The 57,671-nt window shown below is 38.2% G+C and carries 62 protein-coding genes (1 of these 62 only partly in view); 16 read left to right on the forward strand and 46 right to left on the reverse strand.

Annotation, left to right across the window (positions count from 1 at the left end; genetic code table 11):
* Window positions 1-12: 12 nt before the first annotated feature.
* Window positions 13-624, reverse strand: coding sequence for a Holliday junction branch migration protein RuvA (gene ruvA / locus FN960_RS14545; RefSeq protein WP_143849705.1), 612 nt, complete (start codon window positions 622-624; stop codon window positions 13-15).
* Window positions 625-751: 127 nt separating this feature from the next.
* Here ruvA and FN960_RS14550 point away from each other — a divergent pair, with 127 nt between their 5' ends.
* A complete protein-coding gene (locus tag FN960_RS14550) occupies window positions 752-1,009 on the forward strand; it encodes a hypothetical protein (protein WP_143849476.1) in 258 nt (85 codons plus the stop codon).
* Window positions 1,010-1,079: 70 nt separating this feature from the next.
* Here FN960_RS14550 and FN960_RS22860 read toward each other — a convergent pair whose 3' ends face one another.
* Both FN960_RS22860 and FN960_RS14555 read right to left on the reverse strand, forming a co-directional pair.
* Entirely contained in the window at window positions 1,080-1,220 is a 141-nt protein-coding gene (locus tag FN960_RS22860; protein ID WP_185971047.1) for a hypothetical protein, read from the reverse strand.
* Between the two features lie 2 nt (window positions 1,221-1,222).
* Window positions 1,223-2,290 carry a response regulator aspartate phosphatase gene (locus FN960_RS14555; RefSeq protein ID WP_260682027.1) on the reverse strand — a complete coding sequence of 356 codons (1,068 nt, stop codon included), beginning with the start codon at window positions 2,288-2,290 and terminating at the stop codon, window positions 1,223-1,225.
* A gap of 160 nt (window positions 2,291-2,450) precedes the next feature.
* Between FN960_RS14555 and FN960_RS14560 the strand changes: the two genes are divergently transcribed.
* From FN960_RS14560 to FN960_RS14575, 4 genes are all read left to right on the forward strand, one after another.
* Entirely contained in the window at window positions 2,451-3,299 is an 849-nt protein-coding gene (locus tag FN960_RS14560; RefSeq protein ID WP_143849479.1) for a MurR/RpiR family transcriptional regulator, read from the forward strand.
* 123 nt (window positions 3,300-3,422) lie between these two features.
* Window positions 3,423-4,322, forward strand: a complete 900-nt coding sequence (gene murQ, locus FN960_RS14565) for an N-acetylmuramic acid 6-phosphate etherase (RefSeq protein ID WP_260682028.1) — start codon at window positions 3,423-3,425, stop codon at window positions 4,320-4,322.
* Window positions 4,323-4,349: 27 nt separating this feature from the next.
* Window positions 4,350-5,705, forward strand: coding sequence for a PTS transporter subunit EIIC (locus FN960_RS14570; RefSeq protein ID WP_143849483.1), 1,356 nt, complete (start codon window positions 4,350-4,352; stop codon window positions 5,703-5,705).
* Window positions 5,706-5,720: 15 nt separating this feature from the next.
* On the forward strand, window positions 5,721-6,776 hold the full coding sequence (locus tag FN960_RS14575) for a DUF871 domain-containing protein (RefSeq protein WP_143849485.1): 1,056 nt from the start codon (window positions 5,721-5,723) through the stop codon (window positions 6,774-6,776).
* 149 nt (window positions 6,777-6,925) lie between these two features.
* On the opposite strand, the gene FN960_RS14580 is transcribed toward FN960_RS14575, so the two are convergent.
* The 3 genes from FN960_RS14580 to FN960_RS14590 form a co-directional block, all read right to left on the reverse strand.
* Window positions 6,926-8,278, reverse strand: a complete 1,353-nt coding sequence (locus tag FN960_RS14580; RefSeq protein WP_143849487.1) for a gluconate:H+ symporter — start codon at window positions 8,276-8,278, stop codon at window positions 6,926-6,928.
* Window positions 8,279-8,387: 109 nt separating this feature from the next.
* The gene (locus FN960_RS14585; RefSeq protein WP_143849489.1) at window positions 8,388-9,008 is read right to left on the reverse strand and encodes a poly-gamma-glutamate hydrolase family protein; all 621 of its coding nucleotides are present in this window, start codon (window positions 9,006-9,008) and stop codon (window positions 8,388-8,390) included.
* A gap of 196 nt (window positions 9,009-9,204) precedes the next feature.
* A complete protein-coding gene (locus tag FN960_RS14590; RefSeq protein WP_143849491.1) occupies window positions 9,205-9,606 on the reverse strand; it encodes a hypothetical protein in 402 nt (133 codons plus the stop codon).
* A 108-nt stretch (window positions 9,607-9,714) separates the two neighbouring features.
* Between FN960_RS14590 and FN960_RS14595 the strand changes: the two genes are divergently transcribed.
* Window positions 9,715-10,806 carry a metallophosphoesterase gene (locus FN960_RS14595; RefSeq protein ID WP_143849493.1) on the forward strand — a complete coding sequence of 364 codons (1,092 nt, stop codon included), beginning with the start codon at window positions 9,715-9,717 and terminating at the stop codon, window positions 10,804-10,806.
* A gap of 74 nt (window positions 10,807-10,880) precedes the next feature.
* Here FN960_RS14595 and FN960_RS14600 read toward each other — a convergent pair whose 3' ends face one another.
* On the reverse strand, window positions 10,881-11,528 hold the full coding sequence (locus tag FN960_RS14600; RefSeq protein WP_143849495.1) for a DUF998 domain-containing protein: 648 nt from the start codon (window positions 11,526-11,528) through the stop codon (window positions 10,881-10,883).
* 167 nt (window positions 11,529-11,695) lie between these two features.
* Between FN960_RS14600 and FN960_RS14605 the strand changes: the two genes are divergently transcribed.
* The gene (locus FN960_RS14605) at window positions 11,696-11,965 is read left to right on the forward strand and encodes a hypothetical protein (RefSeq protein WP_143849497.1); all 270 of its coding nucleotides are present in this window, start codon (window positions 11,696-11,698) and stop codon (window positions 11,963-11,965) included.
* Window positions 11,966-11,981: 16 nt separating this feature from the next.
* On the opposite strand, the gene FN960_RS14610 is transcribed toward FN960_RS14605, so the two are convergent.
* A complete protein-coding gene (locus tag FN960_RS14610; RefSeq protein WP_221936809.1) occupies window positions 11,982-13,061 on the reverse strand; it encodes an NADH:flavin oxidoreductase/NADH oxidase in 1,080 nt (359 codons plus the stop codon).
* 81 nt (window positions 13,062-13,142) lie between these two features.
* Window positions 13,143-13,958: a GNAT family N-acetyltransferase gene (locus FN960_RS14615; protein WP_143849501.1), complete on the reverse strand. Its 816-nt coding sequence runs from the start codon at window positions 13,956-13,958 to the stop codon at window positions 13,143-13,145.
* A 225-nt stretch (window positions 13,959-14,183) separates the two neighbouring features.
* Between FN960_RS14615 and FN960_RS14620 the strand changes: the two genes are divergently transcribed.
* Window positions 14,184-14,864, forward strand: a complete 681-nt coding sequence (locus tag FN960_RS14620; RefSeq protein ID WP_143849503.1) for a hypothetical protein — start codon at window positions 14,184-14,186, stop codon at window positions 14,862-14,864.
* 215 nt (window positions 14,865-15,079) lie between these two features.
* On the opposite strand, the gene FN960_RS14625 is transcribed toward FN960_RS14620, so the two are convergent.
* The 10 genes from FN960_RS14625 to FN960_RS14665 all read right to left on the reverse strand — a co-directional run bounded on the left by FN960_RS14625 (window position 15,080) and on the right by FN960_RS14665 (window position 26,733).
* On the reverse strand, window positions 15,080-18,442 hold the full coding sequence (locus FN960_RS14625) for a leucine-rich repeat domain-containing protein (protein WP_143849505.1): 3,363 nt from the start codon (window positions 18,440-18,442) through the stop codon (window positions 15,080-15,082).
* Window positions 18,443-19,042: 600 nt separating this feature from the next.
* Window positions 19,043-19,609: a class I SAM-dependent methyltransferase gene (locus tag FN960_RS14630; protein WP_143849507.1), complete on the reverse strand. Its 567-nt coding sequence runs from the start codon at window positions 19,607-19,609 to the stop codon at window positions 19,043-19,045.
* A gap of 135 nt (window positions 19,610-19,744) precedes the next feature.
* Window positions 19,745-20,248: a GNAT family N-acetyltransferase gene (locus tag FN960_RS14635; RefSeq protein WP_143849509.1), complete on the reverse strand. Its 504-nt coding sequence runs from the start codon at window positions 20,246-20,248 to the stop codon at window positions 19,745-19,747.
* 25 nt (window positions 20,249-20,273) lie between these two features.
* Complete coding sequence (locus FN960_RS14640) at window positions 20,274-23,159, reverse strand: DEAD/DEAH box helicase (protein WP_143849511.1); 2,886 nt, start codon at window positions 23,157-23,159, stop codon at window positions 20,274-20,276.
* Between the two features lie 36 nt (window positions 23,160-23,195).
* Window positions 23,196-23,591, reverse strand: a complete 396-nt coding sequence (locus FN960_RS14645; protein ID WP_143849512.1) for a (deoxy)nucleoside triphosphate pyrophosphohydrolase — start codon at window positions 23,589-23,591, stop codon at window positions 23,196-23,198.
* Between the two features lie 3 nt (window positions 23,592-23,594).
* A complete protein-coding gene (locus FN960_RS22865) occupies window positions 23,595-23,741 on the reverse strand; it encodes a phospholipase D-like domain-containing protein (RefSeq protein WP_185971048.1) in 147 nt (48 codons plus the stop codon).
* Window positions 23,734-24,060, reverse strand: a complete 327-nt coding sequence (locus tag FN960_RS14650; RefSeq protein ID WP_143849515.1) for a nucleoside triphosphate pyrophosphohydrolase — start codon at window positions 24,058-24,060, stop codon at window positions 23,734-23,736. Before FN960_RS14650 ends, FN960_RS22865 begins: the two co-directional genes overlap by 8 nt.
* 139 nt (window positions 24,061-24,199) lie before the next feature.
* Entirely contained in the window at window positions 24,200-25,681 is a 1,482-nt protein-coding gene (locus FN960_RS14655) for a protein adenylyltransferase SelO (protein ID WP_143849517.1), read from the reverse strand.
* A 168-nt stretch (window positions 25,682-25,849) separates the two neighbouring features.
* Window positions 25,850-26,254 carry a VOC family protein gene (locus tag FN960_RS14660; RefSeq protein ID WP_143849519.1) on the reverse strand — a complete coding sequence of 135 codons (405 nt, stop codon included), beginning with the start codon at window positions 26,252-26,254 and terminating at the stop codon, window positions 25,850-25,852.
* A gap of 125 nt (window positions 26,255-26,379) precedes the next feature.
* Window positions 26,380-26,733, reverse strand: coding sequence for a glyoxalase superfamily protein (locus tag FN960_RS14665; protein ID WP_143849520.1), 354 nt, complete (start codon window positions 26,731-26,733; stop codon window positions 26,380-26,382).
* A 189-nt stretch (window positions 26,734-26,922) separates the two neighbouring features.
* On the opposite strand from FN960_RS14665, the gene FN960_RS14670 reads away from it, so the two are divergent.
* Window positions 26,923-27,402, forward strand: coding sequence for a small multi-drug export protein (locus FN960_RS14670; RefSeq protein ID WP_143849521.1), 480 nt, complete (start codon window positions 26,923-26,925; stop codon window positions 27,400-27,402).
* Between the two features lie 33 nt (window positions 27,403-27,435).
* On the opposite strand, the gene FN960_RS14675 is transcribed toward FN960_RS14670, so the two are convergent.
* From FN960_RS14675 to FN960_RS14685, 3 genes are read right to left on the reverse strand one after another with little or no spacing between them, the layout of a single operon-like run.
* Window positions 27,436-27,774 carry a hypothetical protein gene (locus FN960_RS14675; protein ID WP_143849522.1) on the reverse strand — a complete coding sequence of 113 codons (339 nt, stop codon included), beginning with the start codon at window positions 27,772-27,774 and terminating at the stop codon, window positions 27,436-27,438.
* Window positions 27,771-29,768, reverse strand: a complete 1,998-nt coding sequence (locus tag FN960_RS14680; protein WP_143849524.1) for a DUF6792 domain-containing protein — start codon at window positions 29,766-29,768, stop codon at window positions 27,771-27,773. The genes FN960_RS14675 and FN960_RS14680 overlap by 4 nt, the downstream gene beginning before the upstream one ends.
* Window positions 29,758-30,468, reverse strand: a complete 711-nt coding sequence (locus tag FN960_RS14685) for a YvcA-related protein (protein ID WP_143849526.1) — start codon at window positions 30,466-30,468, stop codon at window positions 29,758-29,760. The genes FN960_RS14680 and FN960_RS14685 overlap by 11 nt, the downstream gene beginning before the upstream one ends.
* Window positions 30,469-30,643: 175 nt before the next feature.
* Here FN960_RS14685 and FN960_RS14690 point away from each other — a divergent pair, with 175 nt between their 5' ends.
* Together FN960_RS14690 and FN960_RS14695 are read left to right on the forward strand one after the other, a co-directional pair.
* Complete coding sequence (locus tag FN960_RS14690) at window positions 30,644-30,958, forward strand: hypothetical protein (RefSeq protein ID WP_143849528.1); 315 nt, start codon at window positions 30,644-30,646, stop codon at window positions 30,956-30,958.
* 84 nt (window positions 30,959-31,042) lie between these two features.
* Window positions 31,043-31,360: a hypothetical protein gene (locus FN960_RS14695; protein ID WP_143849530.1), complete on the forward strand. Its 318-nt coding sequence runs from the start codon at window positions 31,043-31,045 to the stop codon at window positions 31,358-31,360.
* On the opposite strand, the gene FN960_RS14700 is transcribed toward FN960_RS14695, so the two are convergent.
* The gene (locus tag FN960_RS14700) at window positions 31,361-31,900 is read right to left on the reverse strand and encodes a tubby C-terminal domain-like protein (RefSeq protein ID WP_143849531.1); all 540 of its coding nucleotides are present in this window, start codon (window positions 31,898-31,900) and stop codon (window positions 31,361-31,363) included.
* Between the two features lie 71 nt (window positions 31,901-31,971).
* Between FN960_RS14700 and FN960_RS14705 the strand changes: the two genes are divergently transcribed.
* On the forward strand, window positions 31,972-32,529 hold the full coding sequence (locus FN960_RS14705; protein ID WP_143849532.1) for a nucleotidyltransferase domain-containing protein: 558 nt from the start codon (window positions 31,972-31,974) through the stop codon (window positions 32,527-32,529).
* Window positions 32,530-32,561: 32 nt separating this feature from the next.
* Here FN960_RS14705 and FN960_RS14710 read toward each other — a convergent pair whose 3' ends face one another.
* The 4 genes from FN960_RS14710 to FN960_RS14725 form a co-directional block, all read right to left on the reverse strand.
* On the reverse strand, window positions 32,562-33,233 hold the full coding sequence (locus tag FN960_RS14710; protein ID WP_185971049.1) for a SagB family peptide dehydrogenase: 672 nt from the start codon (window positions 33,231-33,233) through the stop codon (window positions 32,562-32,564).
* A 169-nt stretch (window positions 33,234-33,402) separates the two neighbouring features.
* Window positions 33,403-34,032: a hypothetical protein gene (locus tag FN960_RS14715; protein WP_143849534.1), complete on the reverse strand. Its 630-nt coding sequence runs from the start codon at window positions 34,030-34,032 to the stop codon at window positions 33,403-33,405.
* A gap of 136 nt (window positions 34,033-34,168) precedes the next feature.
* Window positions 34,169-34,531, reverse strand: coding sequence for a YybH family protein (locus FN960_RS14720; protein WP_143849535.1), 363 nt, complete (start codon window positions 34,529-34,531; stop codon window positions 34,169-34,171).
* Window positions 34,532-34,572: 41 nt separating this feature from the next.
* On the reverse strand, window positions 34,573-36,321 hold the full coding sequence (locus tag FN960_RS14725; protein ID WP_260682029.1) for an ABC transporter substrate-binding protein: 1,749 nt from the start codon (window positions 36,319-36,321) through the stop codon (window positions 34,573-34,575).
* Between the two features lie 85 nt (window positions 36,322-36,406).
* Here FN960_RS14725 and FN960_RS14730 point away from each other — a divergent pair, with 85 nt between their 5' ends.
* The 3 genes from FN960_RS14730 to FN960_RS14740 all read left to right on the forward strand — a co-directional run bounded on the left by FN960_RS14730 (window position 36,407) and on the right by FN960_RS14740 (window position 39,332).
* Entirely contained in the window at window positions 36,407-37,618 is a 1,212-nt protein-coding gene (locus FN960_RS14730; RefSeq protein WP_185971051.1) for an MFS transporter, read from the forward strand.
* Window positions 37,619-37,653: 35 nt separating this feature from the next.
* On the forward strand, window positions 37,654-38,469 hold the full coding sequence (locus FN960_RS14735) for an SPL family radical SAM protein (protein WP_143849540.1): 816 nt from the start codon (window positions 37,654-37,656) through the stop codon (window positions 38,467-38,469).
* A 71-nt stretch (window positions 38,470-38,540) separates the two neighbouring features.
* Complete coding sequence (locus tag FN960_RS14740) at window positions 38,541-39,332, forward strand: CPBP family intramembrane glutamic endopeptidase (RefSeq protein WP_143849542.1); 792 nt, start codon at window positions 38,541-38,543, stop codon at window positions 39,330-39,332.
* Window positions 39,333-39,399: 67 nt separating this feature from the next.
* Here the strand turns inward: FN960_RS14740 and FN960_RS14745 are convergent, their stop codons facing one another.
* The 13 genes from FN960_RS14745 to FN960_RS14800 form a co-directional block, all read right to left on the reverse strand.
* Window positions 39,400-40,074, reverse strand: coding sequence for a DUF1129 family protein (locus FN960_RS14745; RefSeq protein WP_143849706.1), 675 nt, complete (start codon window positions 40,072-40,074; stop codon window positions 39,400-39,402).
* Complete coding sequence (locus FN960_RS14750) at window positions 40,074-40,319, reverse strand: PadR family transcriptional regulator (RefSeq protein WP_260682023.1); 246 nt, start codon at window positions 40,317-40,319, stop codon at window positions 40,074-40,076. The genes FN960_RS14745 and FN960_RS14750 overlap by 1 nt, the downstream gene beginning before the upstream one ends.
* 233 nt (window positions 40,320-40,552) lie before the next feature.
* Window positions 40,553-40,801: a hypothetical protein gene (locus FN960_RS14755; RefSeq protein ID WP_143849544.1), complete on the reverse strand. Its 249-nt coding sequence runs from the start codon at window positions 40,799-40,801 to the stop codon at window positions 40,553-40,555.
* Between the two features lie 128 nt (window positions 40,802-40,929).
* A complete protein-coding gene (locus tag FN960_RS24920; protein WP_498034076.1) occupies window positions 40,930-41,127 on the reverse strand; it encodes a hypothetical protein in 198 nt (65 codons plus the stop codon).
* 188 nt (window positions 41,128-41,315) lie between these two features.
* The gene (locus tag FN960_RS14760) at window positions 41,316-41,795 is read right to left on the reverse strand and encodes a GNAT family N-acetyltransferase (protein ID WP_143849546.1); all 480 of its coding nucleotides are present in this window, start codon (window positions 41,793-41,795) and stop codon (window positions 41,316-41,318) included.
* Window positions 41,796-41,807: 12 nt separating this feature from the next.
* Window positions 41,808-42,824, reverse strand: coding sequence for a DUF4179 domain-containing protein (locus tag FN960_RS14765; protein ID WP_143849548.1), 1,017 nt, complete (start codon window positions 42,822-42,824; stop codon window positions 41,808-41,810).
* The gene (locus FN960_RS14770; protein WP_143849550.1) at window positions 42,808-43,347 is read right to left on the reverse strand and encodes a sigma-70 family RNA polymerase sigma factor; all 540 of its coding nucleotides are present in this window, start codon (window positions 43,345-43,347) and stop codon (window positions 42,808-42,810) included. Before FN960_RS14770 ends, FN960_RS14765 begins: the two co-directional genes overlap by 17 nt.
* Window positions 43,348-43,486: 139 nt before the next feature.
* Entirely contained in the window at window positions 43,487-44,389 is a 903-nt protein-coding gene (locus tag FN960_RS14775; protein WP_143849552.1) for a hypothetical protein, read from the reverse strand.
* A gap of 68 nt (window positions 44,390-44,457) precedes the next feature.
* Window positions 44,458-45,147, reverse strand: coding sequence for a hypothetical protein (locus FN960_RS14780; RefSeq protein ID WP_143849554.1), 690 nt, complete (start codon window positions 45,145-45,147; stop codon window positions 44,458-44,460).
* A gap of 204 nt (window positions 45,148-45,351) precedes the next feature.
* On the reverse strand, window positions 45,352-46,719 hold the full coding sequence (locus FN960_RS14785) for a GntP family permease (protein ID WP_143849556.1): 1,368 nt from the start codon (window positions 46,717-46,719) through the stop codon (window positions 45,352-45,354).
* Window positions 46,720-46,789: 70 nt separating this feature from the next.
* Complete coding sequence (gene pdxA, locus FN960_RS14790; protein ID WP_143849557.1) at window positions 46,790-47,785, reverse strand: 4-hydroxythreonine-4-phosphate dehydrogenase PdxA; 996 nt, start codon at window positions 47,783-47,785, stop codon at window positions 46,790-46,792.
* Window positions 47,786-47,802: 17 nt separating this feature from the next.
* Window positions 47,803-49,092 (reverse strand): four-carbon acid sugar kinase family protein, encoded by a 1,290-nt coding sequence (locus FN960_RS14795; RefSeq protein WP_143849559.1) that lies wholly within the window; start codon window positions 49,090-49,092, stop codon window positions 47,803-47,805.
* Between the two features lie 18 nt (window positions 49,093-49,110).
* Window positions 49,111-49,866: a DeoR/GlpR family DNA-binding transcription regulator gene (locus tag FN960_RS14800; RefSeq protein ID WP_143849561.1), complete on the reverse strand. Its 756-nt coding sequence runs from the start codon at window positions 49,864-49,866 to the stop codon at window positions 49,111-49,113.
* A gap of 200 nt (window positions 49,867-50,066) precedes the next feature.
* Here FN960_RS14800 and FN960_RS14805 point away from each other — a divergent pair, with 200 nt between their 5' ends.
* Window positions 50,067-50,993: a S66 peptidase family protein gene (locus FN960_RS14805; RefSeq protein ID WP_143849563.1), complete on the forward strand. Its 927-nt coding sequence runs from the start codon at window positions 50,067-50,069 to the stop codon at window positions 50,991-50,993.
* 83 nt (window positions 50,994-51,076) lie between these two features.
* Here the strand turns inward: FN960_RS14805 and FN960_RS14810 are convergent, their stop codons facing one another.
* From FN960_RS14810 to FN960_RS14835, 6 genes are all read right to left on the reverse strand, one after another.
* On the reverse strand, window positions 51,077-52,084 hold the full coding sequence (locus FN960_RS14810) for an ABC transporter ATP-binding protein (RefSeq protein WP_143849573.1): 1,008 nt from the start codon (window positions 52,082-52,084) through the stop codon (window positions 51,077-51,079).
* Window positions 52,047-53,042, reverse strand: coding sequence for an ABC transporter ATP-binding protein (locus tag FN960_RS14815; protein WP_143849575.1), 996 nt, complete (start codon window positions 53,040-53,042; stop codon window positions 52,047-52,049). Before FN960_RS14815 ends, FN960_RS14810 begins: the two co-directional genes overlap by 38 nt.
* 19 nt (window positions 53,043-53,061) lie before the next feature.
* Window positions 53,062-53,898, reverse strand: a complete 837-nt coding sequence (locus FN960_RS14820; protein WP_143849708.1) for an ABC transporter permease — start codon at window positions 53,896-53,898, stop codon at window positions 53,062-53,064.
* Between the two features lie 68 nt (window positions 53,899-53,966).
* Window positions 53,967-54,923, reverse strand: coding sequence for an ABC transporter permease (locus FN960_RS14825; RefSeq protein WP_143849577.1), 957 nt, complete (start codon window positions 54,921-54,923; stop codon window positions 53,967-53,969).
* Between the two features lie 8 nt (window positions 54,924-54,931).
* Window positions 54,932-56,473, reverse strand: a complete 1,542-nt coding sequence (locus FN960_RS14830; protein ID WP_143849579.1) for an ABC transporter substrate-binding protein — start codon at window positions 56,471-56,473, stop codon at window positions 54,932-54,934.
* A gap of 259 nt (window positions 56,474-56,732) precedes the next feature.
* Window positions 56,733-57,671 carry the 3' portion of a right-handed parallel beta-helix repeat-containing protein gene (locus FN960_RS14835; RefSeq protein ID WP_143849581.1) on the reverse strand. 396 nt of this gene lie beyond the right edge of the window, so the window shows 939 of its 1,335 coding nt (coding positions 397-1,335); its start codon lies beyond the right edge, outside the window; it ends in the stop codon at window positions 56,733-56,735.

The following is a 57,671-nucleotide window of genomic DNA, read 5'->3' on the forward strand; positions in this document are numbered from 1 at the left end:
ACCTGCCTTTCTCTATCGCTTAAGCAAGAGTTGCAGCGCCTTCTTAATGTAACCATCAATCTCAAGCTGTTCCTCTTCTAATTTCGGTCTTACCTTCTTTAACTCCTTCTCCACATAACCTAAAGCTCGTAAGGCTTCGAAGGCTTCTTCTAATGCGTCTGGTTTCTCCTCTACATATGGAGAAAGTAAATTAGGCTCATGCGAGCTTGTGCCTTCTGCTGAGAACTCGACCAGTTTGCCTTTTAAATCTAAGATAATTTGACGAGCTGTCTTTTTCCCCACACCTGGAAAACGAATTAATAACGCTTCATCCTCTTGCTCAATAGCAGCCACAACATGCTCCGGCTGACCGGAGGCCAAGATGGCAAGGGCTCCTTTTGGTCCAATACCAGAAACATTTAACAGTTTTTCAAACAAGGCTCGATCTTTTCGTGTAGGAAAACCAAATAGTCGTATCTGATCCTCTCTCACATAATGGTGTGTAAAGATCTGAATGTCTTTATGTAAATCGTGCTGATAGATATACGGGTTAGGGCAAAATAATTGATAGCCTAATCCATGATGATCAACTACGACATATTGTGTATCAATGGCTTCTAATGTTCCTTTAACATAATCAATCAAACTCATTCCCACTTCCATACGAACGTTTATTTCTATTTTAGCATATCAAAGATACCCGGTCACACTGAAAACACGTGTCACTGTCACAAATTCGGGTATAAAGAGGTAAAGAGCGAGGAGTGAGAAGATGATTGACTTACGAGACCGCGCACGCGCATTAAAAAGCCTTCAACCAAAAGAACGATTCTTTAGATTAGTATTTTTAGCCCCAGTTGTCCTTGTTTTTATCAGCTTACTGTTTATCGTACCTGGAGGCAACTGGAATCTGCCTGTAAAAATCGCGGTGGCTTCCTTCATTGTCATAATCTTTTTCTGGAGATTAACACTAAGTTATCGTGCTGCTAAATTTCAAATGGAGCTTGAGCACAAGGAAAAACAAAAATAAAAAAAGCGTCCATAGTCGGACGGCTTCATCAGCTTACTGCTCGTGAGTTGTTTCTCTCTGTGGTTAGATTTTAACTACCTGTATCCACTTTACCTCTTGGTGAAGATTCAGTGGTTGTTCCCGTGTCTGATCCTTCTGCCTGCTGAGAGAATCCTGATGATGTACTGATTAACACAATGGCCACACTAAGTGCTAGAATCCATTTTTTCATGGCTAATCACTCCCCAAAGTAAATTGAAGTACATTCATATCACGAGCTATTTTCATATAATTCAACGCAAGTTTGTAATTTCCTCCTTTTTCGTAAAAAAATGATATTTCTTCACAAACCTCTGCTGCGTCAAAAAATAATTCATGAGTCTGTAGCATCTGAACGCCTTCATTTACTTTGTCTTGATTAGGATTAACATAAAGATGGCGGTTGATTAAACAACGTGCCTGATATTCGATATTTTTAAATTTGGTCGCTTGCTCTTCAGCCTCTTGGAACAGGGTCATACCATCAGGCTCTTCAAGCCTCAGCTTAATAAACGCTAAATCCGCTCTTGTTTTCATGCCGACTGCTGAAGCAGCATGGCTCTGAATAGACAATGCTTGCTCCATATATTGCTTTGCCTCTACCTGTTTATTTTGTCTTAATCTATTTAATCCCAATCCTCTGATAATTAAAGAGTGAGCAAACGGTATTTGTTTAGATTTTTCACTAATTCGTTGATAACGAACTTCAGCCTCGGCAAATCGGTTCATCTCCGTATCAATTGCAGCTAGAACCAATTCAGCATATAGCTCCTTTTCTTTATATGACTCATCTTTTTTAAATAATTCCAATGCCAGTTCCAAATAAGACACAGCAAAAGTATATTGGTTAATATGATAATATCCCTCGGCAATTCTTTGATAGAATTCGGCCCGTTCATAATCATCCGTTACATATTCTAAAAGGGATTCAGCTTTCACATATAGTCGAATAGCTGCTTTAAACCGATTTTTATAAAATTCATTTTGACCATTCATAAAATGGCAAAGAAACTCTAAGAAAGGATCGGGTTGATTAATCAGTTGCATAAAAGCGTCCTTGTTTCCTTTTTGGACTTCTTCCAAAAGCATACTGTGCCTGAATTCAAGGAGTGAATAGTAAGCAAGAACTTTATCACTTTGCTCCATGATCGAAAGCAACGATTCGATTTCTTCCTTTATTACAATTGATTTTTGGATGTCTCTTGCAATCATCAGCTTGTACCACTCTGCACATTTCGCCCCAACTTCAGCAGCAGAAATCACTGTCCTCAATACAACCACCTCCCTGCTTCTATTATACCGGTATAAATTTCATATTGACAATTTCTTTTTGAAAAATTTTCAAATTATTTAATGACATTTGATTTGTCAGTCATCAAGTCTAACGTTATAATAACAACACTAAAACGTAGGAGTGTGCAGGATGGGTCCTTTACTTAAACAAATAAAACGAGAACTTCACAAACTCTCTACGACAGAAGCAAAAGTAGGTAGGGTTGTTCTTGAGATACCTAGTCTAATTCCCGGAATGACAACGAAGGAGCTTTCAACCCATGCCAATGTTAGCGATGCAACCGTTATTCGCTTCTGTAAATCCATTGGCTTCCATAGCTTTCGGTTATTTAAGGTAGAACTCATGAAGGATGTAACAAGCATAGAAGAAGGTCTTACTACGTTATCCTCCCTTCAGGAAAAAGACGTACCATTTAATTTATTCCGTAAAGTAACACAGTCAAATAAACATGCGATCGATTTAACGCTTTCCTCTGTAGACCGCAAACAGTTAGAAGCTGCTGTGAGTGCAGTTTCCAAAGCAAACAAACTAGTATTTTTTGGAGTGGGCGGCTCTGCTGCTGCTGCATTTGACGGGAGCTATAAATTTACCCGTATTGGCTATCAATCTTCCTTTTCTCAAGATTTTCATTACAACATCTCTTTGATTCCATATTTAACAGAACACGATGTCTTTATTGCCATTAGCTTATCTGGGGACACTCAGGAGGTTGTTGAGCTCGCTACCTTTGCCAAAAAACAAGGTGTAACCGTATTAGCGATAACGAAATCTGATCGCTCTGCATTAATGAAAATAGCCGATATTACTTTATGTACTCCAAGTGTGGAGGAGGATTTTCGAATTGGTACGATTTCTTCTCGAATGACTCAGCTTAATATCATTGATACTCTTTACCTAAGTGTGTTTCACGAGAAAGATGAACAAGTACTGACTGCTTTTCTTAAAGCGAGGGATGAGGCTTATAGATTACGCCGTTAAATTAATCCTATAAACGGTGTATTTTTATGGACTTATTGAAATTATATTTCATATAATCTAACAAATATGTTGACATTAAATTTCGCAAGTCGGATAATAATGACAATTAATATGTTACAAAGGATGATTTTAATGTTAGAGAAGTTGGTAACTGAACAACGTAACAAAGACACTTTACACCTTGATCAAATGTCTGTTAAAGACATCCTCTTAACAATGAATCAAGAGGACCAACGTGTTCCAGGTATTATTCACGAAGTTATTCCACACATTGAATCAGCCGTAAAGCTTGTTATTCAATCCTTTCAAAGCGGCGGCAGACTTATCTATGCCGGAGCTGGCACCTCTGGACGACTAGGTGTATTGGACGCAGTAGAGTGTAAACCGACGTTTGGTGTATCTGATGAAATGGTAAAAGGAGTCATTGCCGGTGGTGAACAGGCTTTTACTCAAGCCGTTGAAGGAGCTGAGGATAACGAACGCTCAGGAATGGATGATGCTATATCCCTTCAAATTACGAGTAATGATACCGTCATAGCTCTTGCTGCAAGTGGGCGGACCCCCTACGCAATCGGTTTATTAAAAAAAGCAACCGAACTCGGGGCTAACACTGTATCCATTAGCTGCAACAAAAACTCTAGTATGAGCAAGTACGCTCAGGTAGCAATTGAAGCAGAGACAGGTCCTGAAATTTTGACAGGCTCTACACGACTGAAAGCCGGCACTGCTCAGAAGCTGATCCTAAACATGATTTCCACTACAGCCATGATTGGAATCGGCAAAGTCTATCAAAATCTTATGGTAGATATGCAACCCACAAATGAGAAGCTTGTTGCACGCTCTAAACGAATGATTATGGAAGCAACAGACGCTGATTTAGAGACAGCTACCAAAGCACTACATGATGCTAATGGTCAGGTTAAAACAGCCATCGTTATGATTTTACTACAATGTTCCTACGAAGAAGCTACGAAAACACTTTCTAAGAATAGGGGCTTTGTACGTCAGGCAACAAAAAAATAAAAAATGTAACTGAAAGAAGGGGTTTCAGTGAAAAAAGAACAAAGAATGGCTAAAGAAATAGTAGAACAGCTTGGTGGACCAGAAAATGTGCAATCCGTTACGAACTGTATGACCAGACTTCGTGTGTCAGTTAAAGATGAGAGTCTGGTTAATCAACAAAGCTTAAAATCGATTGAAGGGGTTATGGGTGTCGTTGAGGATGATACATGGCAAGTGATCATTGGACCAGGTACGGTAAATATTGTTCGCCAAGAGGTGGATGCGCTATTGTCGTCTCTAGGCAAATCTTCGTTTGAGGAACAAGCAGAAGAAGCTAATATCAACCGTAAGAAAAAAAACCAAACACCTTTCAAACGATTTCTACGTACACTCGGTAACATCTTTATCCCCCTTATTCCAGGGCTTGTGGCATCAGGAATCATCAATGGGGTTGCTAACTTTATGATTAATGCAGGCATGCAAAGAGAAGAGCATACCTGGTTAATGGTTTTAACCATCTTGGGAAGCGGACTATTTACGTATTTAGCTATTTTGGTAGGTTGGAACACAGCGAAGGAATTTGGTGGCACTCCTGTACTCGGAGCGATAGCTGGGATGTTTATCTTTAATCCTGCCCTTGCAGATGTCACGATATTTGGCGAAGCACTGCAACCTGGACGAGGTGGTTTATTCGGAGTCATTTTTGCCGCTTGGCTAACCACCTATTTTGAGAAGCACATAAGAAAAGTGATTCCAGCTTCTGTAGATATTATATTTACTTCATTATTCACTGTATTACTTGTTGGTTTCTTATCTATATACGCCATCATGCCTATAGCAGGAATCTTATCTGATGGGATTACTTCAGGCATTCAAGCTATTTTAAGCATTGGCGGACCAATTGCTGGTGCATTAATGGCCGGGTTCTTCCTTCCGCTAGTTATGGTAGGACTGCATCATGGACTAACTCCTATCCACGTAGAATTAATTAATGTATTTAGCTTTACAACGCTTTTGCCAATTCTAGCTATGGCAGGTGCCGGCCAGGTAGGTGCGGCCATCGCCATTTTTGTTAAAACTCGCAATAAGCGCTTGCGAAATATTATCAAAGGTGGACTACCGGTTGGATTTTTAGGCATTGGTGAACCTTTGCTATACGGGGTTACGCTTCCTCTTGGACGTCCATTCATTACCGCCAGTCTCGGTGCAGCAGTTGGCGGAGCAACCCAAGCGATGTTTGGTACGGGTGCAACAGGTATTGGTGTATCTGGACTTTCATTGACTCCACTTATCGCTGAAGGAAAATACTTGCAGTATCTCTTTGCCATCGCACTTGCTTATCTATTTGGCTTTATCTTTACCTATGCATTTGGATTCAAAGAAGAGATGGCAAAAAATATTTAGGAAGGAGACTAATTGATGAGAGCAGGCATCTCAATCTATTTAGCCGACCCAATTTCAGACCAGCTTAATTACCTGAACCAAGCGAAAGATCATGGATTCACGGCTATATTCACCTCTCTTCACATTCCAGAAGAGGACTCTAGTCTATATAGTGAGCGACTAAAAGAGCTTGCCGCTTACGCATCAAAGAACGGCTTTGAATTAATCATTGATGTCTCCCCCACTTCTATGGAGCAGCTTCAGTTAACTTGGGATCATGCTGGCCTATTAAAAGATTGGGGTGTGACCGGCTTACGTCTGGACTATGGTATGACAATAGACCAGATCGTCAAGCTATCTAAAACCTTGCAGATCATCTTAAATGCCAGCACCCTCACATGTGAGGATGCTGCGCAGTTAAAGCATTCAGGACTTGATCCATCAAATTTAGAGGTTTGGCACAACTTTTATCCACGACCTGAAACAGGACTTTGTCGCAAAGACTTCCAGCAAACAAATAAGTGGTTAGCCTCTCAAGGCTTTTCAGTCATGGCATTTATACCAGGAGATGAGAAACGTGGCCCTCTCTACGAGGGCTTACCAACACTCGAGGAACACCGCGGAGTCTCTCCATTTGCTGCATTCCTTGATCTGAAAGATAATGAATCCCTTTCCACAATTGTAGTTGGAGACATCGGATTATCAGACTGGAGCTTTAACCAGTTTAAATCATACTTAGAATCTGAAACCATTCTCCTTCGCGCGAAAGCATTTACAGAAACCGATTCCATTCTTAGTACACACACCAATCGCCCTGACAGCGCACGTGATGTACTCAGGTCGCAGTATTCACGATCTTTTGAACACAAAAGAAAAACCGACATTAGCCCATCAAATACCGAACCACGTCCGCTTGGCTCCATCACTATCGATAATCGACTTTACGGCAGATATCAAGGAGAAATCCAAGTAACAAAACGCGACCTATCAGCGGATAAGAAAGTAAACGTTGTGGGACAGGTCATTGAAGAAGACCAACCATTGATTAAACATATTAATGGAGGTATGAACTGGACTTTTGAGTGGATATAAGGTGTGAGTAGCTCTCTTATGAGGAGCTACTTTTTTTGCATGCGGTGACTCACTGACGGTTTGCGAGACCCTCTTTCAGCTCATAAGCTAAAAACCCCCCCTCAAAAAAAAGAGACGAACGCTAAGGTTCGTCTCTTCCTACTATTCCATTAAACGACCAAACTCAGCAACAATACAAAGGCAAGTCCACATACGGAAATGATTGTTTCAAGCGCCGTCCATGTATAAAAGGTCTCCTTCACCGTTAATCCAAAGGCTTCTTTGACAATCCAGAATCCTGTATCGTTAACGTGAGAGGCAATGACACTTCCTGCCCCAGTTGCAAGTACCATTAATGCAAGGTTTACATCTGATCCTCCCATTAGCGGAATAACGAGGCCAGCTGTTGTTAGTGCTGCGACTGTAGCTGAACCTTGTGCCACCCTCATTAATGCAGCAATTAACCAGGCAAGAAAGAGTGGCGATAAAGAACTTCCATCAAATATTTGTGCAACATAATCTCCAACGCCACCAACAATGAGAACTTCTTTTAACGATCCACTAATCCCAAGAATTAAGAGAATCATACTAATGGCCTTAACAGATGATTCGGCTGATTTCATAAGCTGCGTCATTGTCCGGTTCTGTGAAATACCCATAGTATACAGAGCAAGTAACAACGATATAAACATTGTCATTGTCGGCATGCCTATAAAACTCATTAGGTTAAATAGAACGTTCTCACTCATTCCTGTAGTTTCTTGCAGCAAATTAGTAACCGTAGCTATACCCATCAAGATAACCGGGAACAATGCAGTGATAGAGCTTTTCAGAAAGCTTGGTGTGTCCTCAAGAGGCATCTGTTCAGCATCACCAATAGCTGCCATTGCACTCTCATTCACTTTATCAAATGCTTCTGGAACAAATTTGCGTACATATTTTGTAAAGATTGGACCAGCAATAATAACTGTTGGAATTGATATGATAAATCCATAAACTAGTACCATGCCAATATCCGCTCCATACTCACCAGCAATAACAGTTGGACCTGGATGCGGCGGCAGGAAAGCATGTGTCACTGATAATGCAGTGGCCATAGGTAGACCTAAGTATAGAAATGATACGTTTACCTGTTTTGAAATTTGATAAACGATTGGAATTAATAGAACCAAACCAACCTCAAAAAATAACGCAATCCCTAATATAAATGCAGTTAGTACAACCGCCCACTGAATCTTTTTTTCTCCGAATATATCAATTAACGTAACAGAGATTCTTTGTGCGCCTCCACCGTCAGCAATTAACTTACCGAGAATAGCACCAAAACCAAAGATTAGACCAACACTTGCTAAAGTGCCTCCTAAACCGGTTTCAACTGTACCAACAATATCTGTTAATGGAATGCCTAATGCGAGCGCTAACAAAAAAGATACAATAGCTAATGATATAAATGTATTCACTTTCAATTTCATAATTAAGATTAACAGTACAACGATTCCTAGCGCTGTAATAAGTAATGGCATTCCTCTCACGTCCCTTTCAATCTCCTGTAATAAGATGTAACAATCAGAATATACAGTACCCTAATTTACTAACAAGCAATCATAGCTGAAGTAGAATAGTTTCATTCGCTTATATTTTCACCTGATTAAGTGCTTTTTTTATCGCTTCTATGTATTCATAAAATGTCCGGTTTACAGTTTGCCTTCTTTGTGGTCCAGAGAAGTTGTCAAACAGCACCTTCCTTTGCTCAAAACTAATTTCAAGTTGCACACCTTTACCCCGATGATTTTTATTTACAATGTTAGCAGGATTCCTCCCTCCAATCTGCATCGTCCTTCCAGATTGATCAGCATTGAAACCAGCAAGCTTCAGCTCAGTTGTAACCTCTAGGGCTAACTTGTCATCTAGTCCACCAACAATCGTGTTTTTCACCTGACCGCCAGCATATCCATGATACGAAACCGTATATAAAGATTGACTCACAACCTCAATAGCTGTGGGCTCATCAAAATGTATTGAAGTAATATGTAACTCGCTATTCCCCGTTGAACGTATGCCTTCAAAGCAATAGTACGAGTCATCAACTCCAGCAGACAACTCCGCTAACTCACTTGTCCCAGGTTCAATCCCTCCTCCATGAATCGCTTTGAATAATACTCCAGATTGCTTTTTTTGATAACGAATCTGATAATCTGTGCCCAGGATGTTATGGTGTCTTAAATCTTCAAAATTTTGGTACAAGTCGCTCATCTCTACACACTCCTTTGAACAAGATGTACAGCCATACTACTAGATACATAACTTTTTTAAAAGGAAGAGGGGCTTTCCATTAAAAAAATCCGAGACTGTCACAAAAGCAGTACTAAGATTTAACCTACTTTGCTTACAAAAAAATAAAAGCCATACTTCTCAATAGAGAGGTATCGGCTTTAATGTTATATATTCTCTACATAGCAATATCTCTTTCTCCTGGTTGAAACTTATTTATAAAAAGATATACAAGCCACGAGAGTGTACAAAAAATAGGAGTTATAAGTAGGAAAGGGGAAAACAATTCGTGGAACATTAAATCTACACGAATTACACTTACAATAACTGTTGCGAGGATGATGGTAAGTAGAGGTCCTGCCAACTCTCCCAGCTTTAAAAAAACAAAATGAAGAGGTGCAACAAGAAGCATAACTGGCAAATACGCCACCAAAAAGAACCAAGCAATTGTGAATCCATTGTCAATGAGAAGATGCTCTTTGGTTATCAAGGGATAGATTAAACTAACTAACAAAGAAAAAAGAATACACGTTAAAATCGAAGTAAAACCTACGTCAATGAATAATCTGCTTTTTTTCATGTCTTAATCCTTTCAAGAGTTTGTCAATTCAATCTGTATCATCCTATCAATTCGTTCGATATAATAATAATAATATATACTATAAATTCTAAGATTAGGAGCTTTTTAATGGGAATGTCAATTGGATTTATCTTTTTTATTGCCGTATATAGTCTTCTATGTTTCTATATGGGTTATAACGGTTGGAAGTGGCTAAAAGCTGCTTTCTCTTTTAAGTGGAAAAAGACATATATCATTTTGTTTATCTTTTTATCATCAGCATACATCATTTCATTTTTGTTCTCATCTCGAACATTACAGATGATCGGCGGTTACTGGCTTGTCATCTTTGGCTACTGCTGTGTTTTGTTACCACTTGTCAATCTTGTCTACTTTTTAACCAAAAAAAATCAAAAGTGGAAGGTTAGAAGTGGGTATGTGCTCGTAGCATTTTTCAGCTTTGTCTTGATCTACGGTTCGTTTAATGCTTGGAGTCCAGTCGTTCGTGACTACTCCGTCGAATTAAATAACCCAGACAAAGAACCACAGGGTGAAGAATTAAAACTATTAATTGCTGCCGACTTGCATCTAGGTGAGGTCATCGGTGTACGTCACCTGGAGAGATTTATAGACGTTGTAAATAATGAACAGCCAGACATCGTCTTATTATCTGGAGATATTATTGACAACAGCATCTCACCTTATTTTACTAATAATCTTTCAGACATTTTACAAGAGATTGATGTTCCACTAGGCGTGTATGCCGTTCCTGGTAATCATGACTATTATGGTGGTGACCTTTATTTGTTAAGAGATGAATTCAAAGAGATAGGCTTTAATTTCTTAATGGATGAAATAGAAACAGTCCAAGACCAATTAACGATTATTGGTCGTAAGGATTATACAGATAAAGAACGCCAATCTATTGAAGAGCTTATGAGTGATGCTGATAAACAATTACCAGTGATTATGCTCGATCATCAGCCTCGAGAGATTTCTGAAGCACATGAGCATGGAGTAGACATGATCATTTCCGGTCACACTCACCGCGGACAGGTTTTCCCTGCCAACTTTATTACAAGTGCAATGTATGAGAATGATTGGGGCCATCTTCAAAAGGACCAGCTCCACTCCTTTACAACCTCTGGCTTCGGTTTCTGGGGTCCTGCGGTTCGAATTGGTAGCCGTTCCGAAGTAATGACCGTTACGTTTACTTATTAAGATCAAATAAAGATTTCTGAAGCCAGCTAATTATTTATAATGCTGGCTTTTTGGTTTTGATGCTGCGACTCCCACTACCTAGCGGAAACAATCTTTGCATGTTCATTAACAGCACCCTTACTTAATATCAAACTAATCGCTAATCCCCATACATAGGCTACCAAATAGAATAATCGCTGCAATAAACCACCCAGTTCGAATGGTATAAATATCATCACAAAAAAGCTAATAAACAATCCTATAACCAGAGCACAAGATAGGTATGATAACCACTTCCCTTTATTTAATCTCATTGAATACAACCCAATTGAAGGACCTATAATCATCATAGATAGAATAGCCGGAACAGTATGCCATAAAAAATCAACATTTGCAGGGATCACACTAAATCCAATGCCACCCGCAAAAATGATGAGTCCTACATTCGCTAATTGCACAACTCGATCTTTCTTTAACTGTTGATAGATATAGAGAGAACCAATTAGTAAAGCAACACTCGTAAGCAAAAATAACACATTCACGATATAAGCGTGAGGTGAACAAATATCATACGGAGCTAACGCATAAGTATTCCTTCCGCACTCAGTTACACCTAGATCACTCATCGGCTGCAAAAGCCAATGATACGGTACGGTGGTTGCATGAATGGCAAACGGTTCATATAAAAAATACGCAATCGCAAAAAGCCATCCACCTATTCCTATAGATGCTGGGATTTTCATTATGACCTCCTATAAAACTCATTTCCTTTTTATAGTTAAGTTAGGATGTGTTTTCTATTATACCGTTTGTGGGTGGAATGTTTAACCATCAGTTTATAATTTAGTAGCTGGTACGGCGTTTACATAGTAAGATAGGTAAGATATTAGTGGGGGTGCATAATCGTAGCATGATTCTTGAACATAAAAAAGAAGCTGCCACAGGGACTCTTTCCAGAGTTGCGACAGCTCATTTACAAAAGAAAATCATATATAAAAGGCGTAAGCAAGCGATTGGCCTAATCTTGTATGCAGCAGGTGCCTTGGCCTTTGAATACTACTCACGAATGCTTGTTCCACGAGAGACTATGCCAATTCTATACCTTATCATGTCATTCATTCGATCTACCGTCTATTTATGTTTGGGGTTTTACCTTTATAACTTCTTTTTTCCGAATTAAGAGGAGTAATTTATTCTTACCAGCCTCGCTCGTACTGGGGAGGGATAGTCAAATGATCAGTTTGGTGAGTGGCTTGTGCTGCCCGCAGTGGCCAGTACGGGTCACGTAGCATTTCTCGTGCCAGAAGAATGATGTCGGCACGTCCATTACGAACATGATCATCTGCTTGCATGCCTTCTGTAATAAGACCCACTGCCGCTGTAGCAACACCTGCTTCACGACGGATTCTTTCAGCAAATTCAACTTGATAACCTGGTCCAACATCTATAGATGGATTTGGTGTGTTACCTCCAGAGCTACAATCCACAAGATCTACACCTTCGTTCTTCAATCGTTTGGAAAGCTCAATCGAATCCTCAATCGTCCAGCCACCCTCCTGCCAATCCGTACTTGAAATACGAATTGTGAATGGTAGGTTCTCTGGCCATTCCTTGCGCATGATTCGAACCGTTTCAATCACAAAACGAATTCTATTTTCAAAGCTGCCTCCATATTCATCTGTACGCGTGTTACTAAGTGGTGAGTAGAAGCTGTGAGCTAAGTAACCATGGGCAGCGTGAAATTCCATCCACTCAAAACCAGCATCTAGACTACGAATTGTTGCTTGACGAAATGCCTCCTGGATTTCTTTAATTTCACCAACAGTAAGCTCCTTTGGCGTCCGGAATGCCTCAGAAAAACCTAAAGCACTTGGTCCTACTATGTTCCAACCACCATCTTCATCAGGTACATTTACCCCAAGATCCGGTTGCTTCCAAGGGGCGTACGTTGACGCCTTACGCCCAGCGTGGGCTAATTGTATCCCAGGCACAGAGCCTTGTTCTTTAATAAACTGGTTAATGCGCTTAAATGCCTGCACATGTTCATCCTTATACATCCCAAGGTCCTCGGGTGAAATTCTACCCTCTGGAACAACCGCACTAGCCTCTGCTATAATAAGTCCGGCTCCCCCAACTGCACGAGAACCAAGATGAACCATATGCCAGTCATTTGGTGTTCCATCCTCTGCACTATATTGGCACATCGGCGCAACGCCAATGCGATTTCTAAGTGTGATGTCTTTAATCGTAAAAGGTGAAAATAAATGAACCATAATTTTGCCTCCCTTTTTTAACTCGTTCTCAAACATTTTAATGGTTTTGAATAAGAGCTGTCGAACGATTTGCTTAAGGCAAGATTATCTCGACCTCCCCCATATTGCCTTTGTATAAGCCATATTCAACCCTGCCCGCTCCATATTATGTTGACTCGTTGATGCAAATGCGGCTTGTCCCACAACAAGCTCACTTCCACTTATCTTTGCCTGCATAAGCCTACGCTTAATCAACTGACTATGAATGCCATATTCTCTCATTGTTGGAATGGTTGTTGCTATATAAAGCGTGGTTATTCCGTCCTGTGTAAACATCACGGCAATACCCGCAGGCTCACTCTTGTATGTAGCCAAATAAAAACTCCATCCAGACTTGTGAAAAAGCACTCTATTATTTTTCGCAACACCGTCCCGCAAAAAGGAAGGCAGACCAAATCCTTCTGTATAGATCATTGCATAGGTATCAAACTCATTCTCGTGTAGCTCTCTAATATAGATACGCTGCTCATCAATGGATGCAACGTTAATCTCATCCGTAGACTGATAGAGCACACTATGAAAACCAATTTGCTGAAACCCAGCTTTATCAAGACTTTGAAGAAGCGTTCTTGTTGCATTCATCGGAGTTAGATCGAACTGCACCTCCATGTTTCTTTGCTGATAGAAGTCCATAATAGCAGGTATCTGCTCAGCATCCTCCTCTGATAATCCCTTAACAACATTAAATGCTGGTCCAGGCATTTCACTAGAATAAAAAGCATACGTTTGACCAAAGGATTCAACCTCAACACCCATTGGATTGTCACGCAAACTTTTTATAGCAAGTAGCTTTGATTTGAGTAGATCTACCTCAGACCGTTCAATCCGATTTGCATTCGAATGGTTCATAATAATTGGCATTTGATATCCTCCTAAGAAACGCATATTAGTTATAATAGAATGATATAACACTAAATACATAAATTTGAATAAAAGAGGTTTAATTTGATTTTAGTAGGGGAAATGGAAGTTATTAAAATTTATTGCTTACTTATAAGCAATGTTGGAATTAAACTCAGATTATAGGCGCAATTCTTTTCAAATATACCATAGAAATTTTATAAAGAAATGAGCGTGAGAACTGAAATGAATAGCATTTTTTCGTTTCTATTTGGTAAACCAGTGACACATAATATATTATATACATGCTTTTATTGGATTGTATTTCTTACTTTCATACTTGTCGCTATCATAACTTCTTTAATTCCATCCATTCCTTGGTATGTTCCTGTGATATGGTTCATTGCCTTTCCACTATTTGTGAGAGTGAATCATTTTTTTGCGAAATTATTTTACAAAGGCATCACCGTTCCGAGTGGAAAATTCATTAATAAAAAGTCAGTCAGTGCATTACTTGGAGCAGCTTTCTTACAGGCTAGTGTATTATTTTCCGTTTTTATATTTCTCATCACATCAATGCCTGGAGGGTCATTTGTTGTTAATAGTCAGTCTTCACATAATGGAGAAGTATTTCATTTATCTATTGGCTCTCTAAAGGGAACCTACACTGATTTCCCGTCAATCAGTGTAAATGATGAGAGAGCGGAGGATGAGACTATGCATGTACCATATAGGGCAGAGGTGTCTGAAGGAAGCTATCAAATTAGAGTACATCATTACGATAATGAAGAGCTTCTTTTTGAAGAAACCATTCATTCATCAACTGAGGATCATATTTCAGTGCCTGTAATAGATGGTCCCTATCTAATATCTCTACATGCAGAGGAGCAAGCGAAGGGAATAAAGTTCAGTTTTCCTTTACAATAATCAGAATGGCCCCGCTCACCAAATGTGACGGGGCCATTTTTACGTTATTTACTTTCGCTTTTTAGTCCTACAATCTGATGGTGGAGGGAATTTAGGAAACATACCCTTATTATAACTCCACCCCTTCCAGATAATGTTTCACCATATCAACTTAACATCGCCTGGGAAATCCCATTGTTAAGAGACAGGGTTATGTCCCAAGTTCTTGCTTATTCCTATTCATTCAAAGCTCTTCTTTTATGAATATAAAAAATAGTCATTCCAACAACCAGTAATAAGAGTCCAATAACTAAATAGTTATACAGATTCGTTGCTGTTTGTGGTAGTAAATTAGTTTGATTAGTTGATTGATTATCAGAGTCCACATCAGTTTTTGATGCAACTTCTTCTTGGTTTGAGTTTGTATAATCTTGTTCAACAACTGATTCTACTTGTGGAGTTTCTTTATTCCCATCTTGACTTACTTTATTATCATTTTCTTCTTTACTTGTAGTCTCTTCTTCTTCACTTGTATTCTCTTCTTCTTCACTTGTATTCTCTTCTTCTTCACTTGTATTCTCTTCTTCTTCGCTTGTAGTCTCTTCTTCTTCGCTTGTATTCTCTTCTTCTTCGTTTGTGTTCTCTTCTTCTTCATCTATTTCTGGAGTTGAGTCATTTTGCTCATCTTCTTCTGAAGAGTCCTCATCGATAATCACAATTTCATCTGTACCTTCATCATTGTTAGCTGCTTCAAAAACAGTGAACATACTAAAGTGATACGTAACAACAGTAACTTGTCCATTGCTATATGTACCACCTACATTTTCCCACTTCCCTTTTTCTTCATTGAAATAAAAGACTTTTAAGTTATTTGGGTTTTTCGCACGCTCTGCATTTACATTAAAAGTAAGCGTAACTCCTTCTTTAAACTGACTAATAGTACGCGTTCCTTGTTTGATCGTAAAATCATACGTTCCGCTTAAACTATTTGAATCACTTGGCTGTTCTTTCACTTCAATTGTTACAGGCTCATCACTATTACCGAAGCTAGAAGCCGGAATTAATGACTGAACGCCATCTTTTTGAAGCGTGATTGATTGTTTATTTTCAATTAACATTCTTGTTTGTTCTGGTGTCAGTTCCATTGATTCGTTATTCTTTTGCTTATTTAAATCTAACGTAATCGATTTTCCATCTGGACTAACGACAAAGCCCTTTTCTTCTGGAAATGAGCGTAAAACTTCTTCACGGTCAATTATTATTTCTTCTATTTCTTCTTCTATTTCTTCCTCATCATCCCAGTCATTCCAATCCCCATTGCCTCCATCATAGTAAACTCTTACGCCATCATTACGTAAATACGTGATTGTTGATTCATCCGAAATATCATTACCATATAAATAGACAGTTTGGAGACGCGGTAATTCTCTTAGAATAGAAATATCGGTTATTCCGTTATAAGCTAAATCTAAGTATTCAATACTCTCTAACCCTGCTAAGCTTGAGATATCTTTAATATCATTTGAAGATAAGTAAAGACTACTTAAATTTTTCATATTTTTAAGTGCTGAAATATCTGAGATGTTATTATTTTGTAAATCAAGCGACTCAAGTTTTGTTAATTTTGCTAAACTTGAAATGTCGTTAATTTCATTCGAGTTTAAAGAAAGCTCTTCTAATTCAAACATTTCCGCTAGAGCATCAATATTTGAAATCTGATTCCAAGATAGGTGAAGATCTCTTAAATTTGTAATGTTCTTTAAAGGTGAAATATCCTCAACCTGATTATTCTGCAAATACAATTCTTCTAATTGAGTCATGTCCGACAATGCTTTAATTCCAGCAATTTCATTATTGCCTAAACGTAAATACGTTACATTTTTTAAATTTGTTAAAGCAGCAATATCTTTGATTTCATTATTCGCTAAGTCCAGTCGACTTAATTCAGTCATTTCTGCCAATGCATCAAGATTTGTTATTGAATTATTATCTAAGTCTAAAGATTCAAGAATCAATAAATCTTTCAACGAAGATATATCAGAAATACTGTTATTGTATAGGCTTAAATATGTTAGCTTAGTTAAGTTTTTGATTGCTGAGATATCAGATACCTTATTATGTCCTAAAGAAAGTTCACTTAATGAAGTTAGACCCGCTAACTGAGAAATATCTATTAATTCACTGGTATTTAGATAAAGTGATCTTAATTTCTCCGCATATTGTATTCCTTCCAATGAAGATAGATCTGAATGATAATAATTTAAATGCTCTAGATACTTCATATCCGCTTCTGTAACATTTCTAGTGTGGATTCCTAATTCTTCTGCTACAGAATGACGAAAATCTTCATTTTCAAATTTTACTTGAGGTGCATCCATGTCCGCACCATCTGTTTTTACTCTTATATGATGATACTTTTCTAAGTTATATAAGTAATCGGCATAGAAGCTAACATTATACATAATATTTGAAGCTAGTCCTGTTAGCGTATATTCTTTAATACCTTTTTCGATTTTTTGTGTATCAACATGAAAATACTCTCCATCTTTATCTGCATCAGCATAAATTCGAAATCCTGTGATTTTAGATACGTCATTCCATTTTAACGTAAATGAATTGTCAGTCACTTTAGAAACTATGTAGTTGAATGGTTCTGCTGCTTCTTTCATTTCCTTTAATTTAAATTGAAGTTGAATCGGATTATTCATATAATCTTTTACGGCATTGATTTCAATTGTTTGAACGGCTGCGATACTAGGGTCTTCATCGTTATAAAGTGCTACTTCATGTTTACCTACAGGCAACATCAATTGACCGTTCGTATTATTAAGCCACTCATCACTTTTAAAATGTTTATTGCTTTCATCCAATCCACGCACTTGAATTTTTTCATTATAACTAGGGTCTTCGTTGACCATAATAATGAGAGAGACTGGGATTAGTTCATCTTCAGTCCAATCAGGCGTTGCATAGGTATAATCATAATAATAATCATCTAAATAAACTTGAATGTAAATATTATATCCTTTACCTGCTATTAGATCGGTAAATGTATAACGATTCTGCTCTCCCGGTACAATAACTTCCTCACCATTAATCCTTAATTCAAATTCTTCTACATCATGGCTTGAGTTCCAAGTAACCGTAATTGAGTTACTAGTTGTTGTCACTTCGTCGAAAGAGAGTTCATAATTTGAATAATCAACAGTTTCTTCTTCCTCTAGTTCTAGCATTTCTTCTACTGCTAGGTCTTTTTCAGATGTTAGTACTTCTTCAGTTCCTAATTCATCTAATTTGTTTAATTCATCTATATCTATTTCTTCTTGTTTATTTTCTGGTGTCGTGTCTTTTACTACTGTATCTTCGGTTTTACTTTGTTCGAGTAAAGGGTTTTCATCCTTAACTTCTTCTACATATGTTTCTTTTGTTACTTCGGTTTCTTTCTGCTCTTCCTGTTCTTGCTGTTCTTCTACATCTTGTTCTTCTTTTACATCTTCAAGATCTTCCGCTATTGCCAACGCTTGTAGCGGTGATGTAAACAAAGAGAATGTAAGTAAGAATACTAAAAATACATGAACAAACTTAAATTTATTTCTCATTTGTATATCTACCCCTTTTTTAATTAAAGCTACCTAAATTATAGCCCTTTTACAATATACACCAGATACCCAAATGAGTAAAGATACCTATATTAATAATAGTTAAAAAAGACTACAATTTGGCATTAAGCTCAATCGTTTGAAAAAGATAAATCTAATAAGTGTCAATAAAAGCGATAAAAGCAGGAACTAAGTCCTAAAGTCCATTTATCTAGTTTCTTTTAAGGTCTAATGACTTTCAAGCTGCTGAATTACTTGATAACCGATTCACTCGAGTAAGCTTAGAGAGAAGCATTTACTTGTAGTTCATGAAATTTCTTAATTCGGACGAAATGCAAAAGAAAATAGACGAAAGGAAGCATTTAGAGAAGAAAACATTGATATTATCATCCTTAATATACCGATTTTATATGCCGGAAACGCGGGGGCAATACCAGGGGTAGGAGAACTCATTTCAAATCTAGTTCTCTCTTTATTATCCTGGATCGTCAGGGACAAGAGGAAACGCAATAGCACTAGGCGAAGGGAATAAAGTTCAGTTTTCTTTTACAATAATCAGAATGGCCCCGCTCACCAAATGTGACGGGGCCATTTTTTACGTTATTTACTTTCGCTTTTTAGTCCTACAATAATATAGACTGGCTGTCCAGCTACATCCATCTCAGGAAAAATCACCTCTTCAATTGTAAAACCTGCTTTGATCATTTCCTCCCTCATTTCTTCAGAGGAGACTCTAGGTGCTTGAATGCCATCCACCTTTTCTATTTCAATACATACGAACATTCCGTTCTCTTTTAAAACCCTGTGAATCTCTCGTAATGCAGTGGATAGAGGTTGTACTTCATGCAAAGAGATAGATGCAACAGATTTATCAAAGCTTTCACTAACTAGATTCATCTCCGTAAAGTCACCTACAGATATATCAATATTCTTTATTTTTTTGTGAGTAGCCATCTCTTCTAAATATTGCAGAATCTCTGAATCAAAATCAAAGGCAACGACTGATTGCACATGCTTGGCAATCGCAAGTGAGATATATCCCGTACCAGCACCTAGATCTAATACATGATCCTCATTACTTGGCGATAAATACTTAAAAACCTCCTTCGCTTCAACTCTATCGATGTTCTCTAGATTATGAATTTTCCTTTGCAATCTTACATCCATTTCCCTCACCCTTTTATAGATATTAAGAATCTCCAATAACTATAATATGCTTTTTTATGTTTGTACATTATTTTGTTCTAAATAAATCACAAAAACCAATATCAGATCAGATATTGGTTTTTGTATAAGTACCAATCATTCTTTAGGAATTCTAGGGTTTAGCGAATGACCTTTATATATCTTTTTCCAATCAATTGGTCTCTCCATTCTTCTCTCGGGTTCTTGTAACGATGAGAATCCGTATTGTTTATAGAGTTTGTGAGCATCATTTGTGCCGAGATTAAAACGTGTACCACTTAGCTGCGGATGTCCAGTAATAACATTAATCAACCATTTACTAAGACCTCGCCCCCGGTAATCAGGCAAAATAAACACATCACACAACCACGAAAACCGAACCAAATCGGAAATAACACGTGCAAAGCCAACGAGCTTCGCCTCACCATTTGATGAAACTTGTTCATACACACCATAACAAAGGATAGAGTTTTCTATTGCAATCGCCACAAGCTCCTTTGGCGTATCCTCTGACCACCAGTAGGATTCTTTGGTTAGGAAGGTGTGAATGGCATCTATATCGAGAAGTTGTTTGTCAGTGCTAATTGTGAAATTGTTTTGTGTGTAGGTTAGATTTTTCAAGGTGATTTTCTCCAATCCAATGAAATTATCCCTCAACTAAATATCTATATAACTTCTCTTCCACAGCATTTTCTAGGACAAGATCCATGTGAACGACCGGAAGATACCTTCCATCCTTACCTGGCATTGTGGTGTCATTAGCGCTACCTTCAGCACAGTAAGCAGTGCCTAGATAATAGAAGTCAGTTCCTTCGTCATTATCTTTTTTCACAAATACATGCAAATCAATATTATTTTCCTTTGCATGAATGATATCAATAACTTCCTTTGAAGAAGTTGTTCTTTTGCTACGCGTACTCCACCTTAGAACTTCTCTATTTAGAAATTCTTCGTTATAGCTAATACTCTCTTCAATATCGTCCTGCTTATGATATGTTACAAAAATGGGACAGGTTTGATGTTTCGTTTTGTATCCGTAGATTGTGGAGCTTTCATCATTTTCCCAGTTTAGTAGCTTACAAGCATCCTTACGTGAATACTTTTGATGTAAGCTGAGTGGTCTCTTATTGCTATATCTTTTATTTTTGATGCGAGCACTGCTAAGAACATCAACGAACAAATGCTTAAAATAAGCTTTTCTTTTTAAGCTTTCTCTAACATGTTCATTAAACATGTAGAAATCACCGGATACTTCAACTATTGCTCTATCTCCGTATTTCTTTCGATAGACTTGAGAGAAAAAGGATAGGTCTAAGTGACGTGCAACTGAGGCCAATGTAGCATTGTCTATTCTTATATCAAGTGAATCCATTTGTTGATCATAGTCAATATTAGATACTTTTTCATTAAGCATAAGCATTTCTAATAGCAATGTCTCATGAATTCTTTTTCCATTTAAAATTTCCTGAGAAAGCATTGTCAGCACTTGCTTCTCATACTCAGCTAACACTGGAACTTCCTCTTTCATCTTTAATAAAAAATCATAATAATTACTCTTCCCAACTAAAACATCCGGATCTACTGAATGATGCTCTAAGAAATCAATGAGATATGGGACACGGCCTAATCGATTTTTCAGCTCACTATAACCTCCCTTTAAAACTTTCATAGCGGATAGCTTACTATCATCAATTGCTTTGAAGATTCGACTCTTAGCAATGGCTTCAAAGTTAATCGTTGAGACTCCCTTTATATAGCTTGTATCCTTTGTTTTTCTTCTAATATTATCCTTGTTCAGAGATTGATCCCCTGATAAAGCAATAGGAATTAAGTAGTTTGTTTTATAGTTACCGATAAAATCAATAATTGTTACATAATCCTTTGAGTCATGCTTTCTTAACCCTCGACCAAGCTGCTGGATAAAAACGATACTTGATTCTGTCTGACGTAGCATGACAACTTGATTGACACAAGGAATATCAATACCTTCATTAAAAATATCTACGGTGATTAGATAATCTAATCTACCTGCTTCAAGATCCTTTACTCGTTGTTCTCGTTCAGCCTGCGAATGAGCGCCAGTTAATGCAGCGGTTTTATAACCGTATGTATTTAAAGCTTGAGACAAACTAGTGGTCTCTTCCTTACGACTGCAAAAGATTAACCCGTGAACCCTTTTTCCTGAAAAGCCATAATACTCTACCTTCTCAACTACATGCTTAACTCTTTCTTCGTTCACTAAATGATTAATTCCCGTTTGATCATCAATAACAGAACCATTAACCTCAAGTTCTGTAACACCAAAATAGTGGAAAGGACATAGCATCTCTTCTTCTAACGCTTCTTGGAGACGAATCTCATACGCAACATTATAATCAAATAGCTCATAAATATTAAAGTCATCGCTACGTTCTGGTGTTGCTGTCATCCCCATCAAAAACGTTGGCTCAAAATAATCCATCACTCTAAGATAGGATGCCGCCCCTGCTTTATGCACCTCATCAATCAAAATATAATCAAAATCATCCTTTGAGAAAGTAAATAACATCTCCGGTTTCGAAAGCGTCTGAACTGTTGCAAATAAATATTTCGCATCTGAATCTCTTTTTGAACCACTTAATAATCCAAATTCATGATCTAAACCACCAAGAACTCGCTTATAATCCTCCATTGCCTTCAACAGAATCTGCTCCCGATGGACTACAAATAACATTCTTTTAGGAGCGTATTTCCTTACATCAAAAGCAGAAAGATAGGTTTTACCTGTTCCTGTCGCAGAAATGATAAGTCCTTTGTCTTTTCCAGCTTCGCGAACTGCTTGTATTTCTGCTAAAGCAGCTTCCTGCATCTTGTTAGGTATAATTGATAGTGCTTCCTCAATAGTATTTGGATAAGCACTTGGCATTTCTATAACCTGTTGGATTTCTTGTTGCTGTTTAGCTAGATCATAATTTCTTTCGTATTCTCGAATCCAGCCTTCATTAAGTGGAATGGCCGATTCCCACACTTGCTCAAACTGACTCTTGAAATGGTGAATGATCTCTCCGTTTTCATGTGATGTTAACTTTACGTTCCATTCATAATTTACCTTTAAGGCATGTGCTGTTAAGTTAGAACTTCCTACAATAAGTGAATAGTGAGTATCCTTTTCAAAAATATAACCTTTTGCATGAAAGCCCTTTACGTTGGTAAGCTTTACTTCTACATTCTCAAGCTTCATAAGCTCTCGGAAAATCTTAGGCTGATTAAAGCTTAAATAAGTAGACGTCAAAATCTGTCCTGTAACGCCTTTCTCTTTAAGATCAAATAAAACAGACTTCAAAGTAGCCAGTCCGCTCTCAGTAATAAATGCCACAGAAAATAAAAAAGACCTACTACTCTCTAGTTCACTTAATAAAGTATCTAAGACACTTTTGTTCTCTATTGTTTGATTAACCAACAGCTCCGGATGAAAGTTAGTAACTCTCGTCTGATGTTGATCTACAAACCCTTTATGTAAAGAAGCTTCTAAATTCTCAAGGAAGTTATACATGCTGACCCTGCCTATCCACTAATTTAAAGTAAGTAATTAGCCTAACTTCTTAACAATATTCTCTATTGCTGGAACATCTGCTGGCGCCCAATCTAAGTCAGCTAGCTCATTTGCAGCTAACCATCTAATTTCACTATGCTCTGTTAGAACTGGTTCTCCAGACACTAATTCACAATAAAAGGTTGTTAAGTGCACAATGCCAAAATCATATTCATACTCAGTTGTTTCTATTTTATCGTTTATCTTAATCTCGCATTCCATTTCTTCTTGAATTTCGCGAGCGAGCGCTTCTTGAGGGGTTTCTCCTTTTTCTATTTTGCCACCAGGAAACTCCCATTTAAACGGTAATACCTTTGAATCACCACGCTGTGCACACAATATTAGATTATCCTTAACGATTACTGCTCCAACTACGTGAATATTTTTCTTCATCTTTTATTCCTTCTTTCCTTCTCTCTTAAGAATAATAGTAACACCTGACTTCATCACAAACGATGTCAGAATACAAATCGAATCCGCCTGATTGATTTGGTTTAATAGGTTTGGTCCTAGCTGCTGCGTAATTAACCGAATTTCAGTCATCAATGACCTCTTTTAAAAAGATTCGTTCCTCAAAGCCTCCACGCTTTTCTGCCTTTTGTTTACGAACTTGTTCAAGCTCTTTAACTGAACTATTATGTACAACAGTAAGTGAATGAATGACCTCCAAAACGTCTGCTAATTCCTCAATTGAATCGACATCGTTTGGAGCTTCTAAGTATTCCTGCATCTCTTCTTGAAGCTTTATACGCAGTTCTTTTAAGTATTGCTCATCAGAAAGAATATTTGTTGAAAGAGTCTTTCCTTCGCTTTTGATAATAGCAGGAATTTTATCACGAACTAGCTTATTGTAAATTGGCATAGCTATCTGTCTCCTTAAAGGTAGTGTTTGTATTTATTTTAGCATAATTACCCAGTTATGAGTGGTTGATTATTGAGAGATTCATCTACAAGGAAAAAGCCTTCTAGAGAACTCTCTAAAAGGCCATTGAATATTATTATCACGTCCCACAAAACGTCCGATACCCCTTACCTTCATCCCCAGGTCCATACTTATAATCTTCCTGCTCCACGCTATAAGCATACGGGTTATCCATCACTTTTAATAACTTCTTTAGAACCGTGTAATCTTTGTCCTCGACCGCAGCTGAAAGTGCTTCTTCTACTCTATGGTTACGTGGAATGACAGCTGGGTTATGGGTTTTCAAAAGCTGTTGTACTTCTTCCGGTGATTGTGGTTGTCTGGTCAGTCTATCCTTCCACTGCTCCTGCCAATCTGTGAAATCTTTTGAGCAGCTAAGAGATGATTCTTCAGATGGATCATTCAGTGTAAGCGCTCTGAATGTATTGGTGAAGTCAGCTTCAGTTGATTCCATGATGCCAAAAAGATGATCAATTAGCTCTTGATCTTTCTCTTCAATATTAAATAATCCAAGCTTCTTACTCATCCCGCCATACCATTCGTTGAGATAGATATTTTTGAAGTTTGCTAATTCTTCCTGAACGAGTTCAACGGCTTTATCTTGATCTTCATGAACAAGTGGTACAAGTGTTTCTGCGAGTCTTGCCAGGTTCCAGTTGGCGATATATGGCTGATTCCCATACGCGTAGCGTCCTTGAACATCGATGGAGCTGAACACCGTCTCCGGATTATATGTGTTCATAAATGCGCATGGACCATAATCAATCGTCTCACCGCTGATGGACATGTTATCTGTGTTCATGACACCGTGAATAAAACCAACGAGCTGCCATTTCGCAATGAGTGCGGCTTGTTTTTTTAATACTTCTTGAAACAATGCTAAATATGGGTTGTTCGCTTCTTTCACTTCAGGATAATGGCGCCAGATCGCATAGTCAGCAAGTGCCTTTATATTATCAGGTTCTCCAGTACCGGCTGCATATTGGAAAGTACCAACTCGGAGATGACTGGAAGCGACCCTCGTCATAATTGCACCTGGTAGTCCTATTTCACGAAGCACTAACTCCCCCGTAGTCACTACTGCTAAGCTACGTGTCGTTGGAATACCTAAGCCGTGCATTGCTTCACTGATGATATACTCTCTCAGCATCGGGCCAAGCGCAGCACGTCCGTCTCCACCTCTTGAAAAATTGGTACGTCCTGATCCCTTAAGCTGGATGTCAAACCGTTCTTTGTCCGGAGTGAGCTGTTCACCAATTAAAAGGGCACGCCCGTCACCTAGCATTGTTAAGTTTCCAAATTGATGACCTGCATAAGCCTGTGCCAGCGCATGTCCACCTTCTGGAAGCTTGTTTCCTGCGAATATAGAAGCTCCCTCTTCGTTCCTAAGCGCATCAGCATCAAGTCCAAGTTTTTTGGCCAATTGATCATTAAACAGAACAAGATTTGGGTCCTCCACGGGATTTAAATCAAATATCCGAAAAAAATCTTCCGGCAGCTTAGAATAACTGTTATCAAAATTCCAGCCGACATTGAGATGTGTACCATGTGTTGTCGTCATATCCATCTCCTTTAAAACGTATTTATGATTTGGTTCCTTATCTTAAAAGTAGGTTCCTCTTCATCTTAGCACAGGAGCTATCCAAAGAAAAAAATCCTGCCGTGATTGCAAATTAAAAAAAGGACAGCTCTATCTCATTAGATAGGCTGCCCTTTAATTCGTTACTCATTATTTTGATTCTGTATATATTTGAAAAGTCACACCAAACTTATCGGTAACATCTCCGAAAGCCGGGCTGAATGACGTTTCCTCGAGTGGCATATTAATATGCCCACCTTCGGCCAAGTCTGCAAAGATTCGTTTTGATTTCTCTGCATCATCTGATGTAATACATATGGTTACTTTTTTTCCTTCTTGAATAGAAGGTTCCGGTGTATCAGATAACATCAGCGAGGATTCCCCTACTTGAATAGCCGCATTTGCTATAAGGTCCTTCATTTCCGCTGGAGTACCTGGCATATCTGCATAAGTCATGATTCCAAGCACCTTTGCTTCCAACACTTTTTCATAGAACTGAATGGCTTCCCTTGCTTGTCCAGCTAAAGTGACATAGGGTGTTAGACTCAATGTCATCAATCATTCCTCCTATAGTGAATCTGTAATATGCTACTGCTTGTATTATAACCTGATTTGAGGACTCAAGACTTTATCTTTATGTAAAAAGCATTTCAAATATCTCAATACTCTGCGAACGCTATCTACTTTTTATCTTCATAGAAAATAATTCGGTTACTAAATGGATCAACCACCGTTACTTCCAGCGTGCCCCAAGGCGTTTCTTCAATACCTGGTTTCATATGTGGGTAATTCTTCTCAAGAAGCTTTTTTTGATATTGCTTTAATGACTTTTTCTGAATTCGAATAGAGCTTCCAGGCGAGGCATCACCATGATGCTCAGACAAATGAAGAACATCGCCCTCAGATGAAACTTGCACATACAATGGCATGTTGTCTTCGAATTGATGCGTCCAATCCAATTGTAATCCTAGAAAATCCAGATAAAATTCTTTTGCTTTCTCATAGTCAAAAATGCGCAATATCGGAATAATCATTTTCTTCATCCCCTTTCAATAACTTATGAGCTATATCAACATTTTAATCTTCCTTAAAAGCTGTTTTCCAGGTTCACGATTTACTGTACCCAAATCAAATCAAACTGAACCCTATAATTTTCCATACATAAAATTGGACATGTATAAATAAAGTGGAAAGGACAACTATCTATCAAGGGGGATTAGCGAGTGGACTTCCTGTATTATCTGCTTTTATTTGTTGCTAGCGCGATCCCTTTTATCGAGATCTTTACAACCATTCCAGTTAGCTTATTTTTACTTAAGCTTGACCCTACCTTAACGGCCATTATCTGTTTTAGTGGTAACGCATTGGGTATCATTGGTTTTGTAATCTTAGGCTCTACTTTAAAAAAGAGAGTCGTCTATTTATCTATGTCAGAAGTGGCTTCAAACAAAAAGGAGAAAAGTAAGAAGAAGAAAAAAGAATTACTAGAGAGAACCTTTAAACGTTTTGGGATCTTTGGGGTCGCCATCATCATCCCAATCCTCATTAGCTCCCATGCAGGCGTTTTGTTTCACCGTACTTTAGGGGTATCAAAGCTTGTCTTACTATTCTGGGTAGTTGCCGGTGTTGCCGTTTGGACAGTGGCTCTGACGGCTGCAAGTGTGTGGTTTCCATCATTAGTGACTTCGTTTTTTTCTATTTAAATAGAAAAGACTACCATTCATAACGGGTAGTCATTATACTTCAGGTAACACTTTATAATAGAGGGAGACTTTTTGGGTGCTCATTTCCTTAATGAAGCTTTCATACTGATCTATTGATCGAATAGCATTTTGATGGACCTGGCTATAAATTAGATCAGTTCTTCTGGCTTCCTTGCTTTGCTTTTCATGAAATGCATTGATTAACTTGCCGCTGCTTGATTCAAGTCCTTTTGTTAAGGAAAGATTGAATTGGTGCTGCATACTGTATAACTCCATCAAAATGAAGTTTATTTTCATCTTTTTCCCTGTGTAACTGGGATCCTCTTTAAATCTATGGTTCAATGTTACAACTCCAGTTTCTTCTGTAATCATCCTTGCCCCCCTGATAATTGAAAAATATTAGCTACTTCGTGATCTGCACCAAAAATCTCCTCAACACCATCTCTTATGGTCTCCAACATTACTCTTTGTTGCTCAAGTTGTTCTTGGATCATATTTGTCCAGGTTATATGTTCGGGAATAATTGGACCTGGTATTACTTCATTTACGTTAATTCTTTCAATAAGGCTAAGTTGCGGAGCAGAAGTACTACTAAGTAGAGCTTGATGTCCTCTTGGATTTGACTCCATTTCATTGTATTTACCAATAAGCTCCTGCTTCCGTTCACTAGTATCATCAATAACACCTTGCTCATAGTACTCCATAAATTTATGGGCGGATTCTATCTGTAACTCAATAGATTTCATTCCTTGATGGTAGGTTTCAACGACTTGTGTCAAATTTAACTTTATTTCGTTAGCTCCTTTACCAGTAGACAGATACATATCGTTACCTCGGTATGAAACCCCGTCTGGAGCAATTGCATTTAGCATTTCTTCGATACTGTGACTATGCGCAATATCAGATGAAACTTCACCTAGTTCTTCTGACAACGCATCTATATGTCCTAAAAGTTTATCTTTTTCACCTAACAGCATTATAACAAAAGCTACGTTATCCATTAAAATACTAAAAGCAGATCCTGCACTAAGTGAATGAGGATTATCTTTATAAAAATCTTCAGTAAATTCATAATCAACAATTTTTTGGAGCGACTCTGTTAAACCGTTTAATTCCTCAACGACTGTTTTTTTCGACTCTTCATTAATATAATTACCCTCAACTAAATAACTGAAAATCTCTTCTGACGAGTTATTTAACCCGTCTATAGTATCCATTGCTGGACCTAAATTTCTCTGAATGTCTTTGATTTGATTTAGAATTTCAATTGCATCACCTGTATTAGAAATTGCATCAGGCACCTTACCCATTATTTGCATTATTAAATCGTTACTCATATTTGTCATTTGCGCAGTTATTGTTCTTCCTGAGGAATTTAGCTCTTCAAAAGTAACTAGTTCTTCGAAATCCTTCGCTAAAGCATTAATATCACTTATAATATTTTTATTTACTCCAGTCATCTCTTCAAACACATCTGAGGCTCCATCAATTCCGTTTTCCACATAAGCATCAGCTGGTGGAATTAAGATTTCCTGCCATTTTGCTATTTCTTCATCGGGGATATCTGAAAATAGTTCTGTCAATCCAGATACATCTGAGTTTGTTACAATGACATTATCTTCTCCTACCGTAACAAAACCTCTTATGTTTTGCATTATTGCGTAAAGGGGATCGTTGCTTGAACGAAGCTGATAAATAGCTCCTGTATCAATTTGTTCTTTGATGTATTCAAGTGCAAATTTTTCGAGTTCATCTTTGGGTATGCTATATACTCCGAGTTCGTCCAATCGTGATATCGAAAATTCTTGATTTACTTTTTGTGTAAACAGACTATCCTCATCATAAAGTTGATAAATACTTATTTGAGCTCCATTTACACCGTAAATTTTATCAAAATCGTTTCTAAACACTTGTGCAGTTAAATTATTATTATTAGCCAATGAATGTCCCAATGAGATAGCAAGTGAATTCTCAACATCGACATCTAATTTTTCTTGTGCTTCATATAAAAATGCATTGGTATCATGAGCTTGCGATGCATCCCTTCCTAAAAATAAACCATAGCCATTGTATGACCAATCCCCAGAATCGTTTGATCCTTGAGATATAATATATAATTGATCAATTCCTTTTTCTTCGTTTAAAAAATGTATAGCGGTACCATCATAACTAGAGTCTATACTATCACTTTCATTAGAGTTAAAAATAGTCATATCTGCGGGTATGTTTTCCCCCATTTCCTCCAGATATATTCTTTCAACTTCAGTTTGAAACTCTTTATTTGTCATTCCATTCTTCATCTGATATTCCAATTGTGTTATTCGCAGCCAAACCTCCTTTTCTTCGAGTAATTCTTTATTCTTCATTACTGTTTCCTCCTGAGTCTGTCTCTTTTAGATAATTTATGGACTTTACCCACTCAAGCACAAACTCCTCTTCTTTTTCTAAGTTCAATTCACAATTATCTTGTTCTTTATCTAAGCATGATGATATGTATGAAAACTGAGTGGCTTGAGGCTTATCATCTTCTTTAACTTTAAAACCTATTACATAAATCTCATTTCCATGTTCAGTCTCTCTTATTAAAGAACCGTAGTGAATGATAGCACCTTCATGTTCTAATTCTTTCCAATCATCCGCGTAACCCCATTTTTCTCCATGCGCATCCAGACTTCTATCTGGGTAATTTGCAATCCCATTAAGAAAATATTCAAAATCCGCAATATATCCTTTATTTTCAGCATTACTTTCATAAGCAAATCGTACCTTATCATAATGATCACCATCAGACCCAGATCCATTCTTCAAAAACACTGCCTCCTCTGGAAACCACATGGTATACGCTCCTATAGGTGATTCCATTAAATAAAACCCTTCTTCCTCAGGTTCAGTTGAGACCATTAGCTCCCTGGATGCTTCATCTTGAAAGGCTTGAATTTGCGGTAGTTCTTCCGGGTTCATTTCTGATGGTTTTTTAGATTCATCTCCACCTGTATTATCCATATCCCCACATCCTCCAATTAGAAATAAAGTGAATAATAATATAATTGCATGTAATTTTTTCATCGAGTCAACTCCTTATTTCCCTATACCCATTCAATATAATTTCTAACATATAATTGAAATTTTTGTAACAAACTAAAGTCCTTGTGATAATATGACTAGTAATTGATGTAGTTGTTTTGAAATAGTATGTAACTTGAAATGGATGGCTTGAAGTAAAATTTATAGGGGGCTGAGAATGTCAATTAAAAAGATGTTTTTCATTAGCATAGGCTTAGCTTTACTATCGGTTTTTGTTTTTCCACCATTTGAAGAGATTACTGAGGAGGGTGTGACGTATTCATATGGTGCTCCCATAGAATTTATGATTTACCAGAGCTTTGAAGGCGAAGAACCTACCTACTGGCAATTGATTACTTTTGATCGTACATACATGCATATATTCCTATTTATAAATTGTGTCACCGCTATCTTTGTCATCCTACTTTTTATTAAATTGCTTGATGAAAAGCGCAGAAAACGTAAAGTGAGTGCTCGTGAAGAAGAGCAATAGAAACCTATTTAAATACTTTGACATGCTACTATTCTTCAGATAAATGGGTATAGATAGAGAAATGATTAGTTAGGAGGCTTGCAAATGAAAAAGCAATGGTTTCTGATTACAAGCATTGTCCTTTCCATCCTTTCGATTTTTGTCATGCCGTCTTCTGAAAAGGTAACGGGAAATGGGGTCACATTTTCCTATGGATTCCCGGTACGTTTTGTTGAATATTTCAGTATTGAAGGAGTGGAGCCAGCTAGATGGGAATTACTTAATATAACCCGATCACTTACTGACTTAGGTGCCTTCGCGGTGTGCGTTGCTATTCTCTACTTATTCTTTCTCTTCATTAACTACCTTATTAATAAGCTACTGAATAACCGCCAGAATAAATCACAGGCTGAAAGAAATTAACTAATCCATAGGTTTTACAGAAATAAAGGTAATTAACAGGATCTCCTCAAGAATCAGCAAATCTTGCTTATGTATTATTAATTGGGCATCTCCTAAAAAGATTGCTCCGTCATAAGATGACGTTACAACCTGTTCACCTGCCTCATTAGTCATTTCAATGGTTTTACTTCCTAAGTCACTTATAATGGTGAAGGTCTGGTTCTCAGTAACATAAGAATATTTGGGGTGTAATTTAATCTTAGATTCATTAATGAGTGTACCTAGTTTCTTATTGTTATCTTTATGTATAGTCCACCTTTGTTTGAATAAGGTCTTTCTGACACTTTTAGCTCTTAATTCAATGATGTCTTTTTGGCCAGCAAGTATACATTGATAATTTGATTTATCTATGAGAGAAAGATGTCGATCAAATAGCTCATCCACTTTTGTTTTATAATATAACTGGAGCCTACCAATATCACTATTTGATGAGTCTCTTATCTGAATTGGTTTTATAGATCTTCTTAATTTAGGCAAGGTAAATGAATAATGATTGTTCATTATGTATCCCCTTCTTCCTTTTTATCTGGCATACTATAGTAGCTTACATACTCAGTAATAGAAAAGGTGAAATGATGTTATCCTTACTATCTAAATTACAAAATGCTTTTGATGAAATGAATGTAACATGGGCCGTTGGCGGTTCTTTGATGCTGCAGCTACGAGGATTATCTACAATACCCAATGATATTGATTTATTAGTTACTGAGGAAGATGCTCCTAAGCTCATACAACAATTAAACTCTATTGGAACACCTCTTGAAATGCCTAAAAAACAAACCGTTTTGACTTCTTCTACTTTTGCCAAGTATGATTTTGACGGAGTAGGCGTTGATGTAATGGTCAACTTTGGAGTAAAGCATGAAAAAGGGACCTATATTTGTCTATTAGATCACGACTCTATTTCTGATAATCCCATGACAAGCGGGCACGCTTACCCACTTAGTGCGCTTGAAGATTGGTATGTTCTATATTTACTTATGCCTAATCGAGAGAGTAAGGTGGCTTTGATTGAGAAGCATTTTATGAAAGAGGGCATTAGAAAACCTCATTTGTTTGAAAGAGCGTTACGGCAGCCATTACCTGAGCATGTTGAATTAAAAATTTTTGAGATGCTTGGATTACCTTAGAAGGGTTTACTTATTGCTTTATTATTAAAAGTTCAGTCGATGTATTCTCCAATCGGCACCAAATACATTGATTTAAAATTCTCATGAGTGCTAAGTTCGTTAGCTACGTCATCCTTAAACCCTCCTATGGGTGCAACGGCCAATTCTAAAGTGGATGCTACTAGCATGATATTTTGCATCATATGTCCTGCTTCAAGAAGGCTAAAACGATAGCCTCTCTCACCATAATGTTGGCAAGCTCTATCAAGATCTGATCCAAGGACTAAACATACATTAAAGTCGATATCTTCTTGAACAAAAGCTTTTTTTAATTCCTGGTACTCGCCTAGCCATGCAATCCTATGGTGTTCTGGTATATATTCATACAAGCCAGATTTCACTCCACCTAAATCCTTAATTGCTACCAAACATTTAATTGTATAAAGCTCACCAGCTGATGGAAACATTCTTCTATCCTCAAACATACCTATTGACCATTTTAAAAGTGTTCCTAATTTAAGAGCATCTAACGTTTTGCTTACTCTCATTTCTTTTGATGATTTTCGGCTGTTTAAGGCATCCATTAAATGATTGTCTAACTGTATGTAGTCAAGTTGAATTGTTCTTAAAAAAGTATTTTCTAGTTTTTCAATTACTCGATTTTCAGGTTTTTTAATAGGTGGCCAGTTTGATTGGTTATGATAAGTTTGAAAGTAATTAGTCATTATGTCCTCCATGAGCTACATATTATGTCCAAGTAAATTGAACACAACAAATAGGTAAATTTAAAATCTGTCTGAATTGCTTAAAAGAGAGTTATTTTAACCCTTATATTAAAACTTTAAATCTAGAAGTAACAAACAAGTTAGGAATTTAAAGAACCGAACAATTCAGTCACAGCCCCTCTATATCTTGATCAGGTAAATCATCTTTAGTCACTACAAATGTCCAAATGTTTGGTTCTGTAATTGATAGTACTTTACCCTGATAAATGAATTCTCCAAACCATTCTCCTTCAATATGAAATTCTGCTCGTTCACGATTAGCTTCAACAACCCTTTCTTCAGCGTTTTCCCAATAGATCCCCCCACCTCTTTCATAACCAGAAGAGATATCCTCTACATGTAAGACATCACTCTCTGAATAGAATGTCAGCCAAATATTTCGATGTAGCCCGTAGTCCTCCGTACCTTGATAAGTAGAGTCTAAATGTAAGTAATACAAATCTGTTGGTGCTGCATCAGTTGAAGCGGTCAATCCATGACGAACGTGGATAAACTCAAAGCTACTATGCCCCTCTTCTTGCTCCTCTTCTTTAAATTCCCGAACATAGGATAAGATTGCCTCAATTTTATCCCTTTCAAGATTAGCGATCCTTTCCGGGTCTCTATCACCAATTTCATCAATTTGTATCTCAATTCCATACTCCTGTTCAAGCTCTTCCACTTCATTTTCAAGTTGGTTGCAGCCAACTAAAGTGAAAGATAACAGCAATGCAGTTGAATAGTTGATTCTTTTAGTCATTTGTAAGCCCCTTTATGTGTGTGTCTAAAGAACCATACCCAATTTTTTCAAGGAGCTAACTACTTTTTGTACATATGATTAGTATGCAAATGTGTTGGGGTAGAATTTTTGAGCATCCCAGAAAAGAATCCCGATATTAAATCTTAATGCTGCTCAAATGTTCATGAATAAGCTTCCACTCTCCATTAATAAGCTTAAAAACGTTAGTCGCCCTTCCATTACCAGTAACAAATTTACCTTCTATATAACCTTGATAATGATAGGTATATATACAAGTTGCACTCTCTGTATCCGCTGTTAACCAGGTTACGTCCCTCGCAGAATAGATTTCATCCTTTATGTAATTCCAACTATTATTGAAGTATTGTTCAATTGTTTCCATCGAATCACATGTCTGATTACTAAACCAATACATAGCCTCTGGATGGAGAAGTTTTTCTACCTCTTTAAAGTTGTGAGTGTTGGTTGCTTTAATGTAGGCATCTAAAATATGGTTCAATGTAACTCTCTCCTTTCAATTTTTTTATTAGTTGCTCCGAATTAAGGCAACCACAGCTTCGTATAATCAACATGTCCTAATGAGTAATGTGTGGCATCTTGAATAAGTGGATCGATGGTTCTTGTAATGATTGGATGGTAGAGGAAAATGAGATGTTTTTGCTCTCTTAAAAAAGTTTCTATCTCTATGATTATTTTCTCTCTTTCAATTGATGATGGAGCTTCTTGATATAATTGTAATTGATTATTCACGAATGCCTTTGCTTCTCCATGCAACATTTTCATCATAAAAAGATGTTCATTTTTGAAGGCACTGATAAAAGCAAGCTGTCTATCATACGAAAACACCATATTCATGAGTAAGATATCAATTTGATTCGTGATTTCCGGGTTATAAAAATCCTTATGTGAGATCGGGGTTAATATAAGATTTATGCCAAAGCGTTGAGCCTCTCTACATAACCACTTTGCTTCCTCGCTTGTACGCTCGTTATAAAGAAACCCCACCCTAAGCTCTTCACCGTTATAATGTGCTAGCTGTAATAATGTTGAGACGAGCTGTTGATTTTTTTCTAAATGTGTTGAGCGTAGATCACTAAAGCTACTTGCTTCCATAACCTCTAAATCTAATTCTCTGATGATCTTTGGTACATCAATCAGATGATAGAGTGCATTTCTTAGATTTTGGTCGCGTAGGCTTTGATTGTCCTGTTGATTAAATAATAGGAATACCATCCCGAGGTCTTGTAATGTATGGGCTGTGGGATGAATCTGTTCTGATTTTGGATCTGCTTGAAGGTAAAGTAAATTTGCTGCATCCTTTGAAACAGCGTGGAAGTGAATTTCGTCAATAAACGGGCGTTCTTTAAAATAATGTTCAAAGGCTTGAAGGATGATCTTCGTTTTTGTACGTTCTTTTAACATAAAAGCCCCTGTCCCAACCCACTCAAATTCATTAAAAGCAATGCCCACAGGAAGAACACAAAAGGCTGGTGACGATAATAGATGTAAAAAGAGCGTGTTTTTCTTATTCAAATGAAAGCTCACTTTATATGGAGTCTCACATACAACCTTCTCAATATTTTCAGCTAACCAAGAGTAAGCCTTACTTCTGGTCTGAAGTCGTTTGACTGTATGAGCAATATCCGCGCTACTAAGCTTATCCATGTTATGAAAATGAACATCTTTCCGGAGATAAAATGTATAAAGCTTTCCTGAATCATCTACTGAAAAATGGTGAGCCAGATGGGGAATGATTTGTTTAGTCTTAGCATCATAGCGAACTAATGTGTCACCTAAATGCTGTGTTAGGTGTACTTCTAATGCAATTGAAACGTGCAATGGATCAAGCGTTGATACCTCTCTAGACTTAAATGTATATAGAATGTCTCTTGCATTTTCACTGCGTTTAAAGCCTAACAACTGCTGAACTTCTTCAGAAACATGAATAATCCATGACCTTGGTATAGGCAGCCTAAGTATAAATGCGATGCGATCAAGATTCTCAAGCTCTATGTTTCTTTTACAGTACTCTTCAATTTCCTCTTTAAATAAACGACTGTAAACTAGTTTGGATGAATTTCCTCTGCCCTTCCCCGGAATGTAATGAAAGTAACCATCTGCCTCTAACTGCTTAAGTACTCGCTTCACATTTCTCTTGGAACAGAACCAAACCTTTTCAACTTCCTCATGTGTGAATTCAACTTTGAGATGCTTTTCTTTACTATAGAAGGTTGACCTTAAAAGTAAGTATTTCTCTTCCAACCCATTCACCTCTCTAAAAGGGGACATAATCACCTTAACTCTACCCTTTTTTCCTCTTTTAGGAAAGGAGAAAATAAATTGAATACATTTGTGTGGAGAGGGGACATTTAAGTTGGATCAAACAACTATTTTTCAAAATCGTAATTTGATCTTTTATTTTCTTGGGACCATCCTATTTAAACTTGGTGATAAAGTTTATTTGATCGCAATCCCATGGCTCGTTTATGATTTAACACAATCCTCATCAATTATGGGTTCAATGTTTCTGTTTCAAACTCTGCCACTAATCATTATTTCACCCATAGCAGGTATAATGGCAGATAGGTTTCCTCGAAAAAAAATAATGATCTATTGTGCAATTATTCAAGGATGTTTGGTTCTTCTTATTCCTATTTTGTATAGAGCCGACATGCTCGCAATTCCTTTTATTTTTCTTCTTGGCTTTCTCATTGCAAGTGCAGGAGCCTGCTTTAATGTGACCAACGGCACAATTATTCCTCAGTTATTTACGAAAGATCAGCTCATGCGTGTTAATTCATTTTTTCAATTTATTGACACCAGTTCTGTATTCTTTGGAAGTATGATAGCAGGATTGTTGATTAGTACGATTGGAATCTATGCTGTTTTTATTGTGATTGGTTGCTCCTACTTTCCAATTATTATTTCATTAATAATGATCACTCTGATACATAAAATGGATCAGCAAACCCGCACAACGAGCTGGCAATCTCTAAAAGATGGTGCTATGTATTTATGGAACCTTACTATCTTGCGCTCATTAACGTGGTTAGTATTAGTTGTTAATATAGCAAATGGTGCCCTGGTTAGTATGTTAGTCTTTTTCTCACGGGATGAACTTGGCATGACTTCACATGAATTAGGTTGGGTATATGGTGGTGCAGCGGTTGCTCAAATTGCTGGTATTTTGCTTGTTAATCTTATAAATAAAAGAAATAACCCATTACAACTTATGGTAATCACTCTTAGTATTAGTGCATTTGGTATTATTGGAACGGCGTTAAGCTGGGATTGGATTAGTCTCATGATTTTTATTGCGATACAAAGTGCTCCTGTTATCATGTTTAATGTATTAAATAAAACATTTAGGCAGCAGGTTGTTCCAAGTTACATATTAGGTAGGGTGAATGGAATGATGATGATGATTGGTCTTGCCTCTTTACCATTAGCTGGTTTCCTGACAGGAATGATGTCTGAAGTTGTTAACATACGTTGGATTTTTGTTACGCTTGGACTGGTTTCTTTATATACTATTTTTCGCTTTAGAACTTTAGGAACACAAATTGTGAAAACGACTTTTGAGTAAAGTGTGATACCCTTAATGAGTAGGGAGGGAATCGCTTGAAGAATATCACGCATAAACAACCAAAAACACTATTAAACAAAGGTTCTGGCTTTTTAAAAGGCTACAGTCATTCCCTCAACCCCTATGCAGGTTGTGCCTTTGCCTGTTCCTATTGCTATGTACGAAAGTTACCAGTGCAAACCTTCCGTTCTGAGGATTGGGGTACATGGGTCGATGTGAAGACTGGCGCTGCAGAAGTATTACGTAAAGAGTTAATTCGTGAGCAGAAAAAAGGTCCTGTCAGCATTTTTATGTCTTCAAGTACCGATCCTTATCAGCCTCTTGAGCATAAAGAACAAATTACTCGCTCCTTATTAATTGCGATGTCTGAGTTACAACCTGATTTTCTATTTGTGCAAACGAGAAGCCCCTTAGTTACAAGAGACATAGATTTATTAAAACAGCTAGGTGACCGTGTCCGTGTCAGCATGACCATCGAAACGGACTCCGATGATATGCGAAAACACTTCTCTCCGCAAGCTCCTCCCATTCAAGCGAGACTTCGCTCATTAGGAGAGCTTACTGAGGCTGGTATTGCGACGCAAGCTACCATTGCTCCATTGTTGCCGAGCAGTAGAGATTTTGCCAATGCTCTTGCTAAGGTGACAGACCGAGTATGTGTGGATGATTTCTTTATGGGGGATGGGAGTGGCGGTAGACGAACTGAAAAACTGAAAATATATGAGAAATATCAGGATATCGAGATGGAGAAATGGTATCAGCGTGACGCCTACAAGAAGTTGGTTAGACGTTTAGAGAAGGTTTTTGATAAAAATCAAATTTATATTAGCCAGGATGGATTTATGCCATGAGTCGGTTTTATGTTGCGACCTTTCCCATTTTAGAACGTAGCTATCTACTAGTATAAATTAGGAGGTAAATCATGCATTCCGAACGTAAACCATGGCGATCATTTTTAGTTTTTCTCTTTTTAGGTCTTCTGGCTGTTTTATCTTTGTATCCGATGTATGTAGAGCTTTTACCGCAACAGTTGGCTGAGCTTAACATTCCTTTGATGATGTCAGTCGAAGTTCTGGCATTATTATCCTTAATCAATCCTTTTATATTAATATCGCTAGGCGTACTAGTTGGACATTTAGTCGCTACAAGGTCAGGCTTTACATCATTTATCTACGAGAAGGATCGCTTGGGCAAACCACTATTGCCTAGACTACAAGCGATTTTACTTCCATCCATTTTGCTTGGGGTCATTAGTGGTGTGATAATTATGGTAGTTGAATATTTCATCCAACCCCTATTACCCTCAGCATTACAGATGACAGACTCGGAAGCGACCATCACTTTTTATGATTTTGCCTCGCGTATTCTCTATGGTGGAATTGCTGAAGAGATCATGCTGCGTTGGGGTGTGATGAGTTTACTCGTTTTTATGATGTGGAAGGTATTCCAGCGTAAGCTTACCCAACCTACACAAATAATTATTTGGATCGGAATAATCTTATCAGCTCTTCTTTTTGGATTGGGGCATTATGGTGCTACAGCAGCCGTTACTGAGATGACACCCGTTGTTTTCGCTCGAATGTTATTTCTGAATGGCTTTGCAGGAATTATTTATGGATGGCTTTATTGGAAAAAAGGACTAGAAGCAGCCATGATCGCGCATATGTTTACTCATGTTACGTTCATAGTCATCATTACATTTTTGTTTTTATAGAAGAAGCCGTCCTATACGTACGCTGTACGTTGCTACAGGACGGCTTTTTATTCTTGCTGTAACATTCTCATTTTTTTGCTCCAGTTATTCGTGCGGCTATATAAAGCATAATTCCGATAAGCAATAATATATAAACTGGTATAGCTGTAACAGAGCCTAAATCAGGAATTAAATAGATCATTAACATGAATACACCAACAAATATAATTCCATAGATCCACACTATTAAGAATTCTAGAATTTTATTGATCTTTTTAAAACAAGCCCAACGAAGGTAATACACGACTACATACAAAAAGAGAAAAGCAATGGGGATAGATAATACCACTTTAAGTAATACCGTACCAATATAATATTCTTCTATTAGCACTCCTTTGTTAAATATGTAATAGATAAAAATCGTTAAAAGACCCGTAAAGAATGTACTAGCAGCAAGGAAATATAAATATGCCATTGCAAATAATCTTATTCGCTCTTTCGTTATCATTTTAGGAAGCTCGCCGATAATGTCTTTGCAGTACTGCTTGGGATCATCACCAAAAACCTCTTTCGCTGTCTTTCCTTCTTCCTGCGCAATCAACAAATGATCTAGTAGCTCGGACAAAACTTCTTCTGTTTCCTGTTCAGATTTGCTGAAGGACAAGCGAATATACACAAGCATGTCTTCGTAGTATTTCAGATTCTCTTTTGTCAGCTGAGTTCGTTTCTGGTTATTAATTTCAATTAATTCTTTCAGTTCCATCACTTTCCGCCTCCTAACATTCGATCTACTGGAACTTTAATACCTACCCAGTTTGTTCTGAATTCCTCTAATGCTTGAACACCATCCCTAGTCAGAAAATAATATTTCCTATTTGGTCCAGTTGATGATTTTTTTAATTCTCCCGAGATTAATTTCTCCTTTTGTAATCGTAATAAAATCGGATAAATCGATCCTTCGCTTACGGAAAGACCGTCCCATGCTTTTACAATCTTTATCTGAACCACCTGGGGATAATGTGAATTACATCTCTGAATTAAAATTAGACGGCCATAGAATGATTCTTAGCAAATTTGAAGGAAGAACAAAGTTTTTTACAAGACATAGAAATGAGCCATTGAACAAGCTCAAAATTACTATCAATTAGTGAAAGAAATGGACTTGGAAGGCATCGTTGTAAAGGATCCCAACTCAACTATAAACAAATAAAGGCGACTATTTATTTAGTCACCTTTAATCATTAACTATAAGTATACCAATACCCTGTTACTAGCAAAGACTGCACGACTCCAAATGCTAAAAGAACGAGACATAGATAGTATCTAAATTTCTTACTAGACTGCTTATGTTGAGTTCTCTGTTTTAGAAAAAAACCTAAACCAATTAATGAGATAATTAATGCAATTGGTGCAACTAACAAATGACTTATTCCAGAATAAGCATTTAATAAAATTGTGACCAGGGCAATTAGAAAGTAGATAGCCACCATCAACACCTCCTGTCCAAGTATATGCATCATCTATAAATATGATTAATGAATTTTTTCGTGAAAAAGCCATCCATCTACCTTCATGGATGGCTACTACTATTTATTTTGAAAAAGACTACATGAAAAGATTAATAACTTCTCCAAGAAATATTAGAGCTATTCCGGTGCGTTGATGTAAATTGATATTGACGTGAATTTTTGTTGTCAGCTACCCACAGTCTCAAAGAATCACTACCCAAGGGACTATCACGAGTTACTAACCAGGTCGAGCCACTTTTACGATACTCTTGATCTGTGAATTTTCCAATAGCAATGTACTTTCTTATCGTCCCTTTTCCTTATTTTAAAATTTTCTCAGCTTCAGCTGCAGTCAACACCTCATACAGGGGTTGCGTAATCATGTTAGTTCTACCTTTTTATTTAGTATTTTGTTATGGATCTTGAAAGACTCAGGAGGGTAACAAAATTTATTATTCAGATCCCAGGGATTTAAATAAATTTTGTGTATCTAGAATTAAGTAATCGTCAAATCTTTCATAAATCTAACTCGGTCCATTCCTAAACCATCATAATCCTCGGTAACCTCCACCCCGTCCACTAACTTATCCCCAGGTTCAATCACAAAGCCCATTTTTTGATGATAGGCAATAGAGGATTTATTTTGTGGCGAGGTGATACACCTTATAATGGTTCGCTTCTCTGACTGAACAACCTTAAAAAAGTGCTGATACAGCCTCTGACCAATCTTCTTTTTTCGGTAATCAGGATGGACTCCTGCGAAATGGATATACGCTTCATTTGGTTGTGTTTGAGAAAGAAAACCAATCAAGAATCCAACCAATTTCCCTTCCTCCTCAACAACAAAACTGGTCTGATTAAAATGGGTAAAGAAAAGCTTTGGGAGCATGTGGGCCATATCTCGACCTCCCCACCAATCGTTTACTACAGAAAGGATGTCTGCCTGGTCACTCTCTTTAAGATTTCTAATCTGCATTTTTTATCACCTTTATTCTTCATTTAAGTTAATCGTAAATGAGTCAAGTTCTATGTCGTTACCTGTACCTACAAAGATAGGCACAATCGTTAATTGCTCTACACCCTCTATTTCTTCCAAAGCTACTCGTATTCTACTTTTCATGTGAAGATACTGTTCACCGTCTTCATATTCCCCGTACCCATCACCAGAAAGAATCATTGGTTCTTCTGAAGCATTTGGATTGATAATTTTTAATCTAAAAGCAGGTGAAAGGACGTCTTCTTCATCTATTATAGGCTCTATTAAGGAAACGGGAATGATGAGTTCTTGGTCCGTTTGAGTGATACTGTTAATGTTAATTGTCATGTCATCATGCACTTGGTTGTAGTGTAAAGGAATCTTCTGTAAGCCTTCTACTTCCTTTATTAAAAATGTGAATTCAAATAAATCAGCTTGTTCTGTTGTTAACATGACTTCAAGGTTAAATTCTTCTGGCAACTCGTCTTTTGTTGTTCGCTCGGAATAGCCCTCGATTTCATAAGGGTTAATTACCTTTTGAGAATCAAATTCACGTTCGCTCTGTGGTATCTTTCCATCTGCATTTATTTCAAAATGTGATTCAAGATTCTCACTAAAATTCTCTATGTCAGAACTCATATGATATTGAATGGTCAATACTTCATAATCATATAGTATCTCATCTATTGTAACTGTAGTGCCTTCTATAGTTTGAGACTCCCCAATAAACCTCCGCACCTCTAAATCAGTTGGCTGCTCAACGATAGCTTCTGGCTCTTCTTCTTCCAAAAATGCACTCAACAAAGGTAGATCTGTAAACCCACCGGTATTAGATGTTGTTAATATCGTTGCTCCAATAAGCAAAGCACAGCCTACAGCAACACTACTAGATAAAAACACAAACCACTTTCTAGGCTTTGTCATCGCAGACGTTTCTTGATTGGTTTGCTGTTCCGCTTGGGAGATGCCTCTGTAAATCGCTTGACGTACTTCATGCTTTGGGAACTCTGATTCAGATGATTTTCTCATAGTATTCACTCCTCTCCAGTTGTTTTTTTAGTTGTTTTTTCCCACGACGTAAATGTGTTTTCACTGTATTTAAAGGTATATTCATCGTTTCTGAGATTTGTTTAAGAGACAAATCATGATAATAAAATAGGATAAGTACTGAATGATAAGGTTCATCTAGCTCATATACAAGTTCCTTTAATTCTTGTGATGAATGAGCATTTGTCATTTTATAATCAATACGTTTCAGGAGTTCATTCTCTTCAAATGGAATCATACGCTCTTTTTTCTTTAGTAGCTTGTAGCACTCACGAATTAAAATTCTGATCAACCATGTGGAGAAATATTCAGGTTGCTTTAGTTGATGAATGGAGAGATATGCTTGGCAGACAGCTTCCTGTATTGCATCGAGAGCATCGTCTTTATTTTTCACATAAGAAAGAGCAGTAAAGTATAGTTTTTCTTCCTCCGCAATTAATAGCTTTTCAAAAGCTTCTTTATCTTTTGAGATAGCTAGTTTTACGTCATAAATAGAATGCATCATCTGACCTCCCTTCATTTATTAGAGCATACATGGATACTAAAAGGTTTCACCTAAATAAAAAGAACAGTGAACATCCATGATGTCCACTGCAGTTGTGGTTATTTTGATATTTTAATTACAAATTCGGTACGTGAAATTATTAAGCCCCACTAAAGGAAAAGTTAAATTTCATTGGTTCCCCGACTGCAGAGCCTGTATTTTGATTAACTGGTTCAACTGTCGCTCCATAAATAGAATAAATATCTTTAAGTGCTATGTCATTCACCATATAAAACAGAGTAATGTGATGCTCCGTTTGTGGCTGTAAATTACCATATCCTCTTCCTGTTCCACTGAACATTTCATGAACATAAAGGGTTGTATTTCCACTTTCTAAGACAGTGTTATCGATATGAAAGGTAATTGGATCATCCCCAGAATTAGTCACCACAACATCTAATTGAATATACTCCACTTCATCTCCCGCCACGCCAGCAAGATCCGGCTCGGTTATCTCTCCGCTTATTTTACTGGCACTCTTAAGATGAACAGAGATAGGTCCGGTTTGAAGCGTTTGGATATTTTTCAGTGAAGCTTCAATAGTGAAGTTTCCCGTATTGTTTTCGACTGTCGCACCAGACCCACCGTCTACAGCTAGCGCTCCCCGCATATGTTCAAAGGTTTGAAAGGTAATTTCGGGCTCCTCTTGCTCCTTAGACTCCTCTTGCTTTTCTTCCTTTACATTATCTTTTTTGGGCTGTTTTTCTTGGTCTTTCACTTTCGTTTCCTTCGCGTCTTCATCAGTTTCATCCGATTCCGTTTTATTTGCCGTCACCGTATCTTCTTCGGTATTTTCTTTCTCCTCCGTCTGCTCCTCACCCTGCTCCTCTTCACTTTCCTCCGCCTCAGTTTCTAAACGAACAACGGTCTGATCTAGTTGACGGTCTTGCATTCTTGCGATTTGTTCTGCCTCTTTCATTTGTAAATCTTGTGTCTCTGCTTGACCACAGGCAGAGACTAACATTGTGACCAAAACTACCGGTACTATTACTGTTTTCTTCACTCTATTTCCCCCTCTAATCTCTTAAATTAGACTAACAGACTTTTGTCACAGGACTCAAGAGGTTTATTTTATTCAACAACTGTAAAAGAGATCTCAGCTTCTAATTTTATTGGTTCGTAGCCAGGTTCGCCGTCTATATTAAAATCTGTTCTTCCTGTAACTGTGTACTCTCCAACTGGGAATTGCGTATTTTTTGCAATTTGCTCTAAAAATTCTGTATCCGCTTCATCATCGCTCCCATAAACCACCTGACCACGATAACGCTCTTGATACGACTTATCGTGCTTGATACTTTGAGTAATATAGGGCTCCGCCATTGCATGAGAAAAACCATATCCTCTCAGGTGCTCGTAAAAAGTGAAATAAAAAGGAGATTCCGCATGGCCAATAGTTACTTCCTTTTCATCACCAATATATGTTAGTTCAGCAGTGATTTTAACCGATTCGCCAACTTGATACTCTTCTTTTTCAGATACCAGCCTATAAATAAAGTCGTTTTTTTCTTCTTGATCTTCTGCATTAAATCCTGGGAATGGTTGGTCTGGATCCGCTGGTGGATCACCGATTGAAACTACCACTTGTATATTTGCTGGCTCATTATTTGAATCATTAGCGGATGGTTCCTCATTGTCTGTAGTAGTATCGGATGGAGCAACACTACTAGCTGGTGTTTCATTTGAGTTATCATCTCCCGTATCATCAGAGGCACCACAGGCTGTTAAAAATATCATCAGTGACAGCATCAATATCTTTTTCATATTAACTCCCCTTCGTTGACACTAATTAAGGGTAATTATACCAGATTACATTATATGACGAGATATCCTGTTAATGAAGTGGATATCACTTGTGAGTTTAAAGCATCTATGTCCTAGTCCTCACCAAAAAAACGGACGTATAAAAGCTCTTCCCAAAAGAAGCGCTCTTTACGTCCGTTTACTCTTACGATCTTAGACTACCGATTAAAATATCGCATTTGCAATTAAAAGTAAGATTAATGATGTTACCCAAGCAATGGTTGTTGGCACAGACCACACAAGAATTTGTTCCTTAGCTTGTTTAATTCCAATCGTCCTGTTTACTACCCAGAATAAGCTATCATTAAAGTAAGAGAATAGCATAGATCCAAGCGCTGCTGCCTGTGCTGCTAAGACCATATTGACGTCAAGTCCTGCAAGGATTGGTGCAGAGATGGAAGCAGACGTAATCATAGCGACAGTTCCACTACCTTGAATAACTCGAACAAGACTCGCGATAACAAACGGAAGCAAAATAGCTGGTATACCTGTATTTACAACCATTTCAGCGATGTATTCACCAACACCTGTCTCTCTTAGTACAAACCCTAAGGCTCCACCGGCACCAGTTACAAGTAAGACTATACCTGCCTGCTGTATGCCTTCTTCCATCCGGTCTAATGCCTCAGAGCGTTGGATGTGTCCAAACAAACCATAGATAGCTACTAATACTGCGATACCTACAGCTATAATTGGTGAACCAAAGAATTGAATATAATCAACAACTGTGCCTGTTTTCTCTAATGCTACTGTTGTTGTATTCATAAAGATTAAAATTAAAGGAACCACAATCGGAGCGGCAGAACGCCATAATGATGGTAGGTCTTTACTTTCTTTTTCCTCCATCCAGTCTTCAACGGTAATTTCTTTTTCAGGGCGTACCCATCCAAGCCCATCTTCACTAGGTAGCTGATAAATACGTTTTCCTAGCCACTTTGCATATAGTACCATAACGAATACAATAGGAATTGCAAATAACATACCTGATAAAATCATTAAGCCGATATCAACATCTAAAATTCCTGCCACTCCAAGTGGTCCTGGAGTGGGTGGTACAGCACTGTGAATGACCACAGCTCCACCAGCTAAAGCAACGGCTAAGGCGACAATCGACTTCCCGCTCTTTTTAGAGAGCGCTTTCGCTAGTGGACTCAAAATAATATAAGCTGAGTCCACGAATATTGGAATGGCAACAATATACCCTGTTAACGCCATGGCCCATTCTTCTTTTCGTTTTCCGAGTACTTTAACAATCGTGTATGCCAGTCTTTCAGCAGCACCCGACACTTCTAAAATACGCCCCATCATCACACCAAATCCGATGACAATCGCAATTGAGCCGAGGGTGCTACCAAATCCTTGAGTGATAGCATCAACTACAGCAGGAGGGGTCATTCCTCCTACAAGACCAGTAATAGATGCGGCGATGATGAGGGCTAAAAAGACATGTACCTTAGTCTTAACTACTAAAAATATTAATACGATTATAGCAATAACAAGTCCAATGATCATTTGAGTACCTGATACGTCCATCTCATTTCCCCCTTAAGAAAACGCTTTATATTTCCATTTTTGAAAAAGCCGCCGAGGCGGCTCACAATATTTACTCGTTTACAAAGTGTGGTGCATATTTTGCTGCTAGTTTAATTGCTTCTTCCATACTGACAGAGCTTGCAATTCCTTCTCCAGCGATATCAAACGCGGTGCCGTGATCTACGGACGTGCGTAAGAAAGGTAATCCATTGGTAATCGAAATGGTACGATGAAAATCAGTCATCTTAGCGGCGATGTGTCCTTGATCGTGATAAAGAGAGAGAACAGCGTCATATTTGCCGTTAAGAGCTTGGTGGAACACTGAGTCAGCTGGAACTGGTCCAACCGCATCAATGCCAGTTGCTTGTGCAAGCTCAATGCCAGGCTTGATTTCATCTACTTCCTCATAACCAAACAGTCCATTCTCTCCACTGTGTGGATTCAGACCAGCTACAGCAAACTTTCGGCTCTCCACTCCAAGTTTTTGTAGGGCTGCATCACAACGAATTAAATAGTCATGCACTCGCTCTTTTGTCATTTGGCCAATTGCATCCTTAAGAGACAAGTGACGAGTTAAGAAAAAGATTCTCATGTTTAATACTTCAAACATCGTTAGTGGGTCGTCCACTCCTGCAAAACCTGCAAGCATTTCAGTGTGACCAATATAAGGGACTTCAGCTGCTTTCAAAGACTCTTTATTGATTGGCGCCGTCGCCATCGCTTGCACTTCATTTGCCTGGCACAGCTCTACAGCGTATTTAATGTAGTCAAAGGCTGCTTGCCCGCAGGGTGCACTGACTTGGCCAAGTTCAAATCCAGGAAGCTCACCAAGATGAATAATATCAATGGTGCCATATGCTCCCTTTGCTTCACTGACATTTTTTATTCTGTTCACATTCAAGTTAGCTTTTTTCACAGGAAGCATTTTTTCAAGCACGTCTGCATTTCCAACTACAACAGGAGTACAAACATCGTATATTTCTTTTTTATCTAATGATCCTACGGTAATTTCTGGTCCTATTCCTGCTGGATCCCCCATTGTTACGGCAATGATTGGTTTTGTCATGATTAACTCTCTCCCTTTTAGATCGTGGCTTTTGTCTGTACAAACTTTACACATTCATAGATCGCTTTTTTGTCTCCAATTAAGCCACCTTTAGTGACAATTGGTAAGCCATCAAAATACCCTCCATCAAAGGTGCCATAAGCCGCCAGTGGCATGACTTCATCCTTTAATGAAATCCCATTTGCCCGTCCTAAAGCACACACAGAGGCTGTGACATCGCCCCCACTTGTGAAGCAACCAGCAAAGGTTAGTGTCTCATTCGTTAACAGTTTACGGCTGATCGTGGCTAGACCATCTGTAATTCGTTTTGCTAAAGCATCTCTACTTGTTCCTTCTTTATCTGCTTTAGCCTGTAAATCAACGAGCTTTTGTCCAGGCTTATGAGTCGTTACAATTAACACATGGTTAGCTGGTGCTTGTTCGATTGCTTGCTCCGTCGCTCTCTCCACTTCTTTTTCCCAGGTATCCGTGTAGCTTGCTAATGGTTCAGGATCTACATAAATGGGCGTAGCTCCTGTTTTCTCTATTAAAAAGTCTAATTGAGATCCTGTTAGGCTTGTCGCACTTCCAACTGACACTAAAATATTTGCTTTCTTAACATGGTCCTTGGAAAGTGCTCGTGCATAACTGGCCGTTAATGGTCCTGGATCGGCACAGACAATGTTTCGTCCACTTTGAGAAAGTGCTTCAGCAATGTCTTCAATTTGCTCATTTGTGACCGCATCCACCACAATAAGTCGTTTGCCTTGCTCGATTTGTGCTTGTAGGGCGTTTAAAATTTCTGATTGCCCTTCCATTACTGCACTTAATCCAACATAACCGACCTTGTGCACAGATTGCTTAGCAATTAAGTCGGGCACATAGGACTTAGTAATTGGCGCAATCGGATCTTTAGATACATACGTTTCCTGCAAAGGTACACCATCAAGAAGTAGGTAACCTCCTGTTGTTACCCTCCCTGAATCTGGGAATGACGGAACAATCACAGATATCGTCTGTTCATCCAGATGTTCTAGAATTTCGTCAATTTCTTCCCCAATATTGCCCCGAATGGTACTATCAATTCGTTTTGTAAAAACGGTAGCCCCCCAGTTTGATAACTGAGTCATTGCCCGTGCCACTCGCTGTCTGGCCAATTCCTTGGTCATATAGCGACTATCTGTGTCCATGATAACCACATCATGATACCCATTTGTAGGCACATTCGCGCTGTGTACAACGGTTGTAGCTTGAAACCCTTGCTTCACTAGCTTGACACCGGATGCATTAGCCCCTGTTAAATCATCTGCTATCACACCAATTTTCATTTTTGTCTTCCCCCTGATCTATAAAGGCACCTTAACAATGTTTTTGTGGTATGGCGCAAGCTCTAAATCTGATAATCGATCGTCTGTGAGCACTCCTTCTAATTCATGTAACTCACATACATGGGCAAAGGATTTTTCATTAAACTTGCTACCGTCACACACTAGCCAGGTCTGTTCAGCTGCTTCAATCATGAGCTGCTTTGTTTTTGCCTTTTCAATCGTTGGAGCACTGACGCCAACAGCTGCATGTACAGCATGTGCTCCTAACAAAAACAAATCTACATGAATGTTACGTAGAAGATCGTGAGCATGTGAGCCATATAATGTTCCTACCTCAGGTTGAACCTCCCCACCAGTCACAATACAGCGAGGCTTTGCGTCTACCAATTCAGCCGCAATCTTAATGTCGTTCGTAATGATGGTGAGATCATCTCGGTCTTTTAACAAGCGAACAATTTCAAGAGTTGTTGTTCCTGAGTCAACAAGAATGGTAGCGCCTTGACTAATCAATCCAACAGATTCATGAGCAATCCTCTTTTTTGCGTGTAGCTCTTTTGTTTCTTTGTTTGTATAAGGAGTCTCCTTAACTAGTGCTTTAGGAAGGACCGCACCACCATGTGTACGAATCAGCTTCTGCTCTTCTTCAAGCAAAGCTAAATCACGACGAACTGTCATGTGCGAAACATTTAACGCTTCTGTCAGCTGCTCGATTTCTACCTTACCTTGCTTCTCTACTAATTGTCTGATTTGTTCTCTTCTTACTTTAGGATTCATGTTCGTTTTTCACATCCTGTAATGTTAATTTACAACAATAATTTGCGTAAGTCAACTTTATTTTGTTTGTTATTCACATAAATTATCAACTTCATGTTTCATTTTAACACAAAGCGCATCAAACTACTGTAAAGATTAGCAAGCGTCATGCCAATAAAAATGGATGCATATACATATCTTTAGAGGATAGGAGGGCAAACATGGCCAATATACCGGTTCAGCTACAGCAAGGAGATACAGTTGGCATTGTTACATTAGGAAGTCCACTTGATCCAACTGTCATTAATACGAGGGTTGAATACTTACGAGCGTTAGGCTTTAATGTGATTCTTGGGCAAAGCGTTTATCAGCAGGATGGTTTTCTAGCTGGTACCGCCGAGTCACGCGGCGAAGACCTTATGTCGATGTTTAGAAATCCTGACGTGAAATGGATTTTGCCTAGCCGAGGAGGAGTGGGAGTAGCAGGTATTCTTCCGTTTCTTGATTTTGATGTTATTAAAGATAACCCTAAGATCCTTACAGGCTATAGTGATATTACCGTTCTACAAAATGTTTTATTTCAGTACGCTGATTTAATCAGTTTTCAGAGCTTACTTTTGATCGATTTTCGCACAGGAACACCACCTTATAATTTTGACCAATTCTATTCTGTAGTATCTGCCCCAGTAAATAATAAGCCGATTATTAATCCTCCAGGCGAGCCTTTTATTAGTCTTGTACCTGGAAATGTTTCTGGACGGTTAATTGGTGGAAATCTTACATCCTTTGTGGATACTTTGGGCACGGAGTTTGAGATTGAAACAAAGGATAGGATTATTGTAATTGAGGAAACACACGAACCAATCAACACGGTCTATCGCTATTTCAGCCATCTTCAACAAGCGGGTGCTTTTGAAGATTGTGCAGGAATTATAATGGGAGAATGTACAGGTTGCGACGAAGCCTATGGGGTTACTTATAACGAGTTTATTGAGCAGTTTGTTGTTCCACTTGGAAAGCCATTAATTACAAACGTAAAAACCGCACATGGATTTTACAAAGCTGCGATTCCGATTGGAGCAAATGTGAATTTGAATGCAGATCAATCAACAATTACTATTCTTGAACCAACTGTAAGCGAACAGTGATGGACTGTTCGGCTTACGGTTTGTTTTAGATTGAAGTGTGACCCCCATTCAAAATTTCAGCCATGAACCAGTCCCAGTGAATGTTAGCTATAATGACACGCACTAAAATGCCCTGGTTCAATTTCTCTTAGCTCTGGCTGCTCTGCCTTACAATAATCTGTAGCCATAGGACAGCGGGTATGAAACCTGCAGCCTGATGGGATGTTTAATGGACTTGGGATGTCTCCTTTTAATAAAATTCTCTTCTTTTTATTGATGGTCACCTCTGGAATGGCAGAAAAAAGAGCTTCGGTATAAGGGTGACGAGGCTTATTGTAGAGCTGGTCTTTGGATGCCAACTCAACAATCGTGCCTAGATACATGACAGCTACTCTATCGCTTATGTGTTTCACCACAGAGAGATCGTGTGAAATGAATAAGTACGTAAGCTCATACTCTGATTTAAGTCGTTTAAGCAAATTTAAAACCTGAGCTTGAACTGAGACATCAAGAGCGGAAACCGCCTCATCACAAATAATGAGCTTTGGTTTAACAGCAAGAGCTCTAGCAATACTTACTCGCTGCCGCTGGCCACCACTAAATTCATGCGGGTAGCGCCAAAAGTGATCAGGCTGTAAACCTACATCATCAAGTAGCTTTAGAATATACGATTTACTTTGATCAGCCGGTACCACTTTATGTACTTTTATAATTTCAGTTAACATGGAGCCCACTGTTATCCGAGGATTCAAAGATCCAAATGGATCTTGAAATATCATCTGCATATCCTGTCTTATTCCTCTAAGCTGTTTTCCTTTATATTGATTAATCTCCTCTCCTTCAAATGAAATCAACCCGTCCGTTGCTTTCTCCAATTGAATAATCGTCCGACCCATCGTAGATTTACCACAGCCCGATTCCCCAACAATGCCTAATGTTTCCCCTTTTTTTAAATGAAACGATACTCCATCAACTGCTTTCACCTGTTGTTTATTTCGAGAGAGAAGCCCCCCTGACCCGGAGAAATATGTTTTCATGTTCTTTAACTCAAGTAAATGCGGGGACGATGTCAAATTAGTTAGCCTCCTTCTCAAGCTGATGCCAAATCTCATGATATCTCCAGCAAGCCACTTCTGCCTTACCAATCTGATCTAATGGAGGTGAGTGTTCTTCACAGTATGAATGAGCGTATGGACAGCGGCTGGAAAAACGACAACCTGTTGGCATTTGATGTGGTAGCGGAACAGAGCCAGGGATTGTTGCTAATTCTTCTTTTACGTCATCAAGCTTTGGTATGGAGGCAATTAATCCCTCTGTATAAGGGTGCTTTGGATCATGCAGCAGTTCTTCAACTGAGCTTGTTTCCACTACTTTCCCCGCATACATCACTAACACACGATCAGCAACAGCTGACACGACACCTAAGTCATGTGTGATCATAACAATAGACATACCAATCTTCTGCTTTAATTCATCTAGCAACTCCAAAATTTGTGCTTGAATGGTTACATCAAGTGCTGTAGTTGGTTCGTCCGCAATGAGAACACTTGGGTTGCAGGACAAAGCCATTGCAATCATTACACGTTGTCTCATTCCTCCACTTAATTGATGTGGATAATTAGAAGCACGCTCTTCAGGGGAAGGGATGCCAACTAGTTCTAGCATCTCTACTGCTTTTTGTGCAGCTGCTCTTTTCGTTACTTTATTGTGAATGCTAATATTCTCTGCAATCTGCCTGCCCACTGTATGCACAGGATTTAAAGAAGTCATAGGTTCCTGAAAAATCATTGATAGCTGGTTTCCACGAATGTGACTCATCTCTTTTTTAGTTTTGGTTAACAGATTTTCTTCACCCAGTTGAATGGTTCCTTTTTCAACCACGCCGTTTTTGGGCAAAAGCCCCATGACAGATAATGAGGTTAAGCTTTTACCACAGCCAGATTCTCCAACAATACATAAGGTCTCGCCTTTCTCAACGTCAAAGCTGACATCATGTAATATATTTGTTCGACTTTTTTTATTTTGAAATGAGACATAAAGATTTGAAACCTTAAGCTGCTTATGAGTCATTTAATTCCCTCCACATCTTTTATTTACTATTTTTCGGGTCTAGCATATCGCGTACACCATCACCAAATAAATTAATAGAGAGGACTGTTAAAAAAATAAAGATCCCTGGAAACATAGCAAGCCATGGGGCCTGAATAAGAAAACCCTGTCCAGATGAAAGCATAGCTCCCCAGCTAGGTGTTGGTGGCTGTGTACCCAGCCCTAAATAACTTAGGGATGCTTCTGAAATGATTGCTGATGCTGTGGCCAGCGTAGCTTGTACCATTACTGGTCCGAGCGTATTGGGGAAAATATGTATGAATAATATACGCCAGTCCTTTAATCCAGAGCTTTTAGCGGCACTCACGTATTCTCGTTCACGGTGGGCTAACACTTCAGCCCGAATTAATCGAATAAAATTCGGTGTAAGCACAAGGCCAATTGCAATCATTGCATTTTCCAAGCCTGCTCCAAATACAGCAGCAAGACACAACGCCAAAACTAAAGGAGGAAAAGAAAGCATGGCATCCGTGAGCCTCATCACTACATATTCATCGATAAATCCCCGATAAAAACCTGATATTAACCCTATCGGCACCCCAATTAGCATAGCAATGCCAACCGCAATCAAACCTGCCTGCAGAGATACTTGTGCTCCATATATAACGCGACTTAAAATGTCTCGACCAAGTTCATCTGTTCCAAACCAATGCTGCGCGTTTGGAGATTGAAAGATGGCATCATAATTCTGAGCATCCGGTTGATAAGGAGCAATCATTCCAGCAAATAAAGCAGTTACAATCATCCCCAAAGTAATCATTCCACCTATAACAGCCAGCTTATTCGACCAAAGACGTTCAAACATTTCTTTCGCCATTCTTACACGAGGGTGAACCTCTTTAGGCTGAAAATAAGTAGCATCTGGTTGGTGTTCAAGTTTTGCCATTAGCTCTTTCCTCCTTGGACATTAATTCGAGGATCCAAGAATGAGTACATAAGATCAACGACAAAATTGACGACTATGACCGCAAACGCCATAAAAAGTACCGCCGCTTGAACCACTGGAAAGTCTCTCATTAAAATGGAGTTAATGACGAGCTGACCTAATCCTGGTACAGCAAAAATTGTCTCCGTGATTACTGCGCCTCCAAGAAAAGTAGACATTTGCAAGCCACTAACTGTAATAACAGGAAGGATAGCATTCCTGAGGCCGTGACCAAAGACGACACCACGTTCCATTAATCCTTTGGCATAGCCTGTACGAATAAAATCAGATTGAAGAACTTCTAACAAACTAGAGCGAAGCATACGTGTCAGCTCAGCTGAGAGTCTAATTCCAATAGTAATAGCAGGAAGGACCATTAGCGCCATACTTTGAATGGGACTTTCATTAAATGGGATGTATCCAGATGGCGGAAACCAACCTAATGTAATTGAAAAGATATAAATTAATAAAATACCTAACCAAAACGGGGGGAGTGACACTCCTGATAAAGCAAACAATGTACTAGAATAATCAAGAATGCTTCCTTTGCGAACGGCACTGATCACTCCTGCTGGTAGAGCAATAAGTAAAGCAATAAAAAATGAAAAAACGGTTAATTGCAATGTGATAGGAATTTTCTCTATTAAGATATCAGTAACTGGCGTCTGATCACGCACGGATTGTCCAAAATCCCCTTGAATTGCATTCACCAGCCAATTTATGTATTGCACAACTAATGGCTCATTTAGACCCATCCCTTCTCGAAGGGCTTGAAGCGATTCCTCACTAGCTTCCTCTCCTAGAATGAGCAAAGCAGGGTCCCCAGGCAGTACATTTACAATACTGAAAATAATGATGCTAACTAAAAACAGCAGTAGTATCATTAAGCCAAATCGTCTAAGAATAAATTGCAGCACGTTTTGTCTCACTCCCCTTCCAATTCACTAGCAAATAAAGTTTCGGTGCGTATCATTGTATCTGGAATATGTTTAAACCCCTCTACTCCTTGCTTCATCGCTTTGTAGTCATGGTCATAATAAAGGTAGATGTACGGTGCATCATCCCAAACAATCTCGGAAATTTCATCATACAGTTCTTTTCTTTTTGTTTGATCAATCTCTGTTTGAGCCTCATCTAATAAGGAATCAACGTTCTCATTGCTATACCTGGTATAATTATTGGATTGATCCGTCTTCATAAAACGATACAAATTTCCGTCTGGATCAATACGTCCACTCCATCCATTTCTAACTGCCTGAAAATCTCCTGTATCAAGCTGTGATAATAAAGTTCCAAACTCCACCATTTCAATATTCACTTCTACATCAATCTGATCAAGCATTGCTTGCACCATTTGAGCAATTAACTGTTCCTCGGGTGCTGGACTTATTTTTAATGTGAAGGAGATGTCTTCTAACCCTGATTCCTCTAATAACTCTCTTGCCTCTTCTAAATCTGCCTCAGGAACACTGAGGTTTTCATTATGTGCCCAATTATTTGGAGGAATGGCGCTTGCAGCAGGTTCCACCGCATCATAAAAAACGACCTTGGAAATCGCATTTCGATCAATTGCAATATTTAGTGCCTGCCTCACATTTTTATTGTCAAATGGATAAGCAGACGTATTAAGATGTATTCCCTGAAAGCCAATAGCCTGTTGATCTAGTAATTTAATTTGTTCATTTTGCTCGAGTGTAGCAACATCCTTAAATGCAATTTTGTTCACAATATCTATTCCACCAGATACTAAATTTGTACCCCTGACATTCTCATCTGTGAACGGCCGATAAACCAATCTATCAAACTGCGGCGACTCTCTCCAATAATCTTCATTCTTCTGCATGGTTAATTCACTTTGAAGTACTCTATTCTCAAATATATATGGGCCCGTTCCAACAGGCTGATTAGCAAATTGATCGCCATTTTCTTCAATCGCTTGAGGTGAAACCATCATACCTGCCCGATCAGTTAATGCTGCTAAAAAAGGGGCAAAGGGTTCTTCCATAATTACCTCTACCGTATACTCATCTAACACATTAACTTCTGAGATCGGTCCCAGTTCCCCCGTGCGAGGAGAAGCAAGATCTGGATTAAGCATTCGCTCAAAATTATATGTAACAGCTTCAGCATTAAAAGGAGTTCCATCATGAAAGGACACATTTTCTTCGAGATAAAAGGTATAAGTCATACCATCTTCAGACTCTTCCCAGCTTTTAGCGAGCTCTGGTACTAAATTTAAATCTTCATCAATATCTATTAATGTATTAAATAGACTTTGAAATACTTGCCTATCTACCGCCGCTGAGGATCTATGCGGATCCAGCTGGGGAGGATCGTTATCAAGCCCAATTACTAGCTCGTCTGAATGCGGCTCGAAATCGGAAGCAAGTCCGGCTACACACCCACTTAAGAAAAAGATAGTCATTGTTAAAAGCAGCGCCCATTTCTTTTGATAAAAAACGATCATCACCTCTTTTTTAAAATATTTAATACAGATTTGCGTTAAAGCAACATAGCATTAAATGTTAATCGACTTTTTTATAAAAAACAATCCCATTTACCGAATAATCTCATTATTCGGTAAGTAATATGACATACTTTTTAGATTAAAGCGTTTCACTTAGAAGTTTGTGTTAATTGTTTTTATTTTTGTAATTTATCCAACACAAAAAAACGGACACTAAGAGGTCCGTTAAAATATAGGTTATCAGTCCTTACATACAAAGTTAAAAACGAGTATAAACAGATTCCGCATCACTGTCCGTTAGCATTTGAAAATCTTTTAATGAATGAGCATCTTCATTTCTCCATAACCACCGTGGCCGGGTTTGGTCTTCTTGATAATAATAATTCTGACTAAAATGGGTATCCTCATTTTCTTGGTACTCATTACTAATAAATAATCCTGTGCTGCTTGCTGTCATTTTATTATGTTCAATTCGATTGCTATAGGTATGATATTGAAATAGAAGCTGCGCCCCTTCTAAACCTTCTGTATCGTTATCTATAAGTGTATTACCTGAAATAAGTGTATTTGAGGTTCCTCCTCTTTGACTATCATAGCCTCCGATGGAAATGCCAGTATAACTGTTCTCATACACCTCATTATTAAGAATATCAATTTCATCCGCAAACTTATCTTTATGCTCAGACGTCGCTTCTATGCCGATATCATTCTGGTACACAATATTATCCTCAATTAGAATACGGCTTCCTCCATCCACATAAATACCGGCAGCACTATAGTCCTTAGCGTAGCTTGGATTCTCGAAGCTTGAGTTATGATGAACTTCATTTCCGCTAATTACACCATCTCTTGCATAGTCTTGAGAGGAGTTAGTAGCAACCCCTTCGTAACCAATCACATCTATTCCAATGTTATCTGTTTCGTATACATGGTTTTCTGTAATCGTGAACTGACTGACATCGCCATTTACGACAAGAGCTTCGCTAAGACCAAGCTTAAGATTAGTGAGTGTATTCTGATGGATATCAATATTTCCAATCGCTTCATTGCCATAAACAGCAATTCCATGGGCATTTCCTTCAATAGCGTAAGTAGAAATATCTTCAATCGTATTATTGCTTAGTTGGATATGCTGGCTATCTCCAGTGATCAGTATACCCATAACTGTTTTTTCCGCATTCTCTGTTGTTAGATCAGC

It is taken from the genome of Alkalicoccobacillus porphyridii, assembly GCF_007293315.1.
GTDB lineage: Bacteria > Bacillota > Bacilli > Bacillales > Bacillaceae_D > Alkalicoccobacillus > Alkalicoccobacillus porphyridii.

What these genes read in the sequence shown, in the direction of transcription:
- FN960_RS14550 (WP_143849476.1), top strand. Translation starts at nt 752, where the DNA reads ATGATTGACTTACGAGACCGCGCACGCGCATTAAAAAGCCTTCAACCA.
- FN960_RS22860 (WP_185971047.1), bottom strand. Translation starts at nt 1,220, where the DNA reads ATGAAAAAATGGATTCTAGCACTTAGTGTGGCCATTGTGTTAATCAGT.
- FN960_RS14560 (WP_143849479.1), top strand. Translation starts at nt 2,451, where the DNA reads ATGGGTCCTTTACTTAAACAAATAAAACGAGAACTTCACAAACTCTCT.
- murQ (WP_260682028.1), top strand. Translation starts at nt 3,423, where the DNA reads ATGATTTTAATGTTAGAGAAGTTGGTAACTGAACAACGTAACAAAGAC.
- FN960_RS14575 (WP_143849485.1), top strand. Translation starts at nt 5,721, where the DNA reads ATGAGAGCAGGCATCTCAATCTATTTAGCCGACCCAATTTCAGACCAG.
- FN960_RS14580 (WP_143849487.1), bottom strand. Translation starts at nt 8,278, where the DNA reads ATGCCATTACTTATTACAGCGCTAGGAATCGTTGTACTGTTAATCTTA.
- FN960_RS14585 (WP_143849489.1), bottom strand. Translation starts at nt 9,008, where the DNA reads ATGAGCGACTTGTACCAAAATTTTGAAGATTTAAGACACCATAACATC.
- FN960_RS14590 (WP_143849491.1), bottom strand. Translation starts at nt 9,606, where the DNA reads ATGAAAAAAAGCAGATTATTCATTGACGTAGGTTTTACTTCGATTTTA.
- FN960_RS14595 (WP_143849493.1), top strand. Translation starts at nt 9,715, where the DNA reads ATGGGAATGTCAATTGGATTTATCTTTTTTATTGCCGTATATAGTCTT.
- FN960_RS14600 (WP_143849495.1), bottom strand. Translation starts at nt 11,528, where the DNA reads ATGAAAATCCCAGCATCTATAGGAATAGGTGGATGGCTTTTTGCGATT.
- FN960_RS14605 (WP_143849497.1), top strand. Translation starts at nt 11,696, where the DNA reads ATGATTCTTGAACATAAAAAAGAAGCTGCCACAGGGACTCTTTCCAGA.
- FN960_RS14615 (WP_143849501.1), bottom strand. Translation starts at nt 13,958, where the DNA reads ATGCCAATTATTATGAACCATTCGAATGCAAATCGGATTGAACGGTCT.
- FN960_RS14620 (WP_143849503.1), top strand. Translation starts at nt 14,184, where the DNA reads ATGAATAGCATTTTTTCGTTTCTATTTGGTAAACCAGTGACACATAAT.
- FN960_RS14625 (WP_143849505.1), bottom strand. Translation starts at nt 18,442, where the DNA reads ATGAGAAATAAATTTAAGTTTGTTCATGTATTTTTAGTATTCTTACTT.
- FN960_RS14630 (WP_143849507.1), bottom strand. Translation starts at nt 19,609, where the DNA reads ATGGATGTAAGATTGCAAAGGAAAATTCATAATCTAGAGAACATCGAT.
- FN960_RS14640 (WP_143849511.1), bottom strand. Translation starts at nt 23,159, where the DNA reads ATGTATAACTTCCTTGAGAATTTAGAAGCTTCTTTACATAAAGGGTTT.
- FN960_RS14645 (WP_143849512.1), bottom strand. Translation starts at nt 23,591, where the DNA reads ATGAAGAAAAATATTCACGTAGTTGGAGCAGTAATCGTTAAGGATAAT.
- FN960_RS22865 (WP_185971048.1), bottom strand. Translation starts at nt 23,741, where the DNA reads ATGACTGAAATTCGGTTAATTACGCAGCAGCTAGGACCAAACCTATTA.
- FN960_RS14650 (WP_143849515.1), bottom strand. Translation starts at nt 24,060, where the DNA reads ATGCCAATTTACAATAAGCTAGTTCGTGATAAAATTCCTGCTATTATC.
- FN960_RS14655 (WP_143849517.1), bottom strand. Translation starts at nt 25,681, where the DNA reads ATGACGACAACACATGGTACACATCTCAATGTCGGCTGGAATTTTGAT.
- FN960_RS14660 (WP_143849519.1), bottom strand. Translation starts at nt 26,254, where the DNA reads ATGACATTGAGTCTAACACCCTATGTCACTTTAGCTGGACAAGCAAGG.
- FN960_RS14665 (WP_143849520.1), bottom strand. Translation starts at nt 26,733, where the DNA reads ATGATTATTCCGATATTGCGCATTTTTGACTATGAGAAAGCAAAAGAA.
- FN960_RS14675 (WP_143849522.1), bottom strand. Translation starts at nt 27,774, where the DNA reads ATGATTACAGAAGAAACTGGAGTTGTAACATTGAACCATAGATTTAAA.
- FN960_RS14680 (WP_143849524.1), bottom strand. Translation starts at nt 29,768, where the DNA reads ATGAAGAATAAAGAATTACTCGAAGAAAAGGAGGTTTGGCTGCGAATA.
- FN960_RS14685 (WP_143849526.1), bottom strand. Translation starts at nt 30,468, where the DNA reads ATGAAAAAATTACATGCAATTATATTATTATTCACTTTATTTCTAATT.
- FN960_RS14690 (WP_143849528.1), top strand. Translation starts at nt 30,644, where the DNA reads ATGTCAATTAAAAAGATGTTTTTCATTAGCATAGGCTTAGCTTTACTA.
- FN960_RS14695 (WP_143849530.1), top strand. Translation starts at nt 31,043, where the DNA reads ATGAAAAAGCAATGGTTTCTGATTACAAGCATTGTCCTTTCCATCCTT.
- FN960_RS14700 (WP_143849531.1), bottom strand. Translation starts at nt 31,900, where the DNA reads ATGAACAATCATTATTCATTTACCTTGCCTAAATTAAGAAGATCTATA.
- FN960_RS14705 (WP_143849532.1), top strand. Translation starts at nt 31,972, where the DNA reads ATGATGTTATCCTTACTATCTAAATTACAAAATGCTTTTGATGAAATG.
- FN960_RS14710 (WP_185971049.1), bottom strand. Translation starts at nt 33,233, where the DNA reads ATGACTAATTACTTTCAAACTTATCATAACCAATCAAACTGGCCACCT.
- FN960_RS14715 (WP_143849534.1), bottom strand. Translation starts at nt 34,032, where the DNA reads ATGACTAAAAGAATCAACTATTCAACTGCATTGCTGTTATCTTTCACT.
- FN960_RS14725 (WP_260682029.1), bottom strand. Translation starts at nt 36,321, where the DNA reads ATGTCCCCTTTTAGAGAGGTGAATGGGTTGGAAGAGAAATACTTACTT.
- FN960_RS14740 (WP_143849542.1), top strand. Translation starts at nt 38,541, where the DNA reads ATGCATTCCGAACGTAAACCATGGCGATCATTTTTAGTTTTTCTCTTT.
- FN960_RS14745 (WP_143849706.1), bottom strand. Translation starts at nt 40,074, where the DNA reads ATGGAACTGAAAGAATTAATTGAAATTAATAACCAGAAACGAACTCAG.
- FN960_RS14755 (WP_143849544.1), bottom strand. Translation starts at nt 40,801, where the DNA reads ATGGTGGCTATCTACTTTCTAATTGCCCTGGTCACAATTTTATTAAAT.
- FN960_RS14760 (WP_143849546.1), bottom strand. Translation starts at nt 41,795, where the DNA reads ATGCAGATTAGAAATCTTAAAGAGAGTGACCAGGCAGACATCCTTTCT.
- FN960_RS14765 (WP_143849548.1), bottom strand. Translation starts at nt 42,824, where the DNA reads ATGAGAAAATCATCTGAATCAGAGTTCCCAAAGCATGAAGTACGTCAA.
- FN960_RS14770 (WP_143849550.1), bottom strand. Translation starts at nt 43,347, where the DNA reads ATGATGCATTCTATTTATGACGTAAAACTAGCTATCTCAAAAGATAAA.
- FN960_RS14780 (WP_143849554.1), bottom strand. Translation starts at nt 45,147, where the DNA reads ATGAAAAAGATATTGATGCTGTCACTGATGATATTTTTAACAGCCTGT.
- FN960_RS14785 (WP_143849556.1), bottom strand. Translation starts at nt 46,719, where the DNA reads ATGGACGTATCAGGTACTCAAATGATCATTGGACTTGTTATTGCTATA.
- pdxA (WP_143849557.1), bottom strand. Translation starts at nt 47,785, where the DNA reads ATGACAAAACCAATCATTGCCGTAACAATGGGGGATCCAGCAGGAATA.
- FN960_RS14795 (WP_143849559.1), bottom strand. Translation starts at nt 49,092, where the DNA reads ATGAAAATTGGTGTGATAGCAGATGATTTAACAGGGGCTAATGCATCC.
- FN960_RS14800 (WP_143849561.1), bottom strand. Translation starts at nt 49,866, where the DNA reads ATGAATCCTAAAGTAAGAAGAGAACAAATCAGACAATTAGTAGAGAAG.
- FN960_RS14805 (WP_143849563.1), top strand. Translation starts at nt 50,067, where the DNA reads ATGGCCAATATACCGGTTCAGCTACAGCAAGGAGATACAGTTGGCATT.
- FN960_RS14810 (WP_143849573.1), bottom strand. Translation starts at nt 52,084, where the DNA reads ATGAGATTTGGCATCAGCTTGAGAAGGAGGCTAACTAATTTGACATCG.
- FN960_RS14815 (WP_143849575.1), bottom strand. Translation starts at nt 53,042, where the DNA reads ATGACTCATAAGCAGCTTAAGGTTTCAAATCTTTATGTCTCATTTCAA.
- FN960_RS14820 (WP_143849708.1), bottom strand. Translation starts at nt 53,898, where the DNA reads ATGGCGAAAGAAATGTTTGAACGTCTTTGGTCGAATAAGCTGGCTGTT.
- FN960_RS14830 (WP_143849579.1), bottom strand. Translation starts at nt 56,473, where the DNA reads ATGATCGTTTTTTATCAAAAGAAATGGGCGCTGCTTTTAACAATGACT.